The organism is Dyadobacter sp. HNCC25DJ186 (assembly GCF_056895235.1).
Map to the genome: position 1 here is coordinate 288,357 of NZ_JBXHAS010000002.1, position 57,671 is coordinate 346,027.

Consider the following 57,671-nt stretch of genomic DNA (forward strand, 5'->3'; position numbering starts at 1 on the left):
TGCATGAAACGGTCATTGTTCACTTGCAGGGTGCGGCCTGTGCCTTGGGCTATATAACCAACAAGACGTGGGAGGTAAGCATCGAAATTTCCCAGCTCCTCGCGATACATATTGTCCTGCTGCCAGCGCGGATAGGCGTTATAAGGACGGTTATATTGTCCCCAAAAACGCGCTTCAGCCGAAGGGTACCAGTTTTGTTTAATTACGCCCTGGAAGAAACTACCTACGAAGAACCCATTCCAATCACCTGACAGGTTCACGCCGTAGGTGTAACGAGGTTCAGAATTACCGATAATGGTTTTGTCACCTGAATTTCCAACACGGTTTAAGCCCTGATAAATGATATTATCGCCATCAAGATTTTCGAATTTGATGTCACCAGGGTAATTTTTCCGGGTGTTCGTGTTCGGGATGTTGCTTTGCGAGGGAGAGTTAGCAATTTCATCTTGTGATCTGAATAAACCTGCAACTTTGTATCCCCAGATTTCACCTACACGCTGGCCTTCATAATAATCAGTCAGGTTTTTGTCCGGGTTATTATATTTGGTAATTGTCGCTTTGTAGTCTGCCAGTGTCAAACGCACGTTGTAATGGAAGGGCTTGGAAGCCATATTGAATTGGTCATCCCAGTTGATGGAAAGTTCCCATCCATTGGTTTTCAGGTCAGCGTAATTACCAAAGGGAACAGCCGTACCATAAATAGCAGGAACAGTCGGCCCAACCGTGAACATATCCGTTGTTTTGCGCTGATAAATATCTCCTGAAAATTGAAGACGGCTATTCAGGGCGTTAAAGTCGAGACCAAGGTTAGCGGTTGTAGAAGTTTCCCAGCTCAAACCGTCAGGCACGACACCTGGCTGGCTGGTCGTTTGCGGACGGATACCATTTATCACGCGGCCCGACTGCGCAATGTTGAACTTCTCGTTGAATGCGTAAGGATCAATGTTACCGTTACCCAACGATCCATAAGAAGCACGAACCTTCAAATTCGAGATCACTTTCGGGTCAACCTTCCAGAAAGGCTCCTCAGATACGCGCCATCCGGCTGATACGGACGGGAAGAATGCCCATTGCTGATCGGTTGGGAATTTGGAAGAACCGTCATAACGTCCGTTCACTTCAAGCAGGTAACGCTCACGGAAGTTGTAATTTAAACGGAAGAAACCACCTGCAACAGCCCATTTTTTGTAACCACCCTTTGTTGTAATACTTTGTCCCAGCGCGAGATTGATATCGTCAGCGCCGCTGTAAACGATACCGTTGCGTTGCGCACCCAGGTTGGTCGTGAGTGACCGCTCATAATTGAAACCACCTAACAAAGTGAAATTATGTGTGTTGTTAAACGATTTTACATAATCTGCGTAAAAATTGGTGGCCAAATAGTTGATCGTATTTCTTTCCTCCGCAATATCGTTTGTATTGGTACCAGTGTAACCTGTGATACCTTTGGTGCGGCTATATGGAACCTGAACACGATTTTGCTGGGTGGCCAGGTCTGTGCTCTGGAACGTCATGTTGGCTTTGATGGTCAGTGCCTTTTCGAAGAACTGCGCCTTCATAGCCGTCTGGTTTTTCATAAAACGCTGCGTCTGGTCTATTGCATTACGTCCATAGTAGTAGTCGCCCACGGTATAAGCGGCAGAGAAGGAAAGCGTTCCATCCGGGTTTAGCAAGGGAGCCAGCGGGTGGCCTTCGTCGGCAATGTTACGGTAGATACCGCTTCCTTCACCTACGTTGATCGGCTGATGGTACTTCATTTGTGAGTACTCAGTATTATTGTCAACGCGTAACCAAGGGGTTAACTGCACACCACCCTTACCACGGAAATTATACATGCTGTACTTATCCGTGTTGTAACGGAACAAACCATCCTGATTATTGAAACGACCACTCAATAGATAAGTAGCCTTGTCGGTACCGCCCGCAATAGAAAGCGCGTGATCCCGGGCACTAAGTCGTTTTTTATACAATTCCTTATACCAGTCGGTGCTGTTATAATATTGGTACTCGCCCGTAGTTGGATTTACTTCCACTTTTGGCAGCGACGGATCCTCGTATCTTCTCTTGATCTCGGCCAGGTAGGCAGGGGAGAAACTGATGGTTTTATTGATCGCAGTCGGTGTGCTTCCGTTGTCGTTCCAACGCGACCATGCGTCGCTAAAACCTTGTGCCCATGGATAGGAATCTACAATATTATCAGGTACTTCGGTAGGCGCTTTAATTGAGTAATTCGCCGAATAGGAAACCCTCATTTTTCCCTCAGGAGCTGGCTTTGTCGTGATGAGCACCACCCCAAATACCGCACGTGCTCCATAAATTGAAGCGGAAGCAGCATCTTTCAGTACTGAAATACTTTCAATATCCTGCGGGTTTAGCATACGCGGATCCCCTTCAACTCCGTCGATCAGGACGAGGGCACTTCCCTGCTGGCCGATCGAGGTGGTACCGCGAACGTTGAACTTCGGCGATTGTGTCGGCTTGCCGTCGAACATCCTGATGTTCAAATTAGGCACAACACCCACTAGACCTTGTGCAAGGTTAGGAATCGGGCGATTTTGCAGAACTTCCTGTCCAACCTGGTCTACAGCACCGGTCAGGTTTACTTTCTTTTGCGTACCATAACCCACAACCACCACTTCATTCAGTGATTTGCTGTCGGCTTTTAAGGGCACATCAATAGTACCGCGTGTGCCTGTCGCAATTTCCTGGCTCAGATAACCCACGTAAGAAAATACCAGAATAGCACCACCTTCCGGGATTTCAAGAGTGTAGTTACCACTGGCATCGGTAACGGTACCGGTTTGGCTTCCTTTGATTACAACGTTCACGCCTGGGATCCCTTCGGGTGTGTCGCCGTCGGTTACCTTTCCTTTGATTTGTCTTTCAGCATTGGCAATCTTTACAGATTTGGCTCCGGTTTTCAGGTCGGTTTCAAAAGGTGTTTTTGCCCAGCCTGTGCCGCTGACCATTGCGATCAACGCCAATCGGGCAACCGATTTGGATAAGGGGCCCGTGAATGCGGACATCCTTTTGTTACATCGATACATAGGAGTAAATTTTTGGTATGGAAAATAATTAATGGGTTTGAGGCGGCGAAATTAGATAATCCTGTTAATCCGAACTTGCCGGCGAAGCTTATTTAACAATATGATAATTTCCGAAAGCCGGGAATGGGATTTAAGGTTTTCCGAGAAGTGCAAGTAGGGCAAACCTTTGTTAATTAATTATTTATGGAATAAATTGTAATAAAAAAGTTAAAGCGCATATTTAGATTTTTCTAAGTTTGTTAGCTAGAAGTCTGAGCTTTTGGAGGTTAGGGTATATACTTTTGAGGAGCTCTTATGGACACAAACTATCGTCGTTCATGTTGCGGGAAATCCGGTACAGATTATACACGGAGCCTGTTAATTAATCGTTAAGTTGAACTGAAATCATAAACAATTTTTGATATTGCGCGCTGCACAATCTTTCAACATTTTATCCTGATGGAAAATATCTTTCAAAAATTAACAAGTACAAATCAGAAAGTTCTGGTTATTTCTTTTTCGATCGCGCTGGTTTTTCTTAGCCTTAGTATCTTTATTTTAACAGTAAGCAAGTCCTTTGCTTCTTCAAAGCCATACCCGGACAAAAGACCAAAAATAGGTTTAGGAGTTCATGGGTCTTATGTTTATTATTTTGGAGAAGATGAAAAGTTGTATCGTATGCCGGTTAACAAGGCCATCGATTAGTTGTAAAATTCTTTGGTCAGATGGTATCAATAGCAAAAGTGGATCCATTACTCATTAATAGAGGCCAATCCTGATGAAAAACAATGATTTTAATTCTCGCGGATGACGAGTTTTGAGGTTACATCAGAAAATAGAAAACTTGTTTAAAATATATTTTAAGACGATCTTAAGAATTATTTAAGATCGTTTATAGGCTCGCACCTTTTATTTTGTAGCGACAGTTGGTATCAATCTGTTAGATTTACATTTGTCTCGAAAAATTTAAAAGTAAAGTTTATGAGAATCCTGATCGTAGAAGATGAAATCGGAATACTGAATTTTCTAAAACAGGGTTTGGAAGAAGAATCTTATGCGGTGGATACCGCGTCGGAAGGTAAAATGGGCCTGGATATGGCACTTACGGGCGAGTATGATCTTTTATTGATAGACTGGATGCTGCCTGGTAAAAGTGGCGTAGAGATTTGCCGTGAATTCCGAAAACATTTTGCAAAAACGCCTGTCATATTTCTTACTGCTCGGGATACCGTTCAGGATACTATTTTTGGATTACAATCGGGCGCTAACGATTATATTAAAAAGCCGTTCAGCTTTGATGAGCTTTTAGAAAGGATAAAGGTACAGCTGCGTCCTGCAACAGGAGAACAAGCCGAATTTACATTAGGCCCTATCCGCATTGATACCCAGTCGCATCAGGTTTTCAGGGGAAATGAAGAAATAAAACTTACACAAAAAGAGTTCGGACTTTTGGAATTTTTACTTAGAAATAAGGGAAAAGTTTGCCGCCGGACAAGGATTATCGAAAGTGTCTGGGACATACATTTTGAATATAACACAGGCGTTATCGACGTGTACATCAATTCTCTCAGGAAAAAACTCAAACTTGCCAAAGAGGAAGACTACATTCAAACGATTCGGGGTATAGGCTATATTGCAAAAGAGATCTGAAAAGGAAAATGATGACTACTTCTTTCAAAAATAAGATTGCCTTCAACTTCACGCTGAGTACCGCGCTTCTTGTAGCCCTGATATTTATTGTGATCTATCATATTGTAAGTCTTACTGTTTTTAGCGGTTTAGAAAAAGATGTAACATTCCAGGCAGAAAAACATTTTTTTGAAGTTGGTGTGAAGAACGGCGTTCCTTTTATTGCTGACAAGGAGGAATGGTTTGAAAGGGAGCATCGAGAGCTGGAAGTTAATCCGGTATTCGTGGAAATAACGGATGAAAACGGCGTGGTGATCGAGAAGTCTCCAAACCTGAAACAGGATTTATTAACCGCTGATTTATCTCAAAAAAATAAAGAGATTTTTCAGACAAAACTGAAAGGACGTGCCATTGCCCAGATTCAGGTTGCACTACAAGAAAATGGAAAATTGGCGGGATATCTCATCGTTGCCATCCCAATCAATGAATCTGAAAAGGTTCTGGATAATCTTAGAGTGGTGTTGCTGACTGCCTTCCCGATTGTATTGTTTGTTCTGTTTTTAGTGACAAGATTTATTGCGGGTAAGAGCATTCAACCGGTACTGAGTGTGATCGATACAGCAAGTAAAATTACCAATGAAAATCTGAGCGCGCGTGTGCCGATCCCGGCAGGAAAAGATGAGTTAAATAAGCTGGTGGTTACGATTAATGATCTGATGGACCGGATCGAAAGTGCTGTTGAACGTGAGAAACAATTTACTTCCGATGCCTCCCACGAATTACGAACGCCTCTGGCAGTCATTAAAGGAACGTTGGAGGTTTTAATACGGAAGCCAAGGTCAGCTCAGGAATATGTTGACAAAGTTGCGTTGGCGATCAGGGAAATAAACAGGATCAGTTATTTGGTCGACCAGTTGCTGCTTTTAGCCCGTTTTGAAAGCCAGAAAAATGCAATGGATCATCAAAAGGTGGACTTGTCTGAATTGACCGCGTCGATTCTGCAAAGGCAACACCAGCAGATCATGGAGAAATCACTTGCAATAAGTCTTGAAAGCGACAATCAAAATGACGTATACACAGATCCGTATATGATTGATATCATTATTGAAAACCTGATATCAAATGCCGTTAAATATTCGATTCATAATGAAAGTATTAAAATTGTAATCAGGAAAACCAACGATTCCATATCGTATGTAATTATTGATACGGGTATCGGAATAGCCGCCGAAGAGATAGGCAAAATTCAGGAGCCGTTTTACCGTGCTAATCCCTTGGAACACCCTCAGATTAAAGGAAACGGACTGGGACTTTCCATCGTGAAAAGAATGTGCCAGCTTTTGGAAATCAAATTTAGTATTAGTAGCAGGCCGGGGCTGGGCACTACTGCAGGATTAACTTTTCCTTTATAACCGTCACAGACGCTGCTACCCGGATTCTTATCAGTGCGCATGGATAACGTGATCTATGCAACTTAATGTTTTTTATATGTAATTCTACTTTGGGATTCGTCATGATATTTGCTGTCGTGAAAGGGACGAAGTATAATTAATCATTGAGTGTGCAGATACCGCATTCGTTTTGCTGAAAATTTGATTCAGGGTAACAAAATCTTAAGGCAACCTTAAGATAATCTTCAGGAAGCGCTAAGGCAGCCAGGCCTACATTTGAAATGTCTTAGGGACGATAAATTAATTAGCAAAAGTTATGAGCCAAACAGATAACGCGGAAAACATCAACCGCCACGAATTTTTAAGAAAACTTGGTTTTGCAGGGTCAGCTTTGGCGGCAGTCTATTTTGGAGCTAATCTTCAATCCTGTACCAATGATCGCGTAAGCCCTGCACCTACAAATCTGACGCTGGATTTGAGCGCTTCCGAAAACGCAGCCCTGAAAAATAATGGCGGATATGTGATCAAAGACGGCGTTGTGATCGCTAAGAGTAATACCGGTGCATACATTGCTGCGACACTGACATGCAGCCACGAAGGGAAAAGGGAGATCATTTACCAAACGGATCATTTTTACTGCACTGCACATGGTGCCAAATACGACAACAATGGAAAGGGGCTGAACGGCGACGGGAAAAAAGGAATAGCCGTCTATACCACCAGTCTGACCGGAAATATTTTGACCATTACAGCCTAATTTTTAGCAGAATGAAAATACGCTTAGCCATTGCAATGGCCATGATCAGTTCGTGGGCTTATGCACAGGACGATTTATTAAAACAGCTGGATCAGATTCAGGATTCGGCGACAGTATATAGCGCGGCAACTTTCAAAGGAACGCGGATCATCAACGGGCATTCCGTGGAGACGGTGGGTAAAAACAATATGGATTTCATTATTTCCCACCGGTTTGGGGCCGTCAATTCCGGAGCAAACAATTTCTTCGGGCTGGATCAATCGCAGATCCGGCTGGCTTTGGAATATGGAGTCACGGATCGTCTGATGATCGGCATTGGCAGAAGCAGTTACCAGAAAACCATTGACGTTTTTGCCAAATATCGTTTGCTCAGGCAGTCATCGGGTTTTAAAAACATGCCGGTGTCAGTGACCCTTTTTGCCAGTGATGCCCACAACGCAAGCACTTCATCAACAGAACTTCCTTTTTACACCATCGTGCAGCGGCAGACCTACACTTTCCAGGCATTGATAGCCAGAAAGTTCAATGAAAGTCTGTCGTTGCAGTTAATGCCAACTGTGGTTCACCGTAATCTGGCAGAAAACCAGATCGATGCCAACAATCTTTATACGCTGGGAATGGGAGGCCGTTATAAACTGACCAAACGCACTTCGTTTAACGTCGAATACTGGTACACGCCGGAAAGTTTTGCCGGTTCTACGCAGAGAGATCCAAGCTTTACGAATACGCTATCACTGGGTTTTGATATCGAAACAGGTGGCCACGTATTCCAGCTTCACCTGACAAATTCAAGAGGAATGATCGAGAAACAGTTCATTGGACAAACAACAGGAAAGTGGAACAGCGGCGATATTTTCTATGGCTTTAACGTGGCCCGGACATTCAGTTTTGACAAAAGTAAAAAACGCAAATCCAGTGGATACTAAAACATTTAAAGTGATGCTGGTGCTGATGATCAGCCAGCTCCTTGCTATTACCTGTAACGGACAATTGTACATGACCAAAACCGGCGAAACCAGTTTTTTCTCCGAAACACCGCTTGAAAATATCGCTGCGGTCAACAAACAGGTTTTGGTAATTCTCAATACTGCCAACGGCGAGCTGGCGATTAAAATGCAGCAGCGCAGTTTTCATTTTCCCAATAAACTCATGGAAGAACATTTTAATGAGAATTATATGGAAACCGAAAAATTTCCGGCGGCGGTATTTACAGGGAAAATAAAAGAACCGGTTGATTACAGTAAAAATGGGAGTTACACGGTTTATGTTGAGGGTATTATGGATATGCACGGCGTAAAGCAGAAACGCACTTTGAAAGGGCAGGTGATTATCACTGGTGGACAGATATCGCTGCTCTCCGATTTTGATGTAAAACTGGCAGATCACAAAATTGAAGTACCGTCGCTGGTGATCACGAAGATTGCAGAATCTATCGCGGTGAAAAACAAATTTGTTTTATTACCAAAAAAGTCTGCTTAATGCATTAAAAATTGTCAGTAAGAATCATAACTTATTTAGTTACCAAAAAATTAATCTGGTTGAAAAAGTCGATTTCCATATTGTTGCTTGGCATATACCTGTTTTCGAACTTTCACCTGGTCGAGCTGGTAAAGATGCCTGTGCTCTTAGAGCATTATGACCAGCACAAAAAATGGAATGAAAAATCTACTTTTCTTGAATTCTTATTCTTGCATTATCAGGATTCTTTAGCTAATCACTCAGATTACGATCTGGATAAAAAACTTCCTTTCCTATCCGGTCAGGATCATACCGCGATCTGGATCGCGCCTGTCTTATTGAAGCCGACATTTATCTTTCAGCCAGCTGCATCGTATCGTCCGGCACAACGTAACTGTGTTTATGTTACGGCACTGGCGGTTTCTTGCTATTTATCCGGAATTTGGCAGCCTCCAAAGTACTGTTGATCCTCATTTTTAAAGAAGTATGCATTCAAGTGTTCGGCATTTACTGCATATCCATTTTTAATTTTTCAGATTAACAATACAATCCATGCTTAATAAAATAATAGGGTTTGCAGTCAGCAACAAACTGATCATCGGACTACTAGTCGTGGCCCTGATCGGTTACGGAAGTTATGAGCTCACGCGTCTCCCGATTGATGCCGTACCTGATATTACCAATAACCAGGTGCAGGTCATTACGATTGCACCATCTTTCGGCGCCACGGATATCGAAAGGCTGGTTACTTTCCCAATCGAGCAGGCCAATAACAACATCTCCGGTTTGAAAGAAATCCGGAGTTTTTCGCGGTTCGGTTTATCTTTGGTAACCATCGTTTTTGACGACGATGTCGATATATACTGGGCCAGGCAGCAGGTGTCGGAGCGACTTTTGAAAGTGCAGAATGAAATCCCAAAGGGAATCGGTACGCCTGAGCTGGGGCCGATCAGTACCGGACTGGGTGAAATTTATCAATATGTGGTTCGTCCCAAAGAAGGTTACGAACACCGATACAACGCCACCGATCTGCGCACGATTCAGGACTGGATTGTCCGCCGTCAGCTGCTGGGCGTTAAAGGCGTTGCAGAAGTGAGCAGTTTTGGCGGAAAGTTGAAGCAATATTCTATCGAGATCGACCAGCAAAAACTTCTGGCTTATGGCATCACCATCAATGATGTTTTTACCGCATTGGAAAAAAACAACGAGAATACCGGAGGCGCCTATATCGAAAAGGGCCCGACCGTGCTTTACATCCGGAGCGAAGGTTTGGTGGAAAACCTGGAAGACATTAAAAATGTTTCTGTCAAGTCACTCGCTGACGGGCAGCCATTGTTTATCCGCGACGTTGCGGAGGTAAAAACGAGTTTCGCTACCCGGTATGGGGCCATGACCTACAACGACAAAGGGGAAGTTTCCGGTGCCGTGGTGATGATGCTCAAAGGCGCGAACAGCAGTGAGGTGATCAAAAACGTAAAAGAACGTGTGGCCCAGATCCAGCAAACGCTGCCGGAAGGCGTGGTCATAGAGCCTTTCCTGGACAGAACCAAAATGGTAAACAATGCCATTGGAACCGTTGGTAAAAATTTGCTGGAAGGTGCGCTGATCGTGGTTTTTGTGCTCGTGCTGTTTCTGGGAAATTTCCGGGCCGGTCTGCTCGTAGCTTCGGTGATTCCGCTCGCGATGCTTTTTGCCGTGATTATGATGAACACTTTTGGCGTAAGCGGTAACCTCATGAGCCTCGGCGCGCTCGATTTTGGATTGATCGTCGATGGCGCAGTGATCATCGTTGAGGCGGTCATGCACCAGATCACACACAATAAAAAGTTTGCCGGCCTCACGTGCCTCACCCAACAGCAGATGGATGGAGAGGTGAATGAATCCGCCGACCGGATGATGAACAGTGCCGTTTTCGGCCAGGTCATCATCCTGATCGTGTATCTGCCCATTTTTACTTTACAGGGTATTGAGGGTAAAATGTTTAAACCCATGGCACAAACCGTTGCGTTTGCTTTGTTGGGCGCATTCATCTTGTCGCTGACCTACATCCCGATGATGAGTGCTGTGTTTCTGAGCAAAAAAATCAAGACGGAACCCGGTTTTTCGGACCGGATTATGGACAAGCTGGCAATGAAATACCGCCATGCGCTTGAACGGGTAATCCGTTATCCCAAAATAATCCTGGCATCCGTGCTGATCCTTTTTGCATCCGCTGTATACCTGCTTACCACGCTCGGTGGAGAATTTATTCCGGCTTTGGAAGAAGGCGATTTTGCAGTAGACACCCGTGTGCTCACTGGTAGCAGTCTCACCACCACCATAGAAAATACCACCAAAGCGGCGCATATTCTTAAAACCCAATTTCCGGAGGTTTTAAAAGTGGTTACCAAAATAGGCAGCGGCGAAGTCCCCACCGATCCAATGCCGATGGAAGCCAGTGATATGATGGTCATTTTAAAAGACAAAAAGGACTGGACGTCGGCGAAAACTTTTCCCGAACTTTCTGAAAAAATGGGCGAGGCACTTAAAGAAGTACCGGGAATAACAGCCGGGTTTCAGTTTCCCGTGCAGATGCGTTTTAATGAGCTGATGACCGGCGCGCGCCAGGATGTAGTTTGTAAAATTTTTGGCGAAAACCTGGATACACTGGCGCTGTATGCCAGGAAACTTGGCGTTATGGTGAATCAGGTCGAAGGCACGAAAAATTTATACGTAGAATCGGTGTCAGGTATGCCACAAATCACGATCCGTTACAATCGCAACGCGCTGGCCCAATATGGCCTTGATATTTCTGCTGTCAATAAAACGGTCAACACCGCGCTGGCTGGCCAAAGTACCGGTATGGTTTTCGAAGGCGAAAAGCGGTTTGAACTCGTGGTCAGGCTTAGCGGCGAACGCAAGAAAAACCTGGAAGACATCCGCAACCTGCTGGTGGCCGCCCCGAACGGGACACAGATACCACTTTATCAACTTGCGGAGGTAATCATTCAGGATGGACCGAACCAGATCCAGCGCGAGGATGCTAAAAGAAGAATCGTTATCGGATTTAATATTGGCGGAAGGGATGTGCAAACCATTGTGAATGAGCTGCAAACAAAGGTAAACCAAAATCTGAAACTTCCGGCGGGGTACTATGTAACTTACGGCGGTTCTTTCGAAAACCTGAATGCTGCCAAACAGCGGCTGATGATCGCCGTACCGGTGTCGTTGCTGCTGATTTTTGTGCTACTGTTTTTTGCTTTCAATTCGGTGAAAGACGGGCTGCTGATTTACTCAGCCATTCCGCTTTCTGCCATTGGCGGGATATTTTTTCTGGCACTGCGCGGTATGCCGTTCAGTATCAGTGCCGGAATTGGTTTTATTGCACTTTTCGGTGTGGCCGTTTTAAACGGAATTGTGCTGGTGGCCGAATTCAACCGGATCAGAAAAGAAGAACAAAAGGATATCAGAGAAGCCGTTCTGGTAGGGACCCAACATCGGCTGAGGCCTGTGCTGATGACGGCATTTGTGGCGTCACTGGGATTTTTTCCGATGGCGATAAGTGCCGGCGCAGGTGCAGAAGTGCAGCGGCCACTGGCTACGGTTGTCATCGGTGGACTTCTGGTCGCAACCTTTCTCACACTTTTTGTGCTGCCGGTGCTCTATCTTTTTTTTGAAAATGGTTTTAAGTTTAAATTGAATGGAAAAGCGAAGTTGGTATCGGTACTGATGCTGACCTTGTTACTGCTAAATACTCCGAGCGTTTTTTCTCAGCATAAAATGGATCTGAAAACAGCTCAGGAGATGGCGTTGGCGAATAATCAAAATCTGAAAACGGAAAAACTCAGGACAGAGTACCAGAAAGCGCTTGTAAAAACGGCAGTCGTTTTACCGCAAACAGGATTCCAGATCGAAGCCGGGCAAATCAACAGTTTTTATACCGACACGCGTTTTAACATCTCGCAATCATTCAGTTTACCGGTTGTTTACGCAAAACAAAAAACACTTTTGCAACGTGAACTTTCAGGAAGCGTTTTAAATGTAGCGGTGCGGGAAAATGAACTGCGCAGAAATGTTGCACAGGTTTATTATATGTTTTTATACCAAAAGAAAAAGGAAGCATTGCTGATCTCACTTGACAGTCTGTATACCGGATTTTACCGAAGGGCACAGGAGCGGTTTGACAAAGGCGAAAGTGATGTTCTCGAAAAAACAACCATCGAAACCCAGCTGGCAGATATCAGAATGCAAAGGCAGCAGCTGGAATCCGATTTGAGTTTGTCCAGATTGCAATTTCAATTGTTAATAAATTCATCGGAAAATTCAGAGCCGCAGCAGGCTGAATACCGTTACCGTTCAATTACAGCGATTGATTCAGTTAATCTTGACAACCATCCGCAAATGCGGTTGCTCCTGCAACAGCAACAGATCGCGGTTGCCGGGATTGATGTAGAAAAATCTAAACTTTTGCCGCAGCTGAATATTGGCTACAACAACATGAGCATGCGTGGCACGGGTGCGGACGATAAAACTTACGGAAGTGGCCAAAGATTTCAGTCGGCACAGATCGGTGTGGGGATTCCCATTTTTGCAGGTGCGCAGAAGGCAAGGATCAATGCTGCCCGGATCAATGAAGAAATCAGCCGTCAGACTTATCAGGCGGGTGCGCAGGCTTTGAAATCACAATATTTTTCGGCCTTGGCAGAATACCGTAAATTTCTGACATCGGTTCAATATTATGAAACGACCGGACTCAATAACGCCGCATTGATCACCATAACGGCCAATCAGCAACTGTCGGGCGGAAGCATCAATTACCTGCAATGGGTACAGCTGATCAACCATGCCACTGCAATCCGAAGCCTTTACCTGGACGCCCTGATGAACCTGAATAGCAAAGCCATTGATCTTGATTATTACCTCCAAAATTAAACCTGCCATGACCAGATATTTGATATATGGCCTAACTTTTTGCCTGTTTTTGGCTTGTTCGAAAAAGGCTGAAAATGAACCTGCAACAACCGAAAATAATACAGCGTCCAATGTGGCATCACTGAGTGAACAGCAAATTCAGAATGCGGGGATTAAAACGGCCGTGCCGGAAAAAAGACAGGTTTCTTCGGTTTTAAAACTCAACGGGAAAATTGATGTGCCACCGCAAAACCTGGTGTCGATCAGTGTGCCGCTGGGTGGATACCTGAAAACGACCAGACTGTTGCCGGGCACGCGGGTGAGAAAAGGGGAGGTGCTGGCGGTGATGGAAGACCAGCAGTATATCCAGTTGCAGCAGGATTACCTGACGGGCAGGGCCAGGGTCGATTACCTCGAAAGTGATTATTTGCGCCAGAAGGATCTGAATAAAAGCAAATCGAGCAGTGATAAAATCTTCCAGCAGGCCGAATCCGAATTTCGCAGCCAGCAGGTGATGATGAAATCCTTGCAGGAAAAACTGAAACTGGCAGGCATCAATCCGGATAAGCTGACGAAGGAAAACATATCCAGGAGCGTCCGTATTCATTCGCCTATTAACGGTTATGTATCCAAAGTGAATGTCAATATTGGCCGGTATGTCTCACCTACGGAAGTGCTTTTTGAACTGATCAATCCTACGGACATCCATCTCGCGCTGAAAGTTTTTGAGAAAGATCTGGATAAAATAAAAATTGGTCAGCAGATTCTGGCTTATACCAACAATGCGCCGGACAAAAAATACCAGTGTGAAATAATTCTGATCAGCAGGGATTTATCACCGGAACGGACCGCAGAAGTGCATGCGCATTTTGAAAATTATGAGCCGGGACTGCTTGCCGGCATGTTCATGAACGCCGACATCCAGCTCGACACCCGTTCGGTGGTCGTACTGCCTGATGATGCCATTGTTACTTATGAGAATAAACAGTATATTTTTATTCCAAAAGGAACGGGCAAGTTTGAAATGAAAGCGGTGCAGACAGGTACTTCGGAAAATGGCTTTACAGAGGTTATTTCAAAGGAAAACATTGAAAATCAGCCCTGTGTGGTCAATGGCGCGTATTCACTTTTAATGTCTTTGAAGAATAAATCGGAAGAATAATTTTGTAAAAAGCCAAACCCAAACCTTCACTTTGTGAAACGACCATGGTCAGTCTAAAAAACATTCAAACGGAAATTGATGCAGGTTTTCTTTACGGAATTCTTGCCAAAAACGAGGCCGACGAAAATGTAGCCAGTGTTTTCAGGCAGATGAGTGAAATAGAACATGGCCATGCGCTGGCATTTATGGCAAAAAATGGATTGCATTTGTCGCAATTGCCGGGCCCTTCTGCCAGAGCAAAAATCCTGAATAGAATCGGTAAAGTTTTTGGTTACGACTATATTCTGGGGGTGCTGCTGGATACCGAGAAGAGCATAGCATCGTCGGTTGCCAGCGCAAGAAGCAAGAACAGATCTGCCAGTTCTATCTCGGATACGGCACATGTATCGATATTAAAAAACATACTGGAAAATAACCCCAAGGTCGCCGGATCGGCCTTGACCAGATTTGAAAAACGACACCGGTCGGTGGGAGGTAACGCGCTGCGCGCAGCGGTACTTGGAGGAAACGACGGTCTGGTTTCGAATTTTAGTTTGGTGATGGGCATAGCGGGTGCTGCCATCGGGCAAAAGGAAATACTGCTTACCGGGATGGCAGGTCTGCTGGCAGGAGCGTTGTCCATGGCTTTGGGCGAATGGATTTCAGTGAAAAGTTCGCAGGAACTCAGCGAAAATCAGATGCAGCTGGAAATGGATGAACTGGAAACGAATCCGGAAGGTGAGGAAAGAGAAATTGCGCTCATTTATCAGGCCAAAGGAATCCCGGCGGAGCAAGCCCGGAAAATGGCCAGTGAGATCATGTTGAATAAGGATAACACGATGGCGATCCTGATCAAGGAAGAGCTGGGTATCAATATGGAAGAACTAAACGGCTCGGCGATGGAAGCTGCGATTACTTCATTTTTGCTTTTCTCGGTGGGCGCGATCATTCCTGTGGCCCCGTTTTTCTTCCTGAGCGGGACACCGGCGATTCTGGTAAGTACCGTTTTTAGCGCGTTGGGATTGTTTCTGATTGGCGCCGCTATTACGTTGTTCACTGGAAAAAGTATCTGGTTTTCGGGATTCCGGCAGGTGCTTTTTGGGCTTGCAGCAGCGGCCATTACATTTGAATTTTGAATTAATAGGTGTTTCAGTAGCAGGTTAAGTATTTTCAATTTTTCACCATAAAACTCCCTGATCATGTTCAAAAAAATTGCACTCGGTTTACTTATCATTCTGATTATCATCCAGTTTATCAAACCCGAAAAAAATCTTTCCGACGACCAGTCGCACAATATGGCACTGAAATATCCGGTTTCCGGTGAAGTAAAGGAACTTTTGAGGGTGGCTTGCGATGATTGTCACAGTAACAAAACAGCGTATCCATGGTACGTCAATATTCAGCCTGTTGCCTGGTTTCTGGACCGTCACGTGCAGGAGGGAAAAAGAGAGCTAAATTTCTCTACTTTTACCAAACTTCCCATTGCCGTTCAAAACCACAAATTTGATGAGATCATAGAAATGGTGGAAGAAAAGGAAATGCCGCTGGAATCGTATACTTTTTTTGGACTACATAAAGAAGCCAATCTGACCGCTCAGCAGCGGGAGCTCATCATCACCTGGGCACGGGAGCAAATGACGATGCTGAAGAAGGAATATCCGGCTGACAGTCTGAAAATGAAAAGACGGGAGCCGGTGATTTAGGGAATTCAGGGATTTTAAATACTTCAATTAAAGATTATATTTAGGTGTTTCCATAACAATCGTCCGGATAGAAACTAAGTTTGGTTGTTTGGAAACACCTTTATACCCCCTTTTTCTGTCCATTAAATTGCTTCGGTTTCTGGTTATTGTCAGCAAGTTCCACAATTTCCGATATTCGTTTTTCTCTCGTTTCCACTCTTTTGGCAAGAACGAGCCACTGTAATATGTTGCGTTTATCTGACCTGCTCAGACCAGCGAAATACTGATTCGCATTGGGTCTTTTTTGCAATTCCTTATCAAGGTCAGCGGGGATGATAAGTGCTTCTGCTTCGTCTAAAATTGTCCAGGAGCCGTTTAATTTAGCCTTTTCTATTATTTCAAAACCCGCTTGCGTCATAAGATTTTCCTTTATCAAACGATCAATTTTATTCTTATTCACTTTTGACCAAACGCTGTTTTCTTTCCTTCTGCTGAAAAACTGCATAAACCTTTCATCGTCAAGCGGTTTTGCTTTGCTGTCTATCCAGCCAAAACAAAGCGCCTCGTCGACTGCTTCGCTGTATGATACGGACGGTTGATTTGATTTCTTCTTGTAATATATAAGCCAGACAGACTGTTTTTTATCATGGTTTTCATGAAGCCATTGACGCCATTCTTCTCTGCTTTTTGGGCAAAAAGTTGCGGTCTCATCTTCCATTTTATCTTTTTGTTTTTGCATCGCAATTAGTTACTAGTGATTCAAATTCAGCTTACGATTTGTGGAAGGCGTCTTCGTTTTTTTAATTTGTATTCCGTTGGAAGCATGTTGAACTTGGTCTTAAATGATTTTGCAAAGTAATTAGGAGCAGTAAAGCCGGTCATATAAGATATCTGAGAAATGCTTAAATCGCTGTTTTCCAACAATATCGCCGCTTTTTCAAGTTTGATGGAACGGATAAATTCAATGGGAGTTTGTCCGCTCATTTCCAGTACTTTACTATAAAGTGTTCCGCGACTCATACCCACATGTCTGCTTAAACTCTCAACGCTGAGTTGTGATGTATGAAGATTGTCTTCGATGTAGGAAAGCATGTCTTTAAGCAATTTTTCCTGACTTGATTCCATTTGTACCGGCTCGTCAGAAACTTTGATCTGCCTGGAATATACACCTTTTAAAAGCCGGTTTAACAAAATGAGATTATTGATTTTGGCGTTCAAAATCTCGAAATTAAAAGGTTTTGTCAGATAATCATTGGCCCCTGAATTAAGTCCTTCAAGCTGCTGCTGTTCACCATTTGATGCCGTAAGTAAGATGATCGGAATATGTTTCGTCCTTTTGTCCGCTTTGATCTTCTGACTTAACGTGATCCCATCCATTTCCGGCATGGCGATATCACTGACGATCAGCTCCGGGTGATGGCTCAACGTTTTTTGCCATCCTTCTTTTCCGTTATTTGCTTCGATCACATGATAAAAGGGCATGAGGCTTTCTCTTAGATAATGTCTGAATTCTTCATTGTCTTCAATAATCAAAACGCTGGACGGGTCTTCAAGATTTGGTTTTTCTTTTTTAATCACTGCCATATCCTGACTGGGAGAAGGCGTTCGGAGGTTGTCTGAGCCATATTGGTCAGCTGGTGAAAGCGGAATGGAATTTGTCACAATAGGAAGCCGGACTATGAACGAGCTTCCCAAACCTTGCTGGCTCTTGACTGTTATAGTTCCCTGATGCAACTGAACAAACTCACGCACGATCGAAAGCCCGATTCCGCTTCCCTGATTCAGGATTGACATATCGGTGTCATCCTGAAAAAACCTTTCAAAGATCTTCTCATGATTTCCTTCCGTAATACCCACGCCGGTATCTGTTATCGAAATGATCAGCCAGGACGTGTTTTCCGGAGAATCCTGCCGCGAAATTTCCAGTTTTACTTCTCCTCCTTTGGGTGTAAATTTGAATGCGTTTGAAAGCAGATTGAAAAGTATCCGTTCCAGTTTTTCCGTATCAAAATCCATGTACAACATAGGAATGGCACTTTCAATTTTAAATTGAATACCTTTTCTGAACGAAAGGTCGCTGAACTGTTCACAAGTATCTTTGATAAAAAGGATAGCATCTTTTGTTTCAAGATTTAGTTTTACTTCCTGCTGCTGCATATTTTTTATATCCAGCAGCTGGTCGACAAGATTGAGCAGTCTTTTGGCATTTCTCTTAATCGCCAGGACCGGTGAATTTAATTCGGTCGCTTTTGTTTTGACTAATAAATTTTCAGTAGGTGCCAGAATTAAGGAAATTGGCGTTCTCAGTTCATGACTTAGATTGGTGAGGAACTTGATTTTTTGTCTGTCCAGTTCCTTCGCCTGTTCAGCCTCCGCATGTTTTTGCTGCTCTTTGAATTCTCTTTGAAGTTTTTGAATACCCCGGCGGCGCATTACAAATACAATTCCGATCGGCGTCAGAAGATAAAAGATATAGGCATAAATGGTCAGATAAAACGGAGGTTTTACATGGACATTTATCGAGGTAGTCTGAGGATTCCAGTCGATACCATCACTGCTTGCCTGTACTTCAAATACATAACTTCCAGGGCTCAAATTGGTATAACTGGCGAAATTATTAAGTCCGGTTTCATTCCATTCGGGTTGCATACCCACAAGCCTGTGCCGGTAATGCATCTGTCTTGGATTGGTATAGTCCAACGCGGCATAACCGACCGAAAAATTCTGTTTGTAGTCTAGATTTATCGTTTTGGCAACAGAGATGTCCGCATCTATAAAATTTGAATCTGCCGGCGTAATGCTCCGGTTACCAATCCGCAGATCTTTAAGGATGATCGGTGCTATATTTTTTCCGCCAGGCAAACTTCGTGTGTCGATATAGTTGAATCCGGCAATTCCACCAAAAAACAGGATATTGTCGGACGTCCGGATACCTGAACCCAATACAAATGTTTTATCCTGAATTCCGTTGTAAGAGCTGTAATTGGTAAATTTTTTATTTTTCGGATCAAAGAAACTGATTCCCTGATTGGTACTTACCCAGATGCGTCCCTGATCATCTTCGAGTATCTTGTTGATGACGTTGCTTGCCAATCCTTCGTTTTCTCCGTAGGAAATAAATTTTTTTGAACGTTGATCAAAAAAAGCGAGTCCCTCTCCAAATGTGCCAACCCAGATATTTCCTTTTTTGTCTTCTATCAAAGAAGAGACGATATTGCCTGGAAGATTGCTGGATTGTTTGTCCAACAAAATGGATTTTCGTTTGACGGGATCAAACACAGCCACGCCAGTTCCATGTGAGGCAATCCATATTTTCCCCTTGCTGTCCTGTAAAATATCCCTGATATACCCATTGAGCGGAACGATCCGCCGCGAAGCTGGACTTGACGGATCGAAATATCTTTCAAAACGTTTTGTTTTTGGATCAAACAAATGGACGCCGCCACCATTGGTACCTACCCATAACTTGCCGGATCGGTCTTTTTCGAGACAAAAGATTTCATTATTGCTCAGGCTGGATGAATCTTTCCCGCGGATATACTGCTTGTAGGCACCTGTATTTGGATTCAACTGGAACAGGCCGTCCTGAAAAGTACCTATCCAAAGGTCGTCCTTTGAAGCCAGTTCGAGCGTCAGAATCGCCAATCCCGAAGCGGCATTCCTGTTTTGGGGATTGATCACAAATTTTCTGAAAAGATTTTTCTCCCGATCATACAAATTTAGTCCTCCGCCATCTGTGCCGACGAACAGATCACCGGATGAAGTTTCGGCGAACGAGGTAACAAATGGTGCGTTCAGTCCAAACGGATCATTGGTATCCGACCTCTTTAATCCAAAAATAGCCAGATTTTTATCGTACTTATTGACTCCGCCTTTGTAAGTGCCCAGCCAACAGATACCTTGATTGTCAATTAATAAACTGCGAACCGATTTATTGGTCAAACTAAATTCAGTTCTTGCATCCGGTCCATAGCGTTGAATATTTCCTTTACGGGTATCAAGAATGTTGAGTCCGGCGTCGGTTCCTATCCAGATATTGTGGGCGTTATCCAGCGTGATCGCAAAGACCATATTGGAGCTCAGAGAATTTTTATTGCCCGATTCGTACTTGAAGTGCTGTAATATCTGCCCGTTTGAATTAAGCTTTAACACGCCGCTATATGTACCTACCCATAAATTGCCATCCTGATCTTCGATGAGAGATTTTACAGTTCGGGAACCCGTTTCATCCGGTAAAGCCTGGAGATAATTAATGTATTCGTTGTCTTTCCGGGAAGGATCAATTCTATACAGACCATTTTTCGAGCCAACCCAAACTCTTTGTTTACTGTCGATCGCAATGCTTAATATCAGTCCTTTCGAAATCTCGTCGGGAATGTTTGGTATTGAAGAAAATGTGCTGATCCGATGACTTTTTGCATCTACGTTAGCTAATCCACTGGTCGTTCCTACCCACAGTTTCCCTTTTGCATCGCTGCTCATACTGGTAACACTGTGTGGAGATGGGATGCTCAGAAAAGAATCTTTTCGTCTATCATAATAGTGCAGTCCACCTTCAATAGTTCCAACCCAGATGCCGCCCGTCCGGTCCTGATGTAAGCTCGCAATATCGCTGGATTTTAGTGAGGTTGAATCCAGTTTATTATGCCGATATACGGTCACATCAGTTCCGTCAAATTTATTGAGACCATCATCTGTTGCAAACCACATCAGCCCGTAACTATCTTTTAAAATGGCTGTCACCGTATTGGACGACAACCCATCCATGGAGGTAATCGACGTGAACTTCGGTTCCGGACGCTGAGCTTGTGCTGTACACAGGGTAGTACAAATGATAACCAGCAAGCAGGCAAAGCAGTATAAAAAATTGATTGTTAAGCGCATTGATATGTTTTAATTAAGAAGCCAGCCAATGTTGAGACAATAGTATTTCAGTGTGCGTACAAATAGTGTGAACAGGCATTGCGACTAAAACGATTCCGCCGACAGGTCCACAGCAACATTCTACATGCGAAAAACGGTATTTTAATCCTAAAAATGCAAGTTTCTCCTTGAATACGGCATTTTTTTAATGGATTTGAACATTTGTAGCGGTAAAATGAACAAATCTGCTCACAGTTGACATCGCCGCCATGTTACATTTGTCGATAATTAATTAAATAATATCTGGGAAAAATGATGAACCTGGTTAAGTGTTAACTCAGGTTTATCAATGCCGGTTAAAAAATTACCCTTCGATGCGAAATCGTATGTTTGGGAATTTGAGAACTGGAATAGTGCCACAATTAAATAATGTCAAATTGACACTAATTGATCGTTAAAACCAAATGAAAATGTTCGTGAAAACCTTATCTAACCCAAATTTTATGACATGCCACTGCACCAATTGAAACATTTACCGGAAAGTATTTTGATGCTTCAAATATTAAATGACTACCATTTAGTAGGTACAACTCAATCAATTCGAAAACACTTAATTATTTAGAAGTTATGCAAGACTCTTTATTAAACCGTAATATGCTGGCAAGAGTCCTGGGGATCTCAGGCCTTCCGATATTACTGCTGGGCGGTTTTCCTACCGAAACTTTTGCCAGCGGGACATCCTTACTTAACCATGGAAGCCGACCTAGATCAGTGTCTGTTGCGGATGTAGAGATCAAGGGTAAGATTACTGGTGAAGATGGTGCGGCGCTTCCTGGCGCAAGTATTTTAATAAAATCCACCACGCGCGGAACGATTACAGATACGGACGGAAATTTTAAACTTCTAATTGCCGATGATGCCAATACAATTCTGGTCGTTTCCCTTGTTGGATATGTTTCCCAGGAAGTTGTTGTTGGTACGCAAAAAGTTGTCAATGTCATCTTAAAAGGTGACAATAAAGTTTTGGATGAAGTGGTGGTGGTAGGTTACGGTACGCAGCGGAAAAGGGATGTCACCGGGTCCGTTGTTTCTGTGAGTGAAGCTACGCTGAAAGAAGTGCCAGCGCCTAACCTGATCAATCAGTTGAAAGGCCGTGCGGCAGGTGTGTCAATTATTAGTAACGGAAGTACGCCAGGTTCTCAGGGACAGATCAGAATCAGGGGAAACCGAACCCTTACAACAAGCTCAGGTACCGCAGATAATCAGGATGGCCCACTTGTGGTGGTTGATGGAATTCCATTTGGTGGTCTTAATGATATAAACCCGGACGATATCCTTAGCCTGGAAGTTTTGAAAGATGCTTCTGCAACAGCTATTTATGGATCTCGTGGGTCGGGAGGCGTTATTTTGGTAACGACCAAAAGAGGTAAGGTTGGTAAACCGGTATTCAGCTACGACGGATATCACGGAGAAACAAGGGTAATGGGTAAGTTCAACGTGATGAACGGCCCCGAATACGCTCAGTTCAAACTTGATGCAGCCAAATACAACCGCACAAGCCCGGGAACATCCGGTTATGTGTTAACCCAAAAAGAGCAGGAAGCACTTGATAATGGCGTATCAACCAACTGGCAGGATCTGATTTATAAACCAGGTTTTATGTCCAATCACCAATTAGGTGTGCAAGGTGGTAGTGAAACTACTCAGTATTCCCTAGGTTTAGGTTATTTCAACGAAACCGGGATCATTCCAAGCCAAAATTTTCAGCGTTTTAACATCCGTGCTACCATTGACCAGAAGATCGGCAAACATGTAAAGATTGGGCTTAATACTTTAAACACGCTGACTTACCAAAACACACCTGGTGGGGGCGGGATACCTGGCGGTCTTGTGCGCCTTACTCCTCTGGCATCGCCTTACAATGCTGATGGTACCGTCAATACATTTCCGTCGGAAGGTTCTATTGATGCAGCCGGCGTAAGTCCGCTTACGATTTTGACCAAAAAAGATTCCTACATGGGACGGACACGCGCGCTGCGGACTTTCAACAGCATTTATGCAGAGGTAAACATTTTACCAGGACTGAAATACCGTTTCAATGCGGGATTAAATTTCAGCCAGTCTAATTACAATGGCTACAATGGCCCGCTGACGTATTTCAATTCTGCTACAACACAGGCATCATCCAATGCCGAGATCAGTAACACAGAATATTGGGATGTGAACTTGCAGCATTTGCTTTATTTCGATAAAACATTTGCTGGCAAGCATAAACTGGGCTTTACAGCACTTTATGAGTATACTAAAAACCACTCGCTCGGCAGCCGTTTCACAGTAACGGGGGTGCCGGCGGATTATATCAAAACATCAAACTTTTCGCTTGCATCAGGTCAGCCTGTCGCTAGTTCGGATTTTGGTAACTCATTTTCTGAAACGGGATTGTTATCTTACATGGGTCGACTTAATTATAGCTATGCCGACAAGTATTTGCTGACCATGACTTTACGTCGTGACGGATCTTCTACATTATCTCCTGGTAATCAGTATTTTAATTATCCGGCTATTGGGCTGGGGTGGAATGTAATCGAAGAAACTTTTATGAAATCAGCCACTTTTGTTTCAAACCTTAAACTACGCGGCGGCTGGGGTATATCCGGAAACCGGAATGTGGGTGCCTATTCAACACTTGGCGCATTATCAGCCGGGTATTACAATTTCGGAACGGGTACTGCCGGACAGCAGTTGGCTTATACAGTGACCAGCCTGCCCGCTAATGACCTGACCTGGCAATCGACTTCTCAACTGGATATTGGTATTGATTTTGGTATACTAAATAACCGCATTACCGGTTCGGTGGATTGGTATCACCAAAAAACGAAGAATATTTTGCTGTCAGTTCCGTTGCCAGCCAGCAATGGTGCCGGTTCTACATTGAAAAACCTTGGAAAAACAGAAGGAAAAGGGGTGGAAGTAACGACAACCTTTGAGATCGTCAGAAAACCAAAAGGATTTAACTGGAGTGTAGATGCAACTTACTTCTTCAACCGTGAGAAAATCACGCAGTTGACAACGCCGGAAGAACAATCCAACATCGGTGCCGGATGGTTTGTAGGGCAACCACTTTCCGTTATTTATGACTATAAAAAATTGGGTATCTGGCAGACTGCCGACAAGGAAAACGGCACTTTGGCCCAGCAGACATCGCCTGTACAACATCCTGGACAGATCAGGGTGGAAGACTTGAACGGCGACGGAAAAATTGACGCCAGCGACCGTCAGCTTTTGGGGAACTTTCAGCCCAAATGGGAGGGAGGCCTTACGACCCGTTTCAGTTTCAAGAATTTTGATGCTTCCGTTGTTACTTATGCCCGTATGGGGATGAAAGTGATTGTGCCTTATCTTACAGGTAACTCGACAGGATCAGGTGGATTTGCTTTCTTTAATCAAAGCCGTGTGAATCAGGTAAAAACGGATTACTGGACAGAAACAAATCCTACCAACGCATTTCCTGCTCCTGATGCCAGCGGCGCTGTGGCAAACTTTGGTTCAACGCTTGGCTATTACGACGGTTCCTTTATTAAATGCAGAAGCATTAACCTGGGTTACACCTTCCAAAGTAACGTTTTCAAGAAGATTGGTGCAACATCGGCCAGGATCTACGTAAACCTGACCAATCCATTTATAATCTATTCGCCTTTGGTGAAAGATAATCTGGCTATCGACCCGGAAGGAAACAGTTATGCAAGCGGTCAGTCGACCCTAAACCCGGATGCTTCCAGCGACCGTGGGACGCCGGAACGTCAGATTTCAGTAAATCTTAATAATCCTCCGGTAAGACAATTCACTGTGGGCGTTAACCTTAAATTCTAATACGATCATGAAATCCATAAAAATTCTGATTACTGCCGGGCTGATCGCTGCACTAAGCACTGGATGTGAAAAAGTGCTCGAAGAGCATCCACAGTCACAGATTGTTCCTTCTTATTTCAACAGCCCGGCGGGTGTGCTTGGAGGAATAGCAGGGGTCTATAATGATATCAGGGGCCAATGGGGTACCGAAGGGTTCACCGTTGAAATGCAAGCCGGAACCGACGAGTTTATTCAAGGTGTCAATGCCGGTACGGGTAATGCCTATACTTACAATGGTCTGAACAGCAGCAACTTCGGATCTGCCTGGGGTGTTGCCTTTCAGGATATCAACACCTTGAATGGCGTGCTTCAATATGGTCAGACCATAGAATTGCCCGAAACAACAAGGAAGCAGTATCTTGCTCAAGCCAAATTTTTGAGGGCATTCTGGTATTTTTATCTTGTACAGACCTGGGGCGATGTCCCGCTTCATACTGAATTCATTACCGTACCGTCCCAGGCAGCAACCCGTCAACCTGTAGCCGATGTTTATGCGCTGATCATCAAGGATCTTACAGAAGCAGCGGCGGACTTACCTAATCAGCCTACGGCTCCATTCCTGGGGAAAGCTGCAACCAAACCGGTTGCACAGTTCCTGCTGGCCAAAGCATACCTGACCCGCGGCTGGCTGAACAATACGGCTAGTGACTTTACGGAGGCTGCAAAACTTTGTGATGAAATTATTGCCAACAAATCTGCTTACGGCCTGGATCTATGGCAGGATTATGGCGATGCATTTGTTCCCGCAAACGACTACGGCAAGGAAACGATGTTTGTCAGTGACCACGTCCTGGATCCAAAATATGGTTATTATAACGTCGGTGGAGCAGCCGGTGGCGGTGCGGCACAAAACCTGAGTCCATGGTTCACGAACTGGAATTATCCTAACAACAGTGGCATCAACTCTATCAAAAATGCTGCCGGCGTTTTTACCAACAGCGGAACTTCGGGGATGATCAGAGATTCGTACTATGGCCGCCCGTATGTGCGGATGCGCCCGAATTCGGATAAACAGACAACGGGTACACGTACAGGAAAAAATTATTTCCTTGATCAGGCTTTCACAAACCGTGATGTCGATTCACGTTTCGCCAATTCGTTTTATACGGTTTACATTTCAAACACTGCGGTAACGAATACGCCAACGACTGCGAATAATACGCGCGGGATCGGTTATACGACCGTACCCGGGGTAGACACGGCTGTCTGGCTGCCTGATTACGAAGTACCTGGCGCACCTCAGTTTGTAGGATCAAGGCCATTTAAAGGCATTGTTGTGCCGCCAAGTCTTTGGAATAATGGTATTTATCCGGCATTGAAAAAATACATGGATCCAAGCCGCGGAGCCAATTTCAACGATCCATCAACGCGTCCCGCCGTTTTATACCGCTTTTCGGATGTTTACCTGACAGGTGCTGAGGCTTATTTCAAAGCTGGTGATGCGACAAAAGCTGCCACAATGATCAATGTTTTACGTCAGCGCGCAGCATTTAGGAAAACTAACACTACGGCTCAGAATACAGCTGCTGCGACGGCTATGAACATTACCGCCGCTGACGTAACCCTGGATTTTATTCTTGACGAACGGAGCCGTGAATTTTTCGGAGAATGGCAGCGGTGGCACGACCTCGTAAGAACACGTTCTCTTGTCCGCCGTGTGCAGGAATGGAACAAAGAGGCCGCTCCTTACATCAAAGATTTTCATATGTTACGTCCAATCCCACAGTCTCAGATTGACAGGGTAGTGGAAGGTCCCAAGTTTCCTCAAAATACGGGATACTAGTTTTAAATGTTGATTAGAAACGATAAACCTGGGACCCGGGACTGCCACAAGCGCAGTTCTGTGTCTCAGGATTAGTTTTGTCTGGATTTCAATAAAAGGACATAAGTAGTAACGGTCCAACGATTTGCTTTTTGTATAAAAAACTTAAATGATGATACGATTCAATAACAATCTTATAGCTGCTTTATCGATAATTATTGCCACTACCGGACAGGTCGTCTGCCAAAAAGCACCTGAAAAGATCAAGCCTCTGGTAGACGGTTTGTATACCGCCGATCCCTCAGCGCATGTTTTTAACGGAAAAATTTATATCTATCCCTCACATGATGTTGAAGCGGACGTGCCGCAAGATGACGAAGGCGGGCATTTTCAAATGCGCGATTACCATGTTTTTTCCATGGACAAGATCGGTGGAAAAGTCACCGATCATGGCGTGGCGCTTGACGTAAAAGATGTGCCCTGGGCGGATAAGCAAATGTGGGCACCGGATGCAGCCTACAAAAACGGTAATTATTATCTTTATTTTCCTGCAAAAGACAAAGAGGGCGTTTTCCGGATGGGCGTCGCTACAAGTAAATCGCCAACCGGCCCTTTTAAAGCTGAGGCAAAACCCATAGAAGGAAGTTACAGTATCGACCCGGCTGTTTTTACCGATACTGATGGTAAAACTTATATGTATTTGGGAGGTATCTGGGGAGGTCAGCTACAACGCTGGCACACGGGAACTTACAATAAATCTCTAATGACTGATCTTGGCAAAGGCCACGAAAATGAGCCAGCGTTGAATGCAAAGATTGCCCTGATGAAAGAGGATATGCTATCGTTTGCCGAGCCTTTGCGTGATGTTCAGATCCTGGACGAAAATGGCAAACCTCTGCTTGCCTCCGATACAGACCGCCGTTTCTTTGAGGGTGCATGGATGCATAAGTTTAATGGAAAATATTATTTCTCGTATTCAACAGGTGATACCCATCTGCTTTGTTATGCTGAGGGAACTTCACCTTACGGTCCGTTTACTTACAAAGGCGTGATCATGAATCCGGTTGAAGGATGGACCACCCATCACTCGATTGATGAAGTGAAGGGAAAATGGTATCTGTTCTATCACGATGCTGAGCTTTCGGGGAAAACACATCTTCGCAGTGTAAAAGTCAGAGAACTGATGAGAGATGGTAATGGAAATATTAAGACAATAACGCCTTGATAATAAATATATTATTGTTCATTTCTATCAAAAACTAACATGCAAATCGAAAGACGTGATTTTTTGTCGACCCTGACTTTGGCAGGAGCCGCGGCCTTATTTTCCGGTAATCCGTTGCTGGCAGCTACCGCTCAGAAAAAAGAAAAACTAGGCATCGCTCTGGTGGGATTAGGATATTACAGTACAGATCTTTTGGCGCCGGCGCTGCAAATGACTGAAAAATGTTACCTGGCTGGTATCGTTACCGGTACGCCGTCCAAAGCTGAAACCTGGAAGGCAAAATATAAGATCCCTGACAAAAATATCTACAATTATCAGAATTTCGATCAGATCGCTAATAATCCGGATATCGATATTGTATACGTGGTATTGCCTCCATCCATGCACAGAGAATATGTGGTGCGCGCTGCAAAAGCAGGCAAACATGTATTTTGTGAAAAACCGATGGCTCCTTCAGTAGCAGATTGCGAAGCGATGATCAAGGCTTGCAGCAGCAGTAAAGTAAAACTGGCGATCGGTTACCGTTGTCAGCATGACCCTAATATTCAGGCCATTATGAAACTTGCCAAAGAGCCAAAATTTGGTAAGGTAAAGATGGTGACAAGTGCAGCCGGGTATTTTGACGCACGTACCGATCACTGGAAACAAAAGAAAGCACTTGGCGGTGGTGTAATGGGTGATATGGGCGTTTATGCATTGCAGGGAGCAAGACTTGCAACCGGAGAGGAACCCATCAGTGTTTTTGCCCAGGCATCTACCACACGTCCGGATATTTACAAGGAAGTGGAAGAAACGATGATGTTTATGCTTGATTTCCCAAGCGGAGCCAAAGCATCCTGCCAGACAAGTTTTGGTATCAATATGAATCATTTGCAGGTCAATTATGAAAAAGGCTGGGCTAAGCTTGAACCGCAGTCGGGCTACAATGGGAATAAAGGAAGTCTGTCCGATGGAACTTTGATTCAATTCCCAATTAAAAATCAGCAGGCCAAACAAATGGATGAAGACTGCGATGCGATACTTCGCAACACGGATCTGATTGCACCGGGAGAGGAAGGTCTTAGAGATATCCGGGTTGTGGAAGCGATTTACAAATCAGCCGCCGCAGGAAAAGTAATGAAAATATAGGCAGAAGTATCCGCGGTTTACCACCGCTTGTTCAGACAACCAAATCGTTGATTAAAATACTAAATGAAGACGAAGCATTTTTTATATACGGTGTTTTTTGCCGGCAGCATTTTTTTTAGTGAATGCGCGAGCGCTCAGAAAACCACCATCGTAAACCCGATTTTAACCGGTTTTTACCCTGATCCGAGTGTGGTTCAGGTAGGGACGGATTATTATCTGGTCAATTCTACCTTCTCTTATTTTCCTGGTATTCCGGTTTTTCATAGCAAGGATCTTAAAAACTGGAAACAGATCGGAAATGTCATAGACCGTCCGTCGCAGATGGATTTTATGGGTGAAAAACTGACCAGGGGTTTATTCGCACCGGCAATCAGTTTTCACAACGGAACGTATTATGTTACTTGTACGGATATCGATCACGACGGAAATTTTATCGTCACTTCCAAAAATCCGGCTGGTCCGTGGAGTGATCCTGTCCGTATTCCCCAGGTCCGCGGCATAGATCCGTCACTGTTTTTTGATGAAGATAACAAAGCCTACATCATCTACAACAGCGATCCGCCTGAGAGAAAGTCCTTGTACCCAGGCCACAGAACGATCCGGATTTACGAAATTGATCCTGCCACTTTGAAGGTGATCGGCGATGAAAAACAGCTTGTGAATGGCGGGGTAGATCTGAGCAAAAAACCGGTCTGGATTGAAGCGCCGCATATCATGAAAAGAAATGGCTGGTATTATTTGTATGCTGCCGAGGGTGGAACTTCGGTCAACCATACAGAAGTTGTTTTCCGCAGCAAATCTGTTTGGGGACCTTTTGTCCCTTATGAAAATAACCCGATTCTAACGCAAAGAGGTTTGCCGGATGACCGTAAAGATCCGATCACTTCGGCTGGTCATGCGCAGTTTGTGGATGGCCCCGATGGAAAGACCTATGCTATTTTTCTCGCCGTTAGACCTTATGAAGGTAATTTCTACAATACAGGCCGCGAAACTTTCATCGCACCTGTTGAATGGAAAAACGACTGGCCGATCATTAATCCGGACAGCAAAGAAATCAAATACGAGTATGCCGTAAATTATAAAGAGGTAAAACAAAAGGACGCACTTCCTCAGGCTGGAAACTTTGCCTATACGCTGACCTTCGAAAAAACTTTGGATCCGGCGTTGCTTTTTATGAGGACCATTGATAAGAATTCATTTTCATTATCATCGAAAAGCGGCCTGACGATGAAGTTAAAACCGGAAACGATAATGGAGATGGGTAACCCTTCCTTCATCGGAAAACGTCAGCAGCATTTGTATTGCACAACGGAAGTCGAACTAGACTTTTCTCCCAAATCTGAAAAAGAAAAAGCAGGACTAACTATTTTTCAGGATGAATCTCATTTCTATTTTTTGAGTAAATCATTCGAAAATGGTAAGCCAATGATCCAGCTTTTTAAAAGCGTTGCGGACAAAAAAGACATGGAACTGCTGGCGCAAATGCCTGTTGCAGATATTTCAAAACCGGTTAAACTCCGCATCTCAGCCGAAGGCGATTCTTATAGTTTTCATTTTTCAAAAGGGTCTTCATGGCAGCTTTTAAAAGATAAGGTTGACGCTAAATTCCTGAGCACGCAGGTTGCAGGAGGGTTTATTGGATGTATTTTCGGCATGTACGCTACTTCATCGGGTGAGGCAACTACCAATTCAGTCTCCTTCAAATATTTGAAATACAGCGGGAATGATCCGATGTTTCCAAAGGTGTCAAAATAGGTTTGGGTGAAACTGAACCTCGTTTTATTCAATGTTCAAATTCAGTTTTTAAAAATATAGTCAGATCAAATTACATGAAAAAGTCGATTTTTATAAACCTGTTGACCATTTCCGCGGTGCTCTTTTGCAGTCTGGTTCACGCTCAGTCCAACTTTACAAGTAAGTCAATTGGCGTAGGTGTGGTGGTTGCTGACATGGAGCGGTCGCTGGATTTTTATGTCAATGGAATTGGTATGGTAAAAACCGGCAATTTCACAATTAACGAAGAATTTGGGAAAAGGGGCGGGCTGACAGGCGGAGACGCCACGAATGTCAACATTCTGAAACTTGAAAACAGTCCGGAGGCCAGTGAATGGAAACTGATGAGTTTTGGCAAAAAAGCCGCGCATCCGAAACAAAAATTCATTCAGGATGATACCGGTGCCCAATATATTACCATCCATGTCAAATCACTAAAACCAATTATCGAAAGGCTGAAAGGACAGAAAGTAGCTTTTCTGGGCAGTACGCCTACGCAGCTAAATAAAGATGCGCACTTTGTATTGGTGCAGGATCCTGACGGAACTTTTGTAGAACTGATCGGGCCGATTGAATAGTAAAACGGACGTAAGCGCCATTTCTCAATGAAAGAAAAATCTTTGTTTTGCCTGCTTTTTTGTATGTTGTTTTCGAGCGGTTTGTCTAAAGCGCAAATGGCAGCCAACCCGGTCATTTTTGCCGACGTGCCCGATATGGCTATGATCCGTGTGGGCAACTCATACTACATGAGTAGCACTACCATGCACATGAGCCCGGGATTGCCGATCATGAAGTCGACTGATCTGGTGAACTGGCATCTGGTGAGTTATGCCTACGACACGCTGGCGAATATGGATGCACTGAATTTGACCAATGGAAAGAGCACTTATGGACGAGGGTCCTGGGCGAGTAGTTTTCGTTATCACAATGGATTATTTTACGTGACAACCTTCGCTCAGACAACTGGCAAGACCTATGTTTTTACAACAAAAAACATAGAAAAAGGGCCGTGGAAAATGTCGTCATTTTCGCCGTCCTATCATGATCATAGCTTATTTTTTGACGATGACGGAAAAGTTTTTCTGATTTACGGAGCGGGGAAAATCAAAATGATTGAGTTGGAAGCGGATGCTTCGGCGGTGAAAAAAGATGTGGCTGAGCAGGTTATTATTGAAAATGCGAGTTTGCCTTCCGGTACCGGAGGAGGTCTTCCGGCAGAAGGTTCGCAGCTTTTCAAGGTGAACGGTAAATATTACCTTTTCAACATCACCTGGCCAAAAGGAGGAATGCGGACGGTTGTGATTCACCGGGCGGATAAAATCACAGGACCTTATGAGGGCCGTGTTGGATTGCAGGATTCAGGCGTAGCACAGGGCGGACTGATCGATACACCGGAAGGGAAATGGTATGCCTATCTATTCCGGGATTACGGCGCAGTTGGCCGAATCCCTTATCTCGTACCGGTTACCTGGAAAGATGGATGGCCGGTACTGGGCAATGAAGGCAAAGTGCCTGAAACACTTGACTTACCAGCCAGCAAAGGTTTGATGCCTGGCATTGTTGCATCGGATAATTTTTCACGTAAAAATGGAGAAAATGCCTTACCCTTGGTTTGGCAATGGAACCACAATCCGGATAATCAACTTTGGTCGGTGACAGAACGGAACGGATTTCTGCGGCTTAAAACAGGACGAATTGACACCTCTTTTGTAAGTGCCAGAAATACACTGACGCAGCGTACCATAGGCCCTGAATCCTCAGCTTCCACTTTGATTGACATTTCAAAGATGAAAGAGGGAGACATGGCAGGTTTGGGATTATTGCAAAAGAACTATGGTTTTGTAGGGGTTAAAATGGGGAGCGACAAATCGTCGGTTGTTATGGTTCGCTCTTTAATGGGTAAGGCCGAGGAGATTGAAAGTATACCATTGGCTGAAAATAAAGTCTATTTGAAAGCGGAATGTGATTTCAAAGACAAGAAGGATACGGCCAGTTTCTTTTACAGTCTCGACGGAAAATCCTAGCTTCCTATTGGCAAAGCATTGAAAATGTCTTATACCATTCCGCATTTTATGGGTTATCGTTTTGGACTGTTCAACTATGCAACAAAAAATGTTGGCGGATATGCGGATTTTGATTTTTTCAGTTTAGAGAACAAAATTGAAAACGGGAGTAATTAAATCATACGACTATGCTTAAAATTTGTCTTTTCTTCATCCTGTCCGTTGTCATCCCGCTCAACGTTTTGGCACAAAAAAAGAAGCCAATACCGGTTTTGATCGTGGATGGATTCAGTAACCATGACTGGAAACAAACCACCGCTGTAACCAAATGGATATTGGAAGAAAGCGGACGGTTTCTGGTGGATGTGAGCACGATTCCCGCAGATAGCCTGGACAGGAGTGCCTGGAATCCTGATTTTGGCAAGTATGAATTGATTATACAAAATACGAATAACATGCAAAAACCCAGTCTGCGCTGGCCAGGGCAGGCTGAAAAACAATTGGAAAAATATGTAAGTAATGGGGGTGGATTGTACATACTCCATTCGGCCAACAATGCATTTCCCCATTGGAAAGAATACGACAAGATGATCGGACTGGGCTGGCGACGGGCTTCCGAAGGTTATGCACTGGAAGTTGACGGAGCTAAAAACATAAGTAGAATTCCGCCAAATGAAGGAGAGGGGACAGCGCATGGTGAGAGGTTCAATGCATTGATTCAAGTCCTGACGCCACACCCGATTAATAAAGGATATCCTGATCAATGGCAAACGGCCAATACGGAGGTTTATTATTTCCCGCGCGGTCCGGCAGAAAATATCAGCGTGCTTTCATGTGCTTTTGACAGTACGAGTACAAAAAGGACCTGGCCGGTGGAATGGGTTGTAAAATATGGAGAAGGACGGGTTTACAATTCAAGTCTTGGCCATCTTTGGAAAGGTGAAAGTTATCCTCCCGCTTATCGCTGCATTGGTTATCAGACAACGGTGATAAGAGCAGCAGAGTGGCTGGCGACAGGCAAGGTGACTTATCCCGTTCCTCCTGATTTTCCGACAGCGCTTAAACTGAATCTTCGCCCGGAAAATTCAAACCGAACACCTTAGATAGAGTGCATCAATAAGTCAAAAAATTTACAGCAATTACCCTTTCAAACCATGAAAAGAATTATAACAATTGTCGCAAACATCATGCTGCTTGCTGTGGTGAGCAATGCCCAGGAAATCCTGAAAGAAATGCCCAAAGGTTATGATGTGGTGCAGGCCGGCATTCTTACGGGAAAAATTGATTCGGTCAAGTACCAGTCGAAGACGGTGGGAACTACCCGAAAGGTGCTGATTTATACACCTCCGGGTTTTAACAAAAAGAAAAAATACCCTGTTTTGTATCTGTTACATGGCATTGGCGGGGACGAAAAGGAGTGGCTGAAAGGAGGTAATCCACAGCTGATCCTGGATAATCTTTATGCAGAGAAGAAAATTGAACCGATGATCGTGGTGATGCCTAATGGCAGGGCGATGAAAGATGACGCTGCTACCGGAAATATTATGGCGCCTGATAAAGTTGCCGCATTTGCAACTTTCGAACAGGATCTGCTGAAAGATCTGATCCCTTTTGTAGAAAGCAAATATCCGGTTTTGAAAGACCGTGAACACCGCGCCATCGCAGGATTATCCATGGGAGGGGGGCAGTCTCTGAACTTTGGACTTAGAAATCTGGATCAGTTTGCCTGGGTAGGCGGTTTTTCATCGGCGCCGAATACCAAAATTCCAACCGAGCTGATGCCTGATCCTGAGGAAGCCAAAAAGAAGTTGAAATTACTTTTCATTTCGTGTGGCGACAACGACAGACTGATCACTTTCAGCAAGCGGACGCATGACTATATGTTTGAAAATCAGGTTCCGCATGTCTATTACATCGAACCCGGCGTGCATGATTTCAAGGTTTGGAAAAATGGTTTATACATGTTTTCACAGTTTTTGTTCAAACCGGTTGACAATGCTTCTTTATCAAAATACACCATTCTGGGAACGCGGGCTGCTACCAATATCCGTACGGCACAATACCCACAGATTCTGCCCGATAACCGGGTGGTGTTCCGGGTAAAGGCGCCGGAAGCACAAAAAGTACAGATTGATCTGGGTAAAAAGTATGAAATGAAAAAAGATACCGGCGGCTACTGGGCGGTGACAACAGATTCTATCAGCAAAGGCTTTCACTATTATTCACTTCTGATCGATGGCGTTGCTCTGGCTGATCCTGCGAGTGAAACTTTTTATGGCATGGGCCGCATGGCCAGCGGTATTGAGATCCCTTACCGGAACGGTGGATATTATGCGCAGCGGGATGTTCCCCATGGCGATATCCGTATCAAAAAATACCTTTCGAAAGCAATGGGTATGTGGCGTGAAATGTACGTTTATACGCCGCCTGGGTATGATAAATCAACAGAAAAATACCCCGTTTTGTACTTGCTTCATGGCGGAGGCGAAGATCAGCGTGGCTGGGCTACACAAGGTAAAACGGATCTGATTTTAGATAATTTAATATCGGAAGGAAAAGCCAGACCGATGGTCATCGTCATGCTGGATGGAAACATGGGAGGCTCGGGCGGCCTTGCCGGTTTTAATGAAAATGTGCTGAAACAATTTGAAAATGAATTGAAATCAGGTGCCATTCCATTCGTGGAAAGCAATTTCAGGGTAGAGACTGACGCTAAAAATCGTGCGCTTGCAGGTCTTTCGATGGGCGGACTGCAAACTTTATATGCCGGAATAAAAAATTCGGAAATGTTCTCATCACTCGGCGTATTCAGTTCAGGCTGGTTTGCAAATAATACGGCACTCTCGGATCCGCAATATGCCTTCATGAAAACCAATGCGGAAAAGATCAATGGCAACCTGAAAAACTTCTGGATCTCGATGGGTGGTGAGGAAGATATTGCTTTCAAAAATTGTAAGATCATGCTTGCGAAATTCGATGAACTCGGCGTGAAGTATAAGTACAGCGAATATCCCGGCGGACATAGCTGGCCGGTATGGAGACATGATTTGTTCCAGTTTTCGCAGTTATTATTTAAATAAAGCCGTCGGCTTTCGGCTTTCGGCAATCGGCTGCCGGCTGTCAGCTGGCCGCCCAGGCAGTTGGCCAGGTTATTCTGGCATTCTTGGGGCTTAGTTAAGTGCAAAGATGTGACAGCCGAAAGCCGACCGCCGAAAGCCAAAAATTAACCAACATAAGTCATGGTAAAATCAAAAGGATTAAGATACTGGTTTCAATGTGTCGCAGTATCGGCGACGTTACTTTCTTCAAATGATCTTTTGGCTCAAAAAACGCTAAAAAGTGCCTACAAAGATTTCTTCCCAATTGGTGTCGCCGTAGCACCCAGGAGCCTTACCGGGCCCGATGCGGAATTAATTATCACACAATTCAGCAGTCTGACGCCTGAAAACGCCATGAAAATGGGGCCGATCCATCCGGAGCCAAACAAATACAATTGGCAGGATCCGGACGCTATTGTAGCATTTGCTCAAAAAAATGGTATGAAAGTTAGGGGGCATACGCTTTGCTGGCACAACCAGACACCGAAGTGGTTTTTTACCAATTCTACCGGCAAACAGGTAAGCCGTGAAGTACTTCTGGCGCGTTTGAAACAACATATCAATGATGTGGTTGGCCGCTACAAAGGAAAGATTTATGCCTGGGATGTTGTCAATGAAGCTGTGCCCGACACGAGCACGAGCATTTATCGCCGGTCGAAATTCTATGAAATCATAGGTGAAGATTATATTGAAAAGGCATTTGAATATGCCCATTCTGCCGACCCAGATGCGAAATTGTTTTACAACGATTACAATACAGAAAGCAGTGCAAAAAGAGAGAAGATCTACCAACTTCTTAAAAAGTTAAAAGACAAAAAAGTGCCGGTAGACGGCGTGGGTTTGCAGGGGCACTGGTCTATTTATGAGCCTACCGCACAGGAGCTTGAAAAGTCAATCCAACAATTCGCAAGTTTGGGTCTGGCTGTGCAGATTACAGAACTTGACGTTTCGGTACATCCAAAAGAGCATGAAAGGCGCGCAAAAAAGTCAACCGATACGGGAGAGCTGACTGCTGAAATGGTTGAAAAACAAGCTGCACAGTACAAAATGTTATTCGATGTATTCAGAAAATACAAAGGCACAGTTACCGGCGTGACTTTCTGGAATGTGTCAGATAAGTATACCTGGCTGGATAATTTCCCGGTGCCAAACCGTAAAGATTACCCGCTTTTATTTGATCAAAATTACAAGCCGAAAAAAGCTTTTGAAGGGGTTGTTGATTTTCAGAAGTGAGGCAGTTGTGTCAGGGATTGTCAGGTCTGGTCAAGGGTTGTCACGTGGGTCATTTATCGTGATGAGTGGGTGGTTGTTAAATTGTGGGATTAAATTATCAGGCTTTGTAATGAGATTTTTTAAGTGTTTAGTGCTGCTTTGTCTTTCCTACAACCTTTCGGCGCAGATCCGTTTGCCAAAGCTGATTGGTGATAACATGGTATTGCAGCGGGATCAGCCGGTTACGATCTGGGGTTGGGCGGCTCCAAAAGAAAAGGTTACGGTGACATTAAAAAACATAAGTTATAACACCGCTACTACTGCGAATGGCCAATGGAAAATCCAGTTGCCTGCACAAGCTGCTGGAAGTGGTTTTGAAATGGTGTTAAAAGGTAAAAACCAGATACGGATCAAAAACATAGCATTTGGCGATGTTTGGCTTTGCAGCGGACAAAGTAATATGGTCATTAATATGGAACGTGTGAAAGAGCGTTTTGCTGAGGATATCGCCTCGGCAAATTATCCTGATATCCGCAATTTTTTCGTTCAAACACTGACCAGTCTGAACGGAACTGAACAAGATTTTCCGGGCGGGGAATGGAAAACGGCTAATCCCAAAGATGTGCTTACCATGGGTGCGGTGACGTATTTTTTTGCGAGAGATCTTTACGATCAATACAAAGTGCCAATCGGAATTATTAACAGCTCCGTAGGAGGTACGCCCATTGAAGCCTGGATCAGTGAGAGTGGTTATAAGGATTTTGCTGATATACAGAAGATTATTGCCAAAAATAAAGACTCTGCTTATGTCAATTCATTCAAACGCATTTTTCCAAATAAAAGATCACAGCCGCAGGTTACTGATCTAGGTCAAATTGAACATTGGGAAAATACTTCTTATCAGCCAAAGGGCTGGCGCAATTTCAATATTCCGGGTTACTGGGAAGATCAGGGGGTGAAGGATTTGAACGGTGTCGTCTGGTTTCGCAGGGAATTTGAAGTGCCTGAAAACTGGATTGGCAAGCCTGTGAAACTTTACATGGGGCGCATTGTGGATGCGGATGAAATGTATGTCAATGGCAAAAAGATTGGAAATACCACCTATCAGTATCCGCCCCGCCGTTACGAGATTCCAGCAGGTTTGTTGAAAGCGGGTAAAAACACTTTTGTTATAAGGGTTACAAATCAATTCGGAAAAGGAGGTTTTGTACCTGATAAACCTTATTACATGACGGTTGATAATCAGCAAATCGATTTAAAAGGTACCTGGCAATATAAAGTTGGAGAAGTGTATCAACCGCAGAAAAAAGGAAATTTTGGCAATCCTCTGGTGCATCAAAACCAGCCAGCAGCACTTTACAACGCCATGGTCGCACCTGTTTTACCCATGAAACTTAAAGGTTTTATCTGGTACCAGGGTGAATCAAATGTAGATAATCCGCAGCCATACAATAAGCTGATGCCGGCTTTGATCAATGATTGGAGAGGTTTGTGGAAAATACCGGAAGCGCCCTTTCTGGTCGTGCAGCTGCCCAATTTTCACGACGTAAATTATACGCCGGCAGAAAGTAATATGGCCCTGATCAGGGAAGCTCAAAACCAGGCGCTTGGTTTAAAAAACACAGCCGTCACCGTAACGCTGGACTTGGGAGAATGGAATGATATTCATCCTTTGAACAAAAAAGATATTGGAAAAAGACTGGCACTGTCAGCCAGAAATTTGGCCTACAATGAAAGTAATGTGGTTTATTCCGGGCCGACGCTGAAATCACAAACTATCGAAAAGGATAAAATCATCCTGACATTTGATCATGTAGCCAAGGGTATTACTTCCAAAGATTCGGAACCGTTACGCTGGTTTTCCATCGCAGATGATGACAAAAAGTTCTTCTGGGCAATGGCGCGGATCCTTGGAAAAGATCAGATTGAGCTGTCAAGCGAACTGGTGAAAACGCCAAAATATGTTCGCTATGGCTGGCAGGATAATCCGGAGGGAATTAATTTTTATAATTCGGAAGGTTTGCCCGCTTCTCCATTCCGAACGGATGGGGAAATTCTGGATGATTCAAAACCCTGGAAAGGAAAAAAATGTGCGGTTGTGCTAACCTATGATGATGCACTGAATGTGCATCTGGATAATGTCATTCCGGCGCTGGATTCTCTGAGTCTGAAAGGGAGTTTTTATCTGACCGCTTCATCGGATGCCGCCCGAAACAGAATCAAAGACTGGCGGGCTGCGGCAAAAAATGGTCATGAACTGGGAAATCACACGTTGTATCATCCTTGTGACGCTAGCGGTCCGGGCATGAGCTGGGTGAAACCCGAGTATGATTTAAGCAAATACAGTCTGGCAAGAATACAGGATGAGATCAAAATGTGCAACGCCTATTTGAAGTCGATTGACGGAAAAACGAAAAGAACTTTTGCATTTACCTGTGGACATAATAAAGTGGCCGAAGGTGAATTTATCCAGACACTTTCCGATGAGTTTGTAGCGGCAAGGGCAGTCAGACATGAAATGCATTCACTTGACGAGCAAAATCTGATGGATATTGATTGTTATGGTATGTCTGGCGAAACGGGAGAAAAGATGATCGAGCTCGTTAAACAGGCGCAGAAAAGCGGTAAACTGCTGGTTTTTCTTTTTCACGGTGTGGGAGGTGAACATGCGCTGAATGTTTCCAATCAGGCGCACAGCCAGCTGCTGCACTATCTGAAAGAAAATGAAAAAGACATTTATGTCGATACGATGCTGAATATGGCAGAGCATATTGGTGAATTGAAAAAATAATATCGCCCTGTGTTAAACTTTCTGACCAAGCGGCGTAACTGAATTTAAGAAATATTGCAAATCAGTAATTGGAAAAATATGATGACCAGAATATACATTCTATTGCTTTTCAGCTGTATCCTGATCAGTGCTCCATCCTTTTCTGCCGATCCTTTATCCGCTGAGGGTGATGACGGCTACCGGCTCTGGCTGAAATATGAGCCTGTTACGGATCCGGCTATAAAAGCTGAATACTTAAAATACACGGCTTTTATTTCAGCGTCCGGTAAGGGCGATATTACGCAAAGTGCCGGCAGGGAGCTGCAAACAGGATTGAAGAGTCTTTTGGGTAAAAATATCTCTGTGAGCAATGCGGTTGAAAATAAATCCGGAGGCATTGTTCTAAAACTGGAATCCAATAGTGATATAAAACAGGAGGAAGGTTACCGGATTCAGTTGCTGGCTGGTAATATGGTGGTCAGTTCAAAATCGGAAAGCGGTATTTTATACGGAACATTTGCCTTGCTAAGGCATATGCAAATGCAGCTTTCTATCAAAACCTTAAATTTGACAAGCAGCCCGAAAGTACAATACCGGATGCTAAATCACTGGGACAATCCGGATGGAACGGTTGAGCGCGGTTATGCAGGTTCTTCCCTTTGGAAATGGTACGAATTGCCGGAGCGTGTTGATCCGCGTTATCAGGATTATGCCCGCGCCAATGCTTCTCTGGGAATTAACGGAACGGTGCTTAATAACGTAAATGCCAGTGCCCGGTTTATGTCGCAGGAGTATATCGCAAAAGTTGCAGCGGTCGCCAATGTGATGCGTAAATACGGGATCAAAACGTATTTGTCTGTTTACTTTGCCGCGCCGAAAACCATTGGTGGACTGCCCACTTCCGATCCGCTGGACCCTCAGGTACGTGCCTGGTGGAAAGAAAAAGTAGCGCAGATCTATAAGGAAATTCCCGATTTTGGTGGTTTTTTAGTGAAAGCAAATTCGGAAGGGGAACCCGGTCCGCAGGATTATGGCCGCACACATGCCGATGGTGCCAATATGCTGGCGGAGGCATTTCAGCCTTATGACGGTATTGTGATCTGGCGGGCTTTTGTTTACAAAGCGGACCCAAATGCCGACCGTTTCAAAGCGGCTTATGAAGAATTTGTTCCGCTGGATGGGAAATTTGATCCAAAAGTAATAGTCCAGGTAAAAAACGGACCCATCGATTTTCAGCCACGCGAGCCGTTTTCTCCTCTGTTTGGCAATATGCCGAAAACGCCTTTGGGAGTAGAATTTCAGCTGACACAGGAATATCTCGGTTTTGCCACTCATGCGGTTTATGAAGCACCCATTTTTAAAGAAAACCTGGATTCAGATACCTATGTAAATGGAAAAGGATCGACCGTTGCGAAAGTGGTGGACGGAAGCCTGCATGGTTATGCGCGCACGCTCATGGCCGGTGTGGCCAACACGGGAAATGCCAGAAACTGGACGGGGCATCCGCTGGCCCAGGCCAACTGGTATGCATTCGGAAGATTGAGCTGGGATCATACGCTGAGTTCTGAGCAGATTGCAAAGGAATGGACAGAGCTGACTTTGACCCGAAATAAAAAAGCACAGGAAAATATTGTCGGGCTAATGCTCAGATCACGTGAAATCTATGTGGATTACAATACGCCAATCGGACTTTCGCGGCCCTGGATGGGTGTTCATTTTGCTCCCGAACCCTGGCAAAACAAAGGTTCCCGGCCAGACTGGACCGCTGTATACTACCACCGTGCAGATTCCGCAGGGTTAGGATTTGACAGGACTGCTTCCGGAAGTAATGCGCTGGCGCAGTACCGCTTGGAAGTGCAGCAGCAGTGGAACAATCCTGATAAAACCCCTTTGCCGTATCTTTTGTGGTTTCATCACGTAGGCTGGAATAAAAAGCTCAGCAGCGGAAGGACGCTTTGGGAGGAACTCTGTACCCGTTTTTATACAGGTGCCGATTCGGTAGTCTGGATGCAACAGCAGTGGGATCTGGCCAGACCGAATCTTGATCCCGAAGTATATACCGACGTTGCCGCGCGACTGAAAGTCCAGCGCAGGGAAGCGATCTGGTGGAGAGACGCCTGGGTTTTATATCTGCAAACTTTCGCAAAACAACCGATTCCCAAAGGTTTCGAACCGCCAAAGCAGACGTTGGAAGAAGTGAAAAAGTCGGTGAATATTTATTTGATGAAATAAGGTTTATTGAGGATATATTCAATATCAATTGTGAAGCAATTAACATTCTTACCCTTTATTCGAACAAATTTGCTCACTTACAACTGCTAGTTGGCGATACCTTTGCCTGCTGGTATTTGAATCAAATGCTTAACATTCGTGCTGCGTATAGTAATCTGCGGACATTTCTATCAATCTATTATTTGTTATAAAATTTTTTAAGATCAAGATGCAAAAGAGTTTTTTGATACTGGTGATAACCTTGTTATTTGCCTGGAATGCCTCAGCCCAATCAAGTGAACAGGCGGATAATACATTATCCAAAAAGGAAAAGTCAGAAGGTTGGAAATTGCTTTGGGATGGGGTTACAACCAAAGGCTGGAAAAGTGGCAGTTCTGAAAGTTTTCCGGCAAAGGGATGGTCGGTGGATGGCGGTGTGCTCAAAGTTTTAAAGGATGGTAAAGGTGGAGATATCATCACCGATCAGAAATATGAAAACTTTATCCTGAAAGTGGATTTTAAAATCACGGATGGAGCCAATAGTGGTATCAAATATTTTGTAAACCGTGGCGGGATCGGTTGCGAATATCAGATTCTCGATGATCAGAAACATCCTGATGCGAAGGGTGGTGTTGCCGGAAACCGTACGCTGGGTTCTTTATATGACCTGATCACGGCCTCACCTGATAAACCATTTAATAAGGAACAGTTCAATACTGCGATGATCGTTGTCAAGGGCAAACATGTAGAACATTGGCTGAACAATGTCAAAGTCGTGGCATATGAGCGGAACAACCAGATGTGGAAAGCTCTGGTCAATAATAGCAAGTATAAAGGATACGCTGATTTTGGTGCGGCTGCGCAGGGCAACATCCTGCTTCAGGAACATGGTGATGAGGTGTGGTTTAAAAATATAAAAATATTAGTGCTTTAAGTAGCTGTTATCAGGGAAGTTAAGTTCAATCAGTCCATTATCAAAATAATTAAATATACTTATCAATGAAGCAGTTACAGTCACTGGATTACATTATTTTCTTTGTTTACTTCATCATTGTATCCGTATATGGCTACTGGATTTACAACCGGAAAAAAAGTGAAGCCGCATCTACCAAAGATTTCTTTCTGGCCGAAGGGTCGCTGACCTGGTGGGCAATCGGCGCATCGCTGATCGCTTCCAATATTTCTGCCGAGCAGTTTATCGGGATGTCCGGAAATGGTTTTTCGATGGGACTGGCCATATCAAGTTATGAATGGATGGCTGCGGCAACACTTGTGATCGTTGCGCTCTTTTTCATGCCGATCTATTTGAAGAACAACATTTTTACCATGCCTCAGTTTTTGAGTCAGCGTTATAATCCGACAGTCAGTCTGATCATGGCGATTTTCTGGCTGGGCTTGTATATTCTGGTGAATCTGACTTCGATCCTGTATCTGGGCGCACTGGCCGTATCCGGTATCTCCGGACTGGATTTTGATCTTTGTATGTGGGGGCTTGCTATTTTCTCCATCATCATCACAATCGGCGGGATGAAGGTGATTGGTTTTACGGACGTAATCCAGGTATTTTTTCTGATCATCGGCGGGCTTGCGACAAGTTATATCGCCATCAATTTGGTATCCGATAATTTTGATACGACCGGGCTTTTTAATGGTTTGAAAATGATGACACAACAATACGACGATCATTTCCATATGATTTTCAAAGAAGGCAGTACCCACTACATGGAGCTTCCCGGCCTGACCGTTTTGCTCGGCGGAATGTGGATTGTAAACCTGAACTACTGGGGATGTAATCAGTATATCACCCAGCGAGCCCTTGGAGCAGATCTTAAAACTGCCCGCAACGGACTTTTGTTTGCTGCGTTTCTGAAACTTTTGATGCCGGTTATTGTGGTACTTCCCGGCATTGCAGCCTACACGCTTTACAATCAGGGATTATTTCAACAGGAAATGACGGAAAACGGTGTTATCGTTGCTGATAAGGCATATCCTGTTTTGCTAAATTTATTACCTGCCGGATTAAAAGGACTTTCTTTTGCAGCACTTACTGCCGCTATCGTGGCATCGTTGGCCGGAAAAGCTAATAGTATTTCAACGATTTTCACACTGGATATTTTCAAGATTTACATTGGCAAGAATAAAACAGAAGCACAGCTTGTGACCATTGGCAGGATCGTGATTGTGATCTCGATGATTTTAGCGATTCTGGTTTCTCCTTACATGGGTATAGACAAGGCGGGAGGTTTTCAGTTTATACAACAAATGACAGGACTTTTGTCACCCGGAATTTTCGCATCCTTTATCATGGGATTTTTCTGGAAACGCAGCAATTCGGCCGGAGCGCTATTTGCCATTGTCGGCGGATTCATTGTGGCCCTTGCCATGCACAACAATTGGCTTCCATTTGCAGACTGGACACAGGTGCCGTTTCTGGATAGAATGGGCTGGGTTTTTGTGATTTGTATCGTCGGAATGTTTATTCTGAGTTATATTTTACCTGACGAGAAAAAAGGACTTGTGATTGATCCGTCGATGTTCAGAGCGCATAAGGGTTTTGTTTTTGGGGCGGTTGTTATCCTGGTTATGCTGATTGGCTTGTATACTTATTTCTGGTAACTCATTGCCGTTAGCATATCAACTAGCATTCACAAATGCGTTTAAAAAAAAGCCCCGGGAAATAATTTTCCAGGGGCTTTTCTTTTGATAAGTAAAAAACATTACTCGATAATAGTTAATCATCTTTTTTTCTGATCCAGCGGGCAGTGCTGACCAGCAGTATTATATTCAGCAATATTGCGATATACCAAACCCAGCTTTTTTCTTCACCGATCCTGTTAAATAGGAGCCCTGAAAAGAACCCGAGGCAACCTAAATAGACTATCCTGGCGTTTCTGCATACTAATATATTTCTGATTCTCATCACTATATTTTCTCGGAAGGTTTTACAAATAATAGTTAAAACGGAGCTAGAACTTGTTCCTTACATTCAATATTTAAGATTCAAATGATGAAAGCAGCTGGTAAGTTTTTATTTTTATTTTAAACTAAAAAAACAGGCGCGCCGAACACTAGCAAGGCACACCTGTTTTTATCAATTTCTACTTCTGTCCTTCACCTTTTAAATATAAACGGACTATTTAATCCCTTACAAATGATCCGGTGAAGTTGTCCAGACGATAGAAATACATACCAGGACTAAGTCCTGAAACATCAATTACATTTTGTTCATTTCCTTTAATGTCGGTCTGGTTAATTTCCTGGCCAAGCATGTTCAGGATAGTCAGTTTTCCGACAACGTTATTCCCTTTGAGATCAATCGTGAGCATATCTCTTACCGGATTTGGGTATGCAACTACCGGCTTTGTATGACTATTATTTACTGATTTTACCTGAGAGTATGCGTAGGTTCCGTCCAGGTCTGTTTGTTTTAAGCGGTAATAACTTATGCCTGCGAGAGGGAGCGGGTCAGTTGCGGTATAGTGATTTTCGGACGTGCTGTTTACCTTCCCCGCAATGAAGGCTACTTTCTCAAACCGTTTTGCATCAGTGCTTCGCTCAATATCGAAGCCGGCATTGTTCTCCTCAGAATAAGTGGTCCAATCCAGGCGTACGCTATTTTCGACAAACTTTGCATTAAACATTCCCAAACGAACGGGTAGGGCACTTTCATCCAAAGTCAGTTCAAGGCTCGTCGCAGTTGTAGGCAGGCCGGGTGCAAGGTATGCGCCAAAGGAATTGATCGTCGCCTGGGACGCACCGGTTGCCCTCGTGAATGTAAAGGTTCCGTTGCTATTGGTAAGATAATAGCCATTGATCGGTGTTTTAATCGCGATAAAAACGCCACCCGTGATCCCAACCTGCATATTACGCGCCAAACTCGGCTGGATTTCACCGTTTGCCGAACCTTGTCTCAGGTTTGCAGAAGAAGCAATAGCGCCAGTTCCTTCAAATGTGAAAGCCCCGACACCATTCACCAAAACAGGCGTATTGGCTGGAATTTTAGAGGTGGTGATAATTTTCCCAACGATTTTCGGATCTGTAAATTCCAGTGTATATGCTTTCACGCCTGTTGGAATATTAGATTCAAACGGTAAAACCAGCATTCTCATCCCATTTAACGTCGCGCGATAGCTGGCAGTCGTAGCCGTGAAGCCGACCGGCGGGTAGAAATCTCCGCCCATATCGCTGAGTTCAAGTTTTTCGGAGATCGTTCCGTTTACAACGTTTGTCTTGTTATTTAAAACGCCGCTTTGTGTGTAAAATACGCTGTTCTTGTTCGCTGTGGCCGCGTGCCAGTCAGTTTGCGGGCTGATACCTGTTGCCTGGGTAAAATCAAGAGAGGTATAACCCGGATCGTCGAGACAATCTAACAAATAGCTATCTGAATCACTGTAAATGCCGGAAAATTTATAACCTTTTTCATTTCCAACTGCCAGATAAACATCCTGGAATTTGAAGGTAAGCAGAGAGCTGAAATTATTATTATACATCGAAATGATTCCCGTGATGCCATCTGGAAGCACATCTTCAGAAATGTCGAAAACCAAGTCAAAATTATCCCTTCGGGCAAAATTAATCGTGCCATAATTATGTGACGCTACTGCTCCGGCCTTGTTTACATAGTAAAGCGTGGCATTACTTGATGTGTAAAGATTACTGGATGACAGACTCTCTACGCGAAATACCAATCGGTTAAATTTTCCATTGAGCTGCAAAAATCCGTTGGCGGCATCTTTACTGGCACTAAAAAGTGGCATGTCGACTTTATGCGCAGCAGTTTTACCGCTCAACTGATAGGCCGTTCCAAAGGCTGGGTTGGTAACAGTCTGGGACTCTATTTTTTGGAAATTAATTAACTGGCTGACCATTTGAGAAACTTCCCGCTCTCCGCTTTTATCAAACACAAGCGTAGTGATGCTGGATGCACCGATGGTTACAACGGGCCGGGCCGTCTCTCCTGTAAAACTTATGTTGTTTTCTACCAAACTTGTGGTTTCCGTGGTAGTTATCGCTTTCCCGGAGTTTGACAGAAATGGCAAATCCACAGATAAATTGTAGGAATTAGCGGAAGAATTGATCACCATCACAAACACTTTGTCACCAGCTTCCGATATATAAGAAGATCCATTCAGTTGTCCCGTATTATCGTTCCAGGAATTCTGAATCCGGGTGGCACCTGTAATGTATTTTGCATAGTGGGAAAGAATATTTCCCCGTTTATTGATTTCTCCCGCAACTGTACCAAACTGCCCATCTCCCATCATGCCATAATAACGTTTGGTAGCATAATGCACCCAGGCATTTACATTGGCGATCATTGCATCATTGATCTTTGTGGCGAAATCGAACGCGTCGCTTTGCCAGTTGTAATTTCGTGAGGATCCGTTGGCATTCCAGTTGATCAAAAATTCTGTCATCCATACTTCTTTTCCTTGCGCCTGCACATTTAATAAGCCGGATTGGATCGCCCCATATTGATGCCCGCCGAAAATCTCAAAATTGGCCAAAACCGCAGGATCCAAAAAAGCATTTGCGTAAGTATCGGTAATTCCCACGCTTTCGGGAGCTATAACTTTACAATTGATTTTGGCACCCTGCTCTTTGATAAACTTGGCCATTTGAGCAGGCGTCCAGATACAACCAGCGTAGTCTACCTGATAATCCGGTTCATTTTGCAGCGAAATCGCATACAGGTCTACGCCGTTGGTTTTGAGATAAGTAACGAAATTATCCAGATACTGGGCATAATCTGCATAATGTTCCTCTGCCAGATAAACTGGCCTGACAGTACCGGTTTCATCGGTGTAACGTGAGGCAATCGTGTTGTAGGTTTTCCATTCTGCCGGCATGCTCCAGGGTGATGCAAATATTTTAAGCCCCAGCGTCTGTGCAAGCTGAGCCGTGCCAAGTGCCTGAGGCCAGTTTTCTTCTCCGATCGGTATGTATATACGCATAATATTGTATCCGGCTTCACTTTCCGCCCCCCACATTTTTCTGATTTCTGCCTCCGTCATGTGGTTGTAGCCGAACTGCGGACTGTTTACAAATCCGCCGAAACCAGTGATTTTCTGATATGAAACATCTTTGTTGAGCTTAACCGTGGCCGTTCTTGCCTGTGCAAAAACGTGGTGATGAAACATGCTCAAAAGAATCAGTGTAGCGGCTGTGTTAAAAAGCCTAAGTAGTTTTCTCATCATTTTTCGAATGATTAATGGTTAATAGTTATGTCTTTACAAGGTTTTCGGAGGGAATTTTGATTTGAAGCTTCGCTAGGATTTATCGCGGCTGAATGCGATTAGAATTTTACCATATCTATAATTTGATTAATAAAAAATGTAATTTTATTTAGCAAATTAAGGGAGATAAGAAATGAAACTATGACACAAATCGTCAAATTTCGGGTAAGAATGTTCGTCTGATAAAGAAAAATGAGATCGTTGACCGGATTTGCTGATTCAACCTGAAGCGACTAAGGATATTTAATGAACCTGCTAGAAATTAAATTGTTTTCAAGTTTTAATTGCCTCTGAAATTAAGAGAGAATTTATTCAAGCTGGAATTATTTTTGAACGGTAAAGAGGCGGTAAATCGTTGGAGAACTTTGAATGTGTCTGAGATTTCAACGATTCATAGCTGAAAAATTGGCGTTTAACCCAAAACAGGCGGAGCTGAAATATTTCTCCTGTAAATCCCAGGCGGACGACCCGTAAATTTTTTAAAAGTTCTGCTAAAATGGGAGAGGCTTTCAAAGCCGGTAAGTTCAGCAATTTCGGAATTGGAGGCGTTGCTGGTGGCCATGATATGTACCGCCCGTTCAATACGTGTCTGATATATGTAGGACAAAGGTCTGGTTCCACAATATTTTTCAAATTGCCGGGAAAAATATTCGATGTTTAAATTCGCTCTGTCTGCCAGTATTTTAACACTGAGATGCAAATGCAGATTGATATAAATGTATCGCATCGCATCAAGAATTTTTACAGGTATGATCCTGGTATCCTCCGTCTGAAAAATTTCAAGCATTGTAAACCGGGATAATAATTGCAAGAGAATACCCTGCGTTTCAAGGAAGCTGGAAAATTTCTGTTGATTGTTAAGTTCCTGATATTCTTTATAGTATATATTCTTTTCATATACTTCCGGATTGTCAGAACGGTTGATTCCTCTGCCGGGATTGATATCTACCAGTCGTTGAAAATTGATTTGGTCGATTTCACTTGCCTTCACCTTATGGATATTTCTCAGATGTGAAAACAACGAAACACCATTATCTGATTCTTCAAAAAACTGAACAAAGTATTGACTGAGGTAGGTTTCACAAACCAGATTACAAAGCGTATAGGAGGGAATAATATAAAGATAACCAGCTTCCAGGCGCAACGTTTTGGATGTATCTGAAATTTGTCCCTCGCCAGCGTCAATGTAATAAATCCGGTGATAAGGGCTGATTACATTTTTGTAATTCCACTTCGAATCCAGCTTTACGTAGTCTGTATTCAGCAGAGAAAGCGTTTGCTTTAAAAATCGTTTATTCATTATTCATGACAAAATAGACCTGAAATTAGCAAAAGTCTGTTTAAGTCAAAAAAAAGTCTTTTTTGGTGTTATAATTGTTAAGCGAGCCCAGTAGTTTTGACGTTCATCAGAATCCAAAATGAATCTTGTCCGGGACAGATTTGCAGACAATTCCGGAAAGCTACAAGGGCCTAATTAAAGTTAAAATAAATAACAGGAGTACGAGAATATGAAAATAACCACTTTCAAAAAAAATACAAATCGAAGTCACTATGGCATGGGAAAAGTAATACTTTCAGCGTTGCTGGCTGTGTCTTTCACAACTACCATATTCGGTCAGCCACTTGCACCAAAGGCAGTCGGACCAGTTCCAAGCGAAAATCAGCTGCGCTGGCAGAAAATGGAGTATTATGCATTTATTCACTTTTCAACCAATACTTTCACGAACCAGGAGTGGGGCTATGGAGCGCCTGAAGATGCCAAACTTTTCAATCCTACCAATCTGGATTGCGAGCAGTGGGCGCGCGTTTGTAAAGAATCCGGGATGACGGGCGTTATCCTGACAGCCAAGCATCATTCAGGTTTTTGCCTTTGGCCAACTGAAACAACAGCATATTCTGTTAAAAACAGTCCCTGGAAAAACGGGAAAGGTGATATCGTAGGTGATCTTGCCAAAGCATGCCGGAAATACGGATTGAAACTGGGCATTTACATTTCGCCCTGGGACAGAAATAATCCAAGTTACGGACTTCTTGATGCCGATGGAAGTGCGCCTTACGTAAAGAACGTTTTCAGAAAACAAATCGAAGAATGTCTTACCAAATATGGAGACATATTTGAGATCTGGTTTGACGGAGCCAATGGGGGAGACGGTTACTATGGTGGCGTAAATGCCAACCGGATGATTGACCGTAAAACTTACTACGACTGGAAAAATACATACAGCATGATCAGAAAGTTGCAGCCAAAAATCGTAATCTGGAACGACAATGGCGACAGAGCAGATCTTCGCTGGGTGGGAACAGAGTCTGGTTATGTAGGGGAAACCAACTGGAGTCTGTTAAATGCCACGGGTGATGTGCCGGAAGATATGCTGCGGTATGGTGTGGAAAATGGAAACGCCTGGGTTCCGGGCGAAGTGAACACTTCTATTCGTCCGGGCTGGTTTTATCACGAAAGCGAGGACAAACGTGTAAAAAACCTGCCTAAATTATTGGATACCTACTACAAATCGATTGGCCGCAATGGTACGTTTTTGCTTAATTTTCCCATTGATAAAAGAGGTTTAATTCACGAAAATGATCATAAAGAAGCCGTTGGTCTGGCGAATGCGGTTAAGGAAGTATTTGCGGTAAATCTTGCTGAGAAGGCAAAAGTTTCGGCAACGAACTCTCGTGGTAAGGATAAGAAATTTGCACCTGAGAATGTGCTTGATGGCACTACGGAAAGTTTCTGGTCTACGGATGATCAGGTAAAATCGGCGGGATTAACACTTGATTTCGGAAAACCGACTAGTTTCAACCGGTTTACAGCGGAAGAATATATCCGTCTTGGGCAACGGGTGAAGGCTTTTAAAATTGAAGCTATGGTTGATGGTCAGTGGAAAGAATTGAAAGATCAGCTGGTATCTCCGGACCGCCCTGGTACCACAACCATTGGTTACAGGCGGATCATTACTTTCCCAACCGTGAAAGCTACCCAGCTTCGTTTTACCATTACTGACGCCAAGGCTTCTCCCTTGATTTCCGGGATTGGGGTATATCACGCGCCACAAATTCTGGTACCGCCAACGATTATTCGAGATAAATCCGGAACTGTGCATATCACAGCCGGAGACAAAGAATCGGAACTTTACTATTCGATTGACGGATCAAAGCCAACAACATCTTCAAAAAAATATGCTGGTCCGGTGGATACGGACGGGAACAAGGTCACAGTCCGGGCAATTGCTTATGACGTTGTCAATAAAAAAAGCAGTGACGTGACGGAGGAGATTTACGACATAGCCAGAAAAGATTGGAAAATCGTCAGCCCTGGTAATGCAAAGTCAGTGATTATCGATGGAGATGTCAATACATCCTGGTATCGTGATAAGGATGCTCCGTCGCCGGATGATCTGGTGATCGATTTGGGGAAAATGCAATCATTGACCGGATTCCGCTATTTTCCGGGCGACAGAAGCGGTGGTGTGATTACACATTATGAGTTCTATGTATCCAACGATCTGGACAACTGGAAAATGGTGAGCTCCGGAGAATTTTCAAATATCATAAACAACCCATTCTGGCAGATCAAAAATTTCGATCTGACTGCAGGACGTTACATCAAATTACGTGCATTGAAAACTTCCGGGGGAAATACCGGTTATGCAGAAATAGATATCATTACGAAGTGAAATTTATAACTGAAAGCGCATAGGAGTGTCATAAATCTTTCCTATGCTCTTTTTTTTTAATTAGTTGTATTATTTTATCGTCATCAGCTTTATGGAATCGGCTATTGCTGAGCATTTTTAATATAGTTTGGAGATTCACAGTCCTGCCAGTATTCAACAATCTTCACCATAATTTGTTTTAGTTTGTCGTAATTACTCGGCTTAACAAAAAATCCTTGAATAGATCTTGAATAAGCGTCGATGACGTGTTTTTGTTCCGCTGAGGTTGTAAAAAAAAGATAGGGGATCGATTTTAATCTGAGGTCTTCGTTGTTGTGTATTTTATCCCGTAATTCCATCCCGTTCAGCTTGGGCATATTGATGTCCGAAAGCACGAGAAAGGGTTCGATCTCAGTATCAGTTAAATAATTCAGGGCCTGTACTCCGTCATCAAAGAATACGAGTTCATTCTCATAGGGAAGTTCCAAGAAAATCTCCGTCAAAATTAGCTGGTCGTCGGAATCGTCTTCAATAATGACGATTGGTCCTTTTTTGTTCATGATCAAAATTTTGATTCGTGAGTAGTCTTAGTGGCGTTTTGTAGCCGGCCGGCAATTTGTTATCTGTTTATATTGGTTACTTCTAACATTTTGTTGAAGATAGAAACAGAGATCAAGCACAAAACACCGAAGCTATAACAATTACCGTAAAACCACAAGTTTTGAAAATTTAAAGGATACGATATAGATCAGCAATTTTAAGAAATTGTCCGCAACGGTAAGTGTTACTTCATAGACTCAGCTATATCCAATATTTTGATGATTGTATTTTGAAACTGCTCCGGTTCATCCTTGTGAATCTGATGTCCGGACTTTTCAAATAAAAACAGATTTTTCTTAGGCGCTGTCAAGCCCTTAAAATATTCTTTTGTGATTTTAGTAGATGTCTGAATATCGTTTTGGCCAACGAAGAAATAAATTGGACAGTTTACTTTTTTTAAAGTTTTGGGTAGGTCAATATTCATTACTTCATTCCAGACAGGCGACCAGGTTTTTGACCATTGAAGAAAACCGGTTTTGAAATCGTCGCTTGTTACATATTCTTTTCCCTCTTTATAAAATAGCCATTTTCTTAAATAGAATAAGTCCTCGTCTGATCTAAAAGGAATATTTACGCCCGCCAATTCCTGACTGGCAATGGCGTTTTCTTTGAAGTGAACTTTTAAAGTTTTGAGCAGCTCTTCCTCGCTAGCCAGCTGACTGACGACAGGATTTACAGCAAAATAGGAATACAAAAGTTCAGGATGTTTTTCTTCAATGTAAAAGCCCAGAACGTTTCCCCAGGAACTGCCTAATAAATATACTTTTTCCTGGTTTAACTCCTTGATAACAAAACGTATAACTTAATAGGTGTCCTTTTCCATTTGCGCCACCGAAGATTTGGTTGGCGATGGGTTTAATTTCAGCGTTTTTCCGGCATCCCGTTGATCCCATTGAACAATCGTAAATTTTTTCTTTAAAATATTTGAATAAGATTCCGCATTATTCATCATGGAGCTTCCCGGTCCACCTGCCAAAATGAGAAGTACAGGTTTCTTATCATCATCGGTTTTTATTTCTACTACCTGTTTTATTCCACCAATTTCAGGTATTAGTAGTGTATCAATTTGATGTGAAATTGTGGTTGGCTTAAATTCTTTTTTATTCTGTCCCTTACATCCATAATACGGTAATAAGATCGCCAGAACAATCAGAAATAGATTTTTATTCATTCGTGGGGTTTGTTTAGAGGAAATTGTTGGAAGTGGTTCGGGTTTAAATCGTCGCCAATAATTCCATGGTCTTTTTTTCTTTGGCGGAAATGGTTTTCAAAATGTCCGACGCCAGCTGAATATACGTAACATTTTTGGTTTGGCTTGTTTTTTCAAATAGCTGGGAAACCGAAGTCCACAGTTGTGCAATTTCTACAAATGCTTCATGTCCTTTTTTGAGTTTTTCAAGTTTACACAAGCCGTAACTTTCCTCCAAAAAGTCCCTGTATAAATTTCTGAATAATGCTCCGCCAGTACCCGCTTTTTCCATCAGCATGGCCGATGTTTTAAAGTCGTTTTCAATGTCCTCACTTTCCTTAAACCATTTGATTATTTCTGAACTTGCCTTTAAAATTCCTTTGTAGCCAATATTGGTTATGGGTGGATTTATATAATCGGCAGCATTGTTCCTGATTGCAGTTAGAATTGCAGTTTTTAAATCAGATTTTTCTTTGGTCTTCTGCAGGGTGTAAAACAAATTCTTGGATGACATCGGACCTTTTTCCGCTCTTGCCAATGCTAAACTTGACAAACTTGTTTTTACTTGTCCGCCTTGCTGTTTGGTGTCTACCAAATAAGCCATTTCATTGTCGTAGCCGTAAAGAGCAGCATAATGTCCTGCGAAATGAAAGGGTTTCGAAAAATATTCCAGGTGGAAACAGTCCAGTTTAAGACCAACGATTTGTCCGTTGTCAATCAGTTTTTTTACGTCTTCCCAGGCTTTTTGAGTTGATGATGTTTCTTTTACCGTCAACTCAAGATTTAAATTTTTTGCAATATTTGCCGTTAAAATGTCTGGTTTTACACGCCCGCCGATGAAAGGAAAGTCCATCGATTTCATGTTCCAATAAATAAATCCCAGCCCTTCACCCAGACCAAATAACATGGGTTCAGAAAGCTCAATATCAAGTTGCTTCAACAAAGTTCCGGTTGCCGTCGTTTCACAATGTTCTCCATTAAATGGTCTGATATTTTCTATTTTCATTTTTTAGTGTGCTTTTATCTGATTATCAGCGCATTAACTTTCCGAGTTTAATAGTCAAGGCTGACCAAGCTGGTGCTTACACCAAAGATAAATAAAATTAATAGTGTTGCGCTTATGCTAGTCAGTCTCAGTACATTGATGAAACTATCTCGTTTTTGGCTAGGATTTCACTTTTTCGGGTTACTTGGATAAAAGTTATTGATAAAAAAATCTACGAACGGAACGCCGATGAATACCATAAAAGGAACCAATGTGAAGGTCAGAATCAGCGTTCTTACATACAATGGAAAAACAGATAATGCATTTCCAAATGAATAAAGGAACAATGTGATAGCAGGATAGATAACTACCCATATTTTTAAGGAGGCGAAGAATTTTATCTTTAATTTCATTTGCTGCCAGATTATAAACGGTTAATAGGGCTTAATAATCTCTCCGGTATTCGCACCAAAAACACTTTTTCGGAAACCATATTCCAGTTGCTTCATCGTTACAGGAATCTCACCGGGGAAATAGGGGAAGTATTGTGGTGAATCCTCGATAACGGTAGGGCTCACGGCATTAATGCGAATTCCATTTTCCAATTCAATGGCAGCGGCACGAACAAAACCTTCTACGGCTCCATTGGCAGCTGATGCGTTCGCGAAATTCAATTGCGGGTCGTGCGTTAAAGCTCCTGAAATTAAAGTAAACGAGCCCTTAGGTTTAGTATAATGCTGACCGATCAATACCAAATTGATTTGTCCCATCATTTTCCCCTCAACACCTTTTCTGAATTCTTTATCAGTCAAATGCTGCCAGGGCCCTACATAGGTGGGGCCGGCTGTTGATATAAGTGCGTCAAAATCACCCACTTCTTTGAAGAATCTCTCAATTGCTGCGGGGGAGGTGATATCTACCTGATAGTCGCCGCTTTTTGAAGCTACTCTGATCACTTCATGTTCATTTTCAAAGGCGCTTGCCAGGTATTTTCCCATTGTGCCAGACGCACCTACGATGATAATTTTCATTTTGCTGCGTGTTTAATTTGATTGTTCAACAAAAGTATTACCAATGGTTTTGGGGATGATAGGACAGAAATGAAGTTGGGCAGGACTTATTTAAATTTCTGTCTGAATGCTTCCGGCGAACTGCCGGTATGTTTTTTGAAAAATCTGATAAAGTAAGAAACGTCTTCGTAACCCAAATCATAAGCAATCTGAGATACCAAACTGGATGTAGCCAGAAGATGGCGTTTGGCTTCAAGTACAACCTGTTCATTGATAAGTTGCGAACAGGTTTTGCCCAAAGTTTCTTTGGTAATTGCGTTAAGCTGATAGGAAGTAATGTGCAGCATTTCTGCATATTGGGTGACCTGTTTACTGCAAGTAATGTGCCTGCCCAGCAGGTCTAAAAATTCGTCAAGCCGCTCCTGCGCATACAAATAACTGCTAGTCGAAACCTTGTCCGGATTTTTACTTTGTCTGGAAAGTTCAATTAACAATATTTTCAGGTTCGCTTTAATGACTTCCTCATATCGTTCCTGCTTTTCGGTGTATTCCTGAAAAATATAATCCAGCACAGCAAACACTTTTTTAAATCTGTCGGAGTTTAGCTGACAAAAATTTTTGTTGCTTACCTTTCGCAATACCTGGTATTCTGCATCTTCACGTGGTGAACAAAAATCGGTGTTAAATTCCATTAAATAACCGGTACTATCCTGAGTCAAAATAAGCTGATGAACCTGTCCGGGTCGCAGAAAAAATACAGCGTAATCGCTGATTGGGTATGCTGTGAAGTCAATAATATGTTCACCTGTTCCTTTTTTTATAGCCAGAACAAAAAAGAAATTATGCCTGTGAAGTTCCTGCACCATATCTTTTCCTGAAAGTACAGTCCCAATGTCCCGAATATTAAACCGCTCAAAAAAATCAGGATCTTTAATTTGTCTTACAGGAATTCTATTCATTTTTAATCTCCCTATGAATAACGGTTTTACTTCCTATGAATAACGGTTTTACTTCTCAACGCGTTTTCGCGGGTTTTTCACAAGAAAATAAATCGCGAACAAAAAAGTGATGATGTAAATGACGGCCAATCCTGTATTCTTAAATTTCAGGCTTTCAAAGTCGAACTGTTTAAACAAAACGACGCCCAGGATGATTGCTACAATTGTAAATGTAAAGGTTAGTACATTTTTGTTTTCCATATTTCCATTGTTGAAGGTTTGAAACTAAAAATAACAATTATTTAGATAATACCTAAATGTCTCCAGTCTTGTCCGTGTTTTGATTTAGAATCGGAACTTATGCTTTTTGGAAGCCGAGGCCTAAGTTCAACTATGAACTTTATAAATTTAAATGAAAAGAGACCAAAGTCTGCACCCCGGCCTCTGCATTGCGAAAAGTTATCGTTTCAGTTTTTATTGCGGAATCTGTTCAACCAGAATTTCATTGCCGGATTTGTCGTAATAAGTACAAGTCATTTTATCCATACGGATTGCCCATTTTTCAATGCCATAATTTGCACACATTTTAATGAAAGTCAGGAAATCGGTTTTTCCTTGCTGATGCGCAACCAGCTCCAATTTGAATTCTTCGCCATTGGAGTTGTCAGCAATCATTAAGGGGTCATATTTCGCGGGTACCTTTGCGGTATGATCATTGGCGCCGTGATAGTCAATGTGTCCGTCTGTTACGTAGGCTTCATAATGTGTCACACCTAATTCCTTGATTTCTTTGACGTAAGACGGGAATTCAGCGCCGGATTTTACTTTGCTGTGAGCGGCTTGGATTTGTTCTGCTGTAAACATTTTTCTCTGTTTTAACTTTTAATCGATTATTGAATTACAAGCAATCAAGATGCGTAAAACTGTCAAAATGATTGAGGAATGATAGATTCATTTTCACTGTCTTCGCTTTTAGATTACGCTACAAAGATGGAAATGCTAAAATACCTGTCATTGTAAAAAATCGTTTTTTACAAGAAGCGTTTGAAATTTTCGGGCGTGTCGCCGGTAAACTGCCTGAAATCTTTTATGAAGTGAGCCTGATCAAAAAAATTATTTTCATAGCATATTT

At 43.3% G+C, this 57,671-nt stretch carries 39 protein-coding genes and 1 pseudogene (1 of these 40 only partly in view); 26 read left to right on the plus strand and 14 right to left on the minus strand.

What is annotated here, in order from left to right:
- Positions 1–3,026: the 5' portion of a SusC/RagA family TonB-linked outer membrane protein gene (locus AC1XUO_RS06130; protein WP_483328888.1), read on the minus strand. It extends 268 nt beyond the left edge of the window; the window shows 3,026 of its 3,294 coding nt (coding positions 1–3,026); it begins with the start codon at positions 3,024–3,026; its stop codon lies off the left edge, out of view.
- Between the two features lie 459 nt (positions 3,027–3,485).
- On the opposite strand from AC1XUO_RS06130, the gene AC1XUO_RS06135 reads away from it, so the two are divergent.
- From AC1XUO_RS06135 to AC1XUO_RS06185, 11 genes are all read left to right on the plus strand, one after another.
- Positions 3,486–3,731, plus strand: coding sequence for a hypothetical protein (locus AC1XUO_RS06135; RefSeq protein WP_483328889.1), 246 nt, complete (start codon positions 3,486–3,488; stop codon positions 3,729–3,731).
- A 276-nt stretch (positions 3,732–4,007) separates the two neighbouring features.
- A complete protein-coding gene (locus AC1XUO_RS06140) occupies positions 4,008–4,676 on the plus strand; it encodes a response regulator transcription factor (RefSeq protein ID WP_483328890.1) in 669 nt (222 codons plus the stop codon).
- An 8-nt stretch (positions 4,677–4,684) separates the two neighbouring features.
- Positions 4,685–6,067 carry a sensor histidine kinase gene (locus AC1XUO_RS06145; protein ID WP_483328891.1) on the plus strand — a complete coding sequence of 461 codons (1,383 nt, stop codon included), beginning with the start codon at positions 4,685–4,687 and terminating at the stop codon, positions 6,065–6,067.
- A gap of 295 nt (positions 6,068–6,362) precedes the next feature.
- On the plus strand, positions 6,363–6,803 hold the full coding sequence (locus AC1XUO_RS06150) for a Rieske 2Fe-2S domain-containing protein (protein WP_483328892.1): 441 nt from the start codon (positions 6,363–6,365) through the stop codon (positions 6,801–6,803).
- 11 nt (positions 6,804–6,814) lie between these two features.
- Positions 6,815–7,729, plus strand: a complete 915-nt coding sequence (locus tag AC1XUO_RS06155; RefSeq protein ID WP_483328893.1) for a DUF5777 family beta-barrel protein — start codon at positions 6,815–6,817, stop codon at positions 7,727–7,729.
- The gene (locus AC1XUO_RS06160; RefSeq protein ID WP_483328894.1) at positions 7,719–8,282 is read left to right on the plus strand and encodes a YceI family protein; all 564 of its coding nucleotides are present in this window, start codon (positions 7,719–7,721) and stop codon (positions 8,280–8,282) included. Before AC1XUO_RS06155 ends, AC1XUO_RS06160 begins: the two co-directional genes overlap by 11 nt.
- Before the next feature lie 59 nt (positions 8,283–8,341).
- The gene (locus AC1XUO_RS06165; protein ID WP_483328895.1) at positions 8,342–8,728 is read left to right on the plus strand and encodes a hypothetical protein; all 387 of its coding nucleotides are present in this window, start codon (positions 8,342–8,344) and stop codon (positions 8,726–8,728) included.
- Positions 8,729–8,813: 85 nt separating this feature from the next.
- Positions 8,814–13,172 (plus strand): CusA/CzcA family heavy metal efflux RND transporter, encoded by a 4,359-nt coding sequence (locus AC1XUO_RS06170; RefSeq protein WP_483328896.1) that lies wholly within the window; start codon positions 8,814–8,816, stop codon positions 13,170–13,172.
- 7 nt (positions 13,173–13,179) lie between these two features.
- Entirely contained in the window at positions 13,180–14,313 is a 1,134-nt protein-coding gene (locus AC1XUO_RS06175) for an efflux RND transporter periplasmic adaptor subunit (protein ID WP_483328897.1), read from the plus strand.
- A 44-nt stretch (positions 14,314–14,357) separates the two neighbouring features.
- Positions 14,358–15,428, plus strand: coding sequence for a VIT1/CCC1 transporter family protein (locus tag AC1XUO_RS06180; RefSeq protein ID WP_483328898.1), 1,071 nt, complete (start codon positions 14,358–14,360; stop codon positions 15,426–15,428).
- Positions 15,429–15,491: 63 nt separating this feature from the next.
- Complete coding sequence (locus AC1XUO_RS06185; RefSeq protein WP_483328899.1) at positions 15,492–15,995, plus strand: heme-binding domain-containing protein; 504 nt, start codon at positions 15,492–15,494, stop codon at positions 15,993–15,995.
- Between the two features lie 100 nt (positions 15,996–16,095).
- On the opposite strand, the gene AC1XUO_RS06190 is transcribed toward AC1XUO_RS06185, so the two are convergent.
- Positions 16,096–16,713: a YdeI/OmpD-associated family protein gene (locus tag AC1XUO_RS06190; protein WP_483328900.1), complete on the minus strand. Its 618-nt coding sequence runs from the start codon at positions 16,711–16,713 to the stop codon at positions 16,096–16,098.
- Between the two features lie 26 nt (positions 16,714–16,739).
- Positions 16,740–20,858 (minus strand): hybrid sensor histidine kinase/response regulator transcription factor, encoded by a 4,119-nt coding sequence (locus AC1XUO_RS06195; protein WP_483328901.1) that lies wholly within the window; start codon positions 20,856–20,858, stop codon positions 16,740–16,742.
- 606 nt (positions 20,859–21,464) lie between these two features.
- Here AC1XUO_RS06195 and AC1XUO_RS06200 point away from each other — a divergent pair.
- From AC1XUO_RS06200 to AC1XUO_RS06265, 14 genes and pseudogenes are all read left to right on the plus strand, one after another.
- Positions 21,465–24,707 (plus strand): SusC/RagA family TonB-linked outer membrane protein, encoded by a 3,243-nt coding sequence (locus AC1XUO_RS06200; protein ID WP_483328902.1) that lies wholly within the window; start codon positions 21,465–21,467, stop codon positions 24,705–24,707.
- Positions 24,708–24,714: 7 nt separating this feature from the next.
- Complete coding sequence (locus AC1XUO_RS06205) at positions 24,715–26,529, plus strand: RagB/SusD family nutrient uptake outer membrane protein (RefSeq protein WP_483328903.1); 1,815 nt, start codon at positions 24,715–24,717, stop codon at positions 26,527–26,529.
- Between the two features lie 151 nt (positions 26,530–26,680).
- Positions 26,681–27,733, plus strand: coding sequence for a glycoside hydrolase family 43 protein (locus AC1XUO_RS06210; RefSeq protein WP_483329567.1), 1,053 nt, complete (start codon positions 26,681–26,683; stop codon positions 27,731–27,733).
- Between the two features lie 39 nt (positions 27,734–27,772).
- Positions 27,773–28,861 carry a Gfo/Idh/MocA family protein gene (locus AC1XUO_RS06215; RefSeq protein ID WP_483328904.1) on the plus strand — a complete coding sequence of 363 codons (1,089 nt, stop codon included), beginning with the start codon at positions 27,773–27,775 and terminating at the stop codon, positions 28,859–28,861.
- Between the two features lie 63 nt (positions 28,862–28,924).
- Positions 28,925–30,616 carry a glycoside hydrolase family 43 protein gene (locus AC1XUO_RS06220; RefSeq protein WP_483328905.1) on the plus strand — a complete coding sequence of 564 codons (1,692 nt, stop codon included), beginning with the start codon at positions 28,925–28,927 and terminating at the stop codon, positions 30,614–30,616.
- A gap of 74 nt (positions 30,617–30,690) precedes the next feature.
- Entirely contained in the window at positions 30,691–31,212 is a 522-nt protein-coding gene (locus AC1XUO_RS06225) for a VOC family protein (protein ID WP_483328906.1), read from the plus strand.
- A 63-nt stretch (positions 31,213–31,275) separates the two neighbouring features.
- Positions 31,276–32,814 (plus strand): annotated as a pseudogene (locus AC1XUO_RS06230) (glycoside hydrolase family 43 protein).
- 11 nt (positions 32,815–32,825) lie between these two features.
- Positions 32,826–33,740 carry a ThuA domain-containing protein gene (locus AC1XUO_RS06235; protein WP_483328907.1) on the plus strand — a complete coding sequence of 305 codons (915 nt, stop codon included), beginning with the start codon at positions 32,826–32,828 and terminating at the stop codon, positions 33,738–33,740.
- A gap of 51 nt (positions 33,741–33,791) precedes the next feature.
- On the plus strand, positions 33,792–35,717 hold the full coding sequence (locus tag AC1XUO_RS06240; RefSeq protein ID WP_483328908.1) for an alpha/beta hydrolase-fold protein: 1,926 nt from the start codon (positions 33,792–33,794) through the stop codon (positions 35,715–35,717).
- 159 nt (positions 35,718–35,876) lie between these two features.
- Positions 35,877–36,968, plus strand: a complete 1,092-nt coding sequence (locus AC1XUO_RS06245; RefSeq protein ID WP_483328909.1) for an endo-1,4-beta-xylanase — start codon at positions 35,877–35,879, stop codon at positions 36,966–36,968.
- 109 nt (positions 36,969–37,077) lie between these two features.
- The gene (locus AC1XUO_RS06250) at positions 37,078–39,738 is read left to right on the plus strand and encodes a sialate O-acetylesterase (protein ID WP_483328910.1); all 2,661 of its coding nucleotides are present in this window, start codon (positions 37,078–37,080) and stop codon (positions 39,736–39,738) included.
- 81 nt (positions 39,739–39,819) lie between these two features.
- Positions 39,820–41,949: an alpha-glucuronidase family glycosyl hydrolase gene (locus tag AC1XUO_RS06255; RefSeq protein WP_483329568.1), complete on the plus strand. Its 2,130-nt coding sequence runs from the start codon at positions 39,820–39,822 to the stop codon at positions 41,947–41,949.
- 208 nt (positions 41,950–42,157) lie between these two features.
- Positions 42,158–42,862 (plus strand): 3-keto-disaccharide hydrolase, encoded by a 705-nt coding sequence (locus AC1XUO_RS06260; protein WP_483328911.1) that lies wholly within the window; start codon positions 42,158–42,160, stop codon positions 42,860–42,862.
- A 65-nt stretch (positions 42,863–42,927) separates the two neighbouring features.
- A complete protein-coding gene (locus tag AC1XUO_RS06265; protein ID WP_483328912.1) occupies positions 42,928–44,544 on the plus strand; it encodes a sodium:solute symporter family transporter in 1,617 nt (538 codons plus the stop codon).
- A 521-nt stretch (positions 44,545–45,065) separates the two neighbouring features.
- On the opposite strand, the gene AC1XUO_RS06270 is transcribed toward AC1XUO_RS06265, so the two are convergent.
- Complete coding sequence (locus tag AC1XUO_RS06270; protein ID WP_483328913.1) at positions 45,066–48,125, minus strand: T9SS type A sorting domain-containing protein; 3,060 nt, start codon at positions 48,123–48,125, stop codon at positions 45,066–45,068.
- Positions 48,126–48,576: 451 nt separating this feature from the next.
- The gene (locus tag AC1XUO_RS06275; protein ID WP_483328914.1) at positions 48,577–49,464 is read right to left on the minus strand and encodes a helix-turn-helix domain-containing protein; all 888 of its coding nucleotides are present in this window, start codon (positions 49,462–49,464) and stop codon (positions 48,577–48,579) included.
- Between the two features lie 256 nt (positions 49,465–49,720).
- On the opposite strand from AC1XUO_RS06275, the gene AC1XUO_RS06280 reads away from it, so the two are divergent.
- Positions 49,721–51,838, plus strand: coding sequence for an alpha-L-fucosidase (locus AC1XUO_RS06280; protein WP_483328915.1), 2,118 nt, complete (start codon positions 49,721–49,723; stop codon positions 51,836–51,838).
- Positions 51,839–51,939: 101 nt separating this feature from the next.
- Here AC1XUO_RS06280 and AC1XUO_RS06285 read toward each other — a convergent pair whose 3' ends face one another.
- From AC1XUO_RS06285 to AC1XUO_RS06325, 9 genes are all read right to left on the minus strand, one after another.
- Entirely contained in the window at positions 51,940–52,377 is a 438-nt protein-coding gene (locus AC1XUO_RS06285) for a response regulator (protein WP_483328916.1), read from the minus strand.
- Between the two features lie 224 nt (positions 52,378–52,601).
- A complete protein-coding gene (locus tag AC1XUO_RS06290) occupies positions 52,602–53,111 on the minus strand; it encodes a hypothetical protein (RefSeq protein WP_483328917.1) in 510 nt (169 codons plus the stop codon).
- Positions 53,112–53,219: 108 nt separating this feature from the next.
- Complete coding sequence (locus AC1XUO_RS06295; protein WP_483328918.1) at positions 53,220–53,588, minus strand: hypothetical protein; 369 nt, start codon at positions 53,586–53,588, stop codon at positions 53,220–53,222.
- A 43-nt stretch (positions 53,589–53,631) separates the two neighbouring features.
- On the minus strand, positions 53,632–54,612 hold the full coding sequence (locus AC1XUO_RS06300) for a BtrH N-terminal domain-containing protein (protein ID WP_483328919.1): 981 nt from the start codon (positions 54,610–54,612) through the stop codon (positions 53,632–53,634).
- A gap of 167 nt (positions 54,613–54,779) precedes the next feature.
- Positions 54,780–55,004, minus strand: coding sequence for a hypothetical protein (locus tag AC1XUO_RS06305; RefSeq protein WP_483328920.1), 225 nt, complete (start codon positions 55,002–55,004; stop codon positions 54,780–54,782).
- A 21-nt stretch (positions 55,005–55,025) separates the two neighbouring features.
- Complete coding sequence (locus AC1XUO_RS06310) at positions 55,026–55,622, minus strand: short chain dehydrogenase (RefSeq protein ID WP_483328921.1); 597 nt, start codon at positions 55,620–55,622, stop codon at positions 55,026–55,028.
- An 86-nt stretch (positions 55,623–55,708) separates the two neighbouring features.
- A complete protein-coding gene (locus AC1XUO_RS06315) occupies positions 55,709–56,560 on the minus strand; it encodes a helix-turn-helix transcriptional regulator (protein ID WP_483328922.1) in 852 nt (283 codons plus the stop codon).
- Positions 56,561–56,608: 48 nt separating this feature from the next.
- Positions 56,609–56,800, minus strand: coding sequence for a hypothetical protein (locus AC1XUO_RS06320; protein WP_483328923.1), 192 nt, complete (start codon positions 56,798–56,800; stop codon positions 56,609–56,611).
- Between the two features lie 213 nt (positions 56,801–57,013).
- On the minus strand, positions 57,014–57,403 hold the full coding sequence (locus AC1XUO_RS06325; RefSeq protein WP_483328924.1) for a DUF1398 domain-containing protein: 390 nt from the start codon (positions 57,401–57,403) through the stop codon (positions 57,014–57,016).
- Positions 57,404–57,671: the final 268 nt, after the last annotated feature.

What these genes read in the sequence shown, in the direction of transcription:
- AC1XUO_RS06135 (WP_483328889.1), top strand. Translation starts at nt 3,486, where the DNA reads ATGGAAAATATCTTTCAAAAATTAACAAGTACAAATCAGAAAGTTCTG.
- AC1XUO_RS06140 (WP_483328890.1), top strand. Translation starts at nt 4,008, where the DNA reads ATGAGAATCCTGATCGTAGAAGATGAAATCGGAATACTGAATTTTCTA.
- AC1XUO_RS06145 (WP_483328891.1), top strand. Translation starts at nt 4,685, where the DNA reads ATGATGACTACTTCTTTCAAAAATAAGATTGCCTTCAACTTCACGCTG.
- AC1XUO_RS06150 (WP_483328892.1), top strand. Translation starts at nt 6,363, where the DNA reads ATGAGCCAAACAGATAACGCGGAAAACATCAACCGCCACGAATTTTTA.
- AC1XUO_RS06155 (WP_483328893.1), top strand. Translation starts at nt 6,815, where the DNA reads ATGAAAATACGCTTAGCCATTGCAATGGCCATGATCAGTTCGTGGGCT.
- AC1XUO_RS06170 (WP_483328896.1), top strand. Translation starts at nt 8,814, where the DNA reads ATGCTTAATAAAATAATAGGGTTTGCAGTCAGCAACAAACTGATCATC.
- AC1XUO_RS06175 (WP_483328897.1), top strand. Translation starts at nt 13,180, where the DNA reads ATGACCAGATATTTGATATATGGCCTAACTTTTTGCCTGTTTTTGGCT.
- AC1XUO_RS06180 (WP_483328898.1), top strand. Translation starts at nt 14,358, where the DNA reads ATGGTCAGTCTAAAAAACATTCAAACGGAAATTGATGCAGGTTTTCTT.
- AC1XUO_RS06185 (WP_483328899.1), top strand. Translation starts at nt 15,492, where the DNA reads ATGTTCAAAAAAATTGCACTCGGTTTACTTATCATTCTGATTATCATC.
- AC1XUO_RS06190 (WP_483328900.1), bottom strand. Translation starts at nt 16,713, where the DNA reads ATGCAAAAACAAAAAGATAAAATGGAAGATGAGACCGCAACTTTTTGC.
- AC1XUO_RS06195 (WP_483328901.1), bottom strand. Translation starts at nt 20,858, where the DNA reads ATGCGCTTAACAATCAATTTTTTATACTGCTTTGCCTGCTTGCTGGTT.
- AC1XUO_RS06200 (WP_483328902.1), top strand. Translation starts at nt 21,465, where the DNA reads ATGCAAGACTCTTTATTAAACCGTAATATGCTGGCAAGAGTCCTGGGG.
- AC1XUO_RS06205 (WP_483328903.1), top strand. Translation starts at nt 24,715, where the DNA reads ATGAAATCCATAAAAATTCTGATTACTGCCGGGCTGATCGCTGCACTA.
- AC1XUO_RS06210 (WP_483329567.1), top strand. Translation starts at nt 26,681, where the DNA reads ATGATACGATTCAATAACAATCTTATAGCTGCTTTATCGATAATTATT.
- AC1XUO_RS06215 (WP_483328904.1), top strand. Translation starts at nt 27,773, where the DNA reads ATGCAAATCGAAAGACGTGATTTTTTGTCGACCCTGACTTTGGCAGGA.
- AC1XUO_RS06220 (WP_483328905.1), top strand. Translation starts at nt 28,925, where the DNA reads ATGAAGACGAAGCATTTTTTATATACGGTGTTTTTTGCCGGCAGCATT.
- AC1XUO_RS06225 (WP_483328906.1), top strand. Translation starts at nt 30,691, where the DNA reads ATGAAAAAGTCGATTTTTATAAACCTGTTGACCATTTCCGCGGTGCTC.
- AC1XUO_RS06235 (WP_483328907.1), top strand. Translation starts at nt 32,826, where the DNA reads ATGCTTAAAATTTGTCTTTTCTTCATCCTGTCCGTTGTCATCCCGCTC.
- AC1XUO_RS06240 (WP_483328908.1), top strand. Translation starts at nt 33,792, where the DNA reads ATGAAAAGAATTATAACAATTGTCGCAAACATCATGCTGCTTGCTGTG.
- AC1XUO_RS06245 (WP_483328909.1), top strand. Translation starts at nt 35,877, where the DNA reads ATGGTAAAATCAAAAGGATTAAGATACTGGTTTCAATGTGTCGCAGTA.
- AC1XUO_RS06250 (WP_483328910.1), top strand. Translation starts at nt 37,078, where the DNA reads ATGAGATTTTTTAAGTGTTTAGTGCTGCTTTGTCTTTCCTACAACCTT.
- AC1XUO_RS06255 (WP_483329568.1), top strand. Translation starts at nt 39,820, where the DNA reads ATGACCAGAATATACATTCTATTGCTTTTCAGCTGTATCCTGATCAGT.
- AC1XUO_RS06260 (WP_483328911.1), top strand. Translation starts at nt 42,158, where the DNA reads ATGCAAAAGAGTTTTTTGATACTGGTGATAACCTTGTTATTTGCCTGG.
- AC1XUO_RS06265 (WP_483328912.1), top strand. Translation starts at nt 42,928, where the DNA reads ATGAAGCAGTTACAGTCACTGGATTACATTATTTTCTTTGTTTACTTC.
- AC1XUO_RS06270 (WP_483328913.1), bottom strand. Translation starts at nt 48,125, where the DNA reads ATGATGAGAAAACTACTTAGGCTTTTTAACACAGCCGCTACACTGATT.
- AC1XUO_RS06275 (WP_483328914.1), bottom strand. Translation starts at nt 49,464, where the DNA reads ATGAATAAACGATTTTTAAAGCAAACGCTTTCTCTGCTGAATACAGAC.
- AC1XUO_RS06280 (WP_483328915.1), top strand. Translation starts at nt 49,721, where the DNA reads ATGGGAAAAGTAATACTTTCAGCGTTGCTGGCTGTGTCTTTCACAACT.
- AC1XUO_RS06285 (WP_483328916.1), bottom strand. Translation starts at nt 52,377, where the DNA reads ATGAACAAAAAAGGACCAATCGTCATTATTGAAGACGATTCCGACGAC.
- AC1XUO_RS06295 (WP_483328918.1), bottom strand. Translation starts at nt 53,588, where the DNA reads ATGAATAAAAATCTATTTCTGATTGTTCTGGCGATCTTATTACCGTAT.
- AC1XUO_RS06300 (WP_483328919.1), bottom strand. Translation starts at nt 54,612, where the DNA reads ATGAAAATAGAAAATATCAGACCATTTAATGGAGAACATTGTGAAACG.
- AC1XUO_RS06305 (WP_483328920.1), bottom strand. Translation starts at nt 55,004, where the DNA reads ATGAAATTAAAGATAAAATTCTTCGCCTCCTTAAAAATATGGGTAGTT.
- AC1XUO_RS06310 (WP_483328921.1), bottom strand. Translation starts at nt 55,622, where the DNA reads ATGAAAATTATCATCGTAGGTGCGTCTGGCACAATGGGAAAATACCTG.
- AC1XUO_RS06315 (WP_483328922.1), bottom strand. Translation starts at nt 56,560, where the DNA reads ATGAATAGAATTCCTGTAAGACAAATTAAAGATCCTGATTTTTTTGAG.
- AC1XUO_RS06320 (WP_483328923.1), bottom strand. Translation starts at nt 56,800, where the DNA reads ATGGAAAACAAAAATGTACTAACCTTTACATTTACAATTGTAGCAATC.
- AC1XUO_RS06325 (WP_483328924.1), bottom strand. Translation starts at nt 57,403, where the DNA reads ATGTTTACAGCAGAACAAATCCAAGCCGCTCACAGCAAAGTAAAATCC.